This window comes from Kribbella ginsengisoli (assembly GCF_039537185.1).
In the GTDB taxonomy this organism is placed as follows: domain Bacteria; phylum Actinomycetota; class Actinomycetes; order Propionibacteriales; family Kribbellaceae; genus Kribbella; species Kribbella koreensis.
On sequence record NZ_BAABAA010000021.1, the window covers coordinates 1 to 57,671 of the forward strand.

46 protein-coding genes, 2 tRNA genes and 3 pseudogenes (1 of these 51 running past the window's edge) are annotated in these 57,671 nt (G+C 65.7%); 28 read left to right on the forward strand and 23 right to left on the reverse strand.

The genetic code is table 11. From position 1 onward, the window contains the following. Positions 1 to 257 (reverse strand): hypothetical protein (locus ABD768_RS40690; protein WP_344850001.1); only part of this gene is annotated, 257 nt, incomplete at its 3' end. Between the two features lie 781 nt (positions 258 to 1,038). Between ABD768_RS40690 and ABD768_RS40695 the strand changes: the two genes are divergently transcribed. From ABD768_RS40695 to ABD768_RS40710, 4 genes are all read left to right on the forward strand, one after another. Next, a complete protein-coding gene (locus ABD768_RS40695) occupies positions 1,039 to 1,419 on the forward strand; it encodes a hypothetical protein (RefSeq protein ID WP_344850003.1) in 381 nt (126 codons plus the stop codon). 306 nt (positions 1,420 to 1,725) lie between these two features. After that, a complete protein-coding gene (locus ABD768_RS40700) occupies positions 1,726 to 10,326 on the forward strand; it encodes a DNRLRE domain-containing protein (RefSeq protein WP_344850005.1) in 8,601 nt (2,866 codons plus the stop codon). A gap of 29 nt (positions 10,327 to 10,355) precedes the next feature. Then, positions 10,356 to 11,033, forward strand: coding sequence for a DUF4241 domain-containing protein (locus tag ABD768_RS40705; protein WP_343971017.1), 678 nt, complete (start codon positions 10,356 to 10,358; stop codon positions 11,031 to 11,033). A gap of 283 nt (positions 11,034 to 11,316) precedes the next feature. Continuing rightward, the gene (locus ABD768_RS40710) at positions 11,317 to 11,628 is read left to right on the forward strand and encodes a beta-ketoacyl synthase N-terminal-like domain-containing protein (protein WP_343971020.1); all 312 of its coding nucleotides are present in this window, start codon (positions 11,317 to 11,319) and stop codon (positions 11,626 to 11,628) included. A gap of 611 nt (positions 11,629 to 12,239) precedes the next feature. Here ABD768_RS40710 and ABD768_RS43215 read toward each other — a convergent pair. The 3 genes and pseudogenes from ABD768_RS43215 to ABD768_RS43225 form a co-directional block, all read right to left on the reverse strand. Further along, complete coding sequence (locus ABD768_RS43215) at positions 12,240 to 12,434, reverse strand: tyrosine-type recombinase/integrase (RefSeq protein WP_425552103.1); 195 nt, start codon at positions 12,432 to 12,434, stop codon at positions 12,240 to 12,242. Positions 12,435 to 12,506: 72 nt separating this feature from the next. Then, positions 12,507 to 12,638: pseudogene (locus ABD768_RS43220) on the reverse strand (helix-turn-helix domain-containing protein); the annotation flags it as partial. Between the two features lie 556 nt (positions 12,639 to 13,194). Next, positions 13,195 to 13,437 (reverse strand): annotated as a pseudogene (locus ABD768_RS43225) (phage integrase central domain-containing protein); the annotation flags it as partial. A 1,361-nt stretch (positions 13,438 to 14,798) separates the two neighbouring features. Here ABD768_RS43225 and ABD768_RS40725 point away from each other — a divergent pair. The 3 genes and pseudogenes from ABD768_RS40725 to ABD768_RS40730 all read left to right on the forward strand — a co-directional run bounded on the left by ABD768_RS40725 (position 14,799) and on the right by ABD768_RS40730 (position 19,287). Beyond that, positions 14,799 to 16,169 (forward strand): hypothetical protein, encoded by a 1,371-nt coding sequence (locus tag ABD768_RS40725; RefSeq protein ID WP_344850010.1) that lies wholly within the window; start codon positions 14,799 to 14,801, stop codon positions 16,167 to 16,169. A 709-nt stretch (positions 16,170 to 16,878) separates the two neighbouring features. After that, a pseudogene (locus ABD768_RS43230) lies at positions 16,879 to 17,166 on the forward strand (restriction endonuclease); the annotation flags it as partial. Then, a complete protein-coding gene (locus ABD768_RS40730; RefSeq protein WP_344850012.1) occupies positions 17,167 to 19,287 on the forward strand; it encodes an nSTAND3 domain-containing NTPase in 2,121 nt (706 codons plus the stop codon). A 139-nt stretch (positions 19,288 to 19,426) separates the two neighbouring features. Here the strand turns inward: ABD768_RS40730 and ABD768_RS40735 are convergent, their stop codons facing one another. Both ABD768_RS40735 and ABD768_RS40740 read right to left on the reverse strand, forming a co-directional pair. Beyond that, the gene (locus ABD768_RS40735) at positions 19,427 to 19,924 is read right to left on the reverse strand and encodes a GNAT family N-acetyltransferase (RefSeq protein WP_344850014.1); all 498 of its coding nucleotides are present in this window, start codon (positions 19,922 to 19,924) and stop codon (positions 19,427 to 19,429) included. Next, on the reverse strand, positions 19,924 to 20,655 hold the full coding sequence (locus ABD768_RS40740) for a GntR family transcriptional regulator (protein ID WP_344850016.1): 732 nt from the start codon (positions 20,653 to 20,655) through the stop codon (positions 19,924 to 19,926). The genes ABD768_RS40735 and ABD768_RS40740 overlap by 1 nt, the downstream gene beginning before the upstream one ends. 190 nt (positions 20,656 to 20,845) lie before the next feature. On the opposite strand from ABD768_RS40740, the gene ABD768_RS40745 reads away from it, so the two are divergent. The 11 genes from ABD768_RS40745 to ABD768_RS40795 all read left to right on the forward strand — a co-directional run bounded on the left by ABD768_RS40745 (position 20,846) and on the right by ABD768_RS40795 (position 30,131). Continuing rightward, positions 20,846 to 21,097 carry a DUF6284 family protein gene (locus ABD768_RS40745; protein WP_344850018.1) on the forward strand — a complete coding sequence of 84 codons (252 nt, stop codon included), beginning with the start codon at positions 20,846 to 20,848 and terminating at the stop codon, positions 21,095 to 21,097. Beyond that, entirely contained in the window at positions 21,094 to 21,351 is a 258-nt protein-coding gene (locus ABD768_RS40750) for a hypothetical protein (protein ID WP_344850020.1), read from the forward strand. Before ABD768_RS40745 ends, ABD768_RS40750 begins: the two co-directional genes overlap by 4 nt. Then, a complete protein-coding gene (locus ABD768_RS40755; protein ID WP_344850022.1) occupies positions 21,348 to 22,214 on the forward strand; it encodes an ABC transporter permease in 867 nt (288 codons plus the stop codon). Before ABD768_RS40750 ends, ABD768_RS40755 begins: the two co-directional genes overlap by 4 nt. Positions 22,215 to 22,216: 2 nt before the next feature. Next, the gene (locus ABD768_RS40760; protein WP_344850024.1) at positions 22,217 to 22,468 is read left to right on the forward strand and encodes a hypothetical protein; all 252 of its coding nucleotides are present in this window, start codon (positions 22,217 to 22,219) and stop codon (positions 22,466 to 22,468) included. A 1-nt stretch (position 22,469) separates the two neighbouring features. Further along, on the forward strand, positions 22,470 to 24,674 hold the full coding sequence (locus ABD768_RS40765; RefSeq protein WP_344850025.1) for a cell division protein FtsK: 2,205 nt from the start codon (positions 22,470 to 22,472) through the stop codon (positions 24,672 to 24,674). A 197-nt stretch (positions 24,675 to 24,871) separates the two neighbouring features. After that, on the forward strand, positions 24,872 to 25,231 hold the full coding sequence (locus ABD768_RS40770) for a hypothetical protein (RefSeq protein WP_344850026.1): 360 nt from the start codon (positions 24,872 to 24,874) through the stop codon (positions 25,229 to 25,231). Beyond that, positions 25,228 to 26,187: a DNA cytosine methyltransferase gene (locus ABD768_RS40775; RefSeq protein WP_344850028.1), complete on the forward strand. Its 960-nt coding sequence runs from the start codon at positions 25,228 to 25,230 to the stop codon at positions 26,185 to 26,187. The genes ABD768_RS40770 and ABD768_RS40775 overlap by 4 nt, the downstream gene beginning before the upstream one ends. A gap of 24 nt (positions 26,188 to 26,211) precedes the next feature. Continuing rightward, the gene (locus ABD768_RS40780; RefSeq protein ID WP_344850031.1) at positions 26,212 to 27,090 is read left to right on the forward strand and encodes a bifunctional DNA primase/polymerase; all 879 of its coding nucleotides are present in this window, start codon (positions 26,212 to 26,214) and stop codon (positions 27,088 to 27,090) included. Then, complete coding sequence (locus ABD768_RS40785) at positions 27,087 to 28,394, forward strand: DUF3631 domain-containing protein (protein WP_344850033.1); 1,308 nt, start codon at positions 27,087 to 27,089, stop codon at positions 28,392 to 28,394. The genes ABD768_RS40780 and ABD768_RS40785 overlap by 4 nt, the downstream gene beginning before the upstream one ends. Positions 28,395 to 28,410: 16 nt before the next feature. Continuing rightward, positions 28,411 to 28,635, forward strand: coding sequence for a helix-turn-helix domain-containing protein (locus ABD768_RS40790; RefSeq protein ID WP_344850035.1), 225 nt, complete (start codon positions 28,411 to 28,413; stop codon positions 28,633 to 28,635). A 14-nt stretch (positions 28,636 to 28,649) separates the two neighbouring features. Next, the gene (locus ABD768_RS40795; protein WP_344850037.1) at positions 28,650 to 30,131 is read left to right on the forward strand and encodes a helix-turn-helix domain-containing protein; all 1,482 of its coding nucleotides are present in this window, start codon (positions 28,650 to 28,652) and stop codon (positions 30,129 to 30,131) included. Positions 30,132 to 30,191: 60 nt separating this feature from the next. On the opposite strand, the gene ABD768_RS40800 is transcribed toward ABD768_RS40795, so the two are convergent. The 4 genes from ABD768_RS40800 to tenA form a co-directional block, all read right to left on the reverse strand. After that, positions 30,192 to 32,147, reverse strand: coding sequence for a hypothetical protein (locus tag ABD768_RS40800; RefSeq protein ID WP_344850039.1), 1,956 nt, complete (start codon positions 32,145 to 32,147; stop codon positions 30,192 to 30,194). Positions 32,148 to 32,417: 270 nt separating this feature from the next. After that, positions 32,418 to 32,490: transfer RNA gene (locus ABD768_RS40805), tRNA-Lys, on the reverse strand. Positions 32,491 to 32,558: 68 nt separating this feature from the next. Beyond that, positions 32,559 to 34,112: a phytoene desaturase family protein gene (locus ABD768_RS40810; RefSeq protein WP_344850041.1), complete on the reverse strand. Its 1,554-nt coding sequence runs from the start codon at positions 34,110 to 34,112 to the stop codon at positions 32,559 to 32,561. Continuing rightward, entirely contained in the window at positions 34,112 to 34,777 is a 666-nt protein-coding gene (tenA, locus tag ABD768_RS40815; RefSeq protein ID WP_343971027.1) for a thiaminase II, read from the reverse strand. The genes ABD768_RS40810 and tenA overlap by 1 nt, the downstream gene beginning before the upstream one ends. A gap of 93 nt (positions 34,778 to 34,870) precedes the next feature. On the opposite strand from tenA, the gene ABD768_RS40820 reads away from it, so the two are divergent. Next, on the forward strand, positions 34,871 to 36,628 hold the full coding sequence (locus tag ABD768_RS40820; RefSeq protein WP_344850044.1) for an aminotransferase class V-fold PLP-dependent enzyme: 1,758 nt from the start codon (positions 34,871 to 34,873) through the stop codon (positions 36,626 to 36,628). On the opposite strand, the gene ABD768_RS40825 is transcribed toward ABD768_RS40820, so the two are convergent. The 3 genes from ABD768_RS40825 to orn all read right to left on the reverse strand — a co-directional run bounded on the left by ABD768_RS40825 (position 36,618) and on the right by orn (position 37,955). Beyond that, entirely contained in the window at positions 36,618 to 37,109 is a 492-nt protein-coding gene (locus tag ABD768_RS40825) for a hypothetical protein (protein ID WP_343971033.1), read from the reverse strand. The genes ABD768_RS40820 and ABD768_RS40825 overlap by 11 nt on opposite strands. Positions 37,110 to 37,223: 114 nt before the next feature. Beyond that, positions 37,224 to 37,296 (reverse strand) — tRNA-His (locus ABD768_RS40830). Between the two features lie 50 nt (positions 37,297 to 37,346). Next, on the reverse strand, positions 37,347 to 37,955 hold the full coding sequence (gene orn / locus ABD768_RS40835) for an oligoribonuclease (RefSeq protein ID WP_343971036.1): 609 nt from the start codon (positions 37,953 to 37,955) through the stop codon (positions 37,347 to 37,349). A gap of 157 nt (positions 37,956 to 38,112) precedes the next feature. On the opposite strand from orn, the gene ABD768_RS40840 reads away from it, so the two are divergent. From ABD768_RS40840 to ABD768_RS40850, 3 genes are all read left to right on the forward strand, one after another. Next, entirely contained in the window at positions 38,113 to 41,310 is a 3,198-nt protein-coding gene (locus tag ABD768_RS40840; protein ID WP_343971039.1) for a tetratricopeptide repeat protein, read from the forward strand. 33 nt (positions 41,311 to 41,343) lie between these two features. Beyond that, the gene (locus ABD768_RS40845) at positions 41,344 to 41,712 is read left to right on the forward strand and encodes a M23 family metallopeptidase (RefSeq protein ID WP_343971042.1); all 369 of its coding nucleotides are present in this window, start codon (positions 41,344 to 41,346) and stop codon (positions 41,710 to 41,712) included. A 109-nt stretch (positions 41,713 to 41,821) separates the two neighbouring features. Further along, complete coding sequence (locus ABD768_RS40850) at positions 41,822 to 42,307, forward strand: GNAT family N-acetyltransferase (protein ID WP_344850050.1); 486 nt, start codon at positions 41,822 to 41,824, stop codon at positions 42,305 to 42,307. A gap of 49 nt (positions 42,308 to 42,356) precedes the next feature. Here ABD768_RS40850 and ABD768_RS40855 read toward each other — a convergent pair whose 3' ends face one another. After that, entirely contained in the window at positions 42,357 to 42,560 is a 204-nt protein-coding gene (locus ABD768_RS40855; protein WP_026163488.1) for a cold-shock protein, read from the reverse strand. A gap of 225 nt (positions 42,561 to 42,785) precedes the next feature. Continuing rightward, positions 42,786 to 44,189 carry an MFS transporter gene (locus tag ABD768_RS40860; protein ID WP_344850053.1) on the reverse strand — a complete coding sequence of 468 codons (1,404 nt, stop codon included), beginning with the start codon at positions 44,187 to 44,189 and terminating at the stop codon, positions 42,786 to 42,788. Positions 44,190 to 44,248: 59 nt separating this feature from the next. Between ABD768_RS40860 and ABD768_RS40865 the strand changes: the two genes are divergently transcribed. Next, positions 44,249 to 44,683, forward strand: a complete 435-nt coding sequence (locus tag ABD768_RS40865; protein ID WP_343971052.1) for a MarR family winged helix-turn-helix transcriptional regulator — start codon at positions 44,249 to 44,251, stop codon at positions 44,681 to 44,683. Between the two features lie 28 nt (positions 44,684 to 44,711). Here ABD768_RS40865 and ABD768_RS40870 read toward each other — a convergent pair whose 3' ends face one another. Further along, on the reverse strand, positions 44,712 to 45,491 hold the full coding sequence (locus tag ABD768_RS40870; RefSeq protein WP_344850055.1) for a hypothetical protein: 780 nt from the start codon (positions 45,489 to 45,491) through the stop codon (positions 44,712 to 44,714). A 39-nt stretch (positions 45,492 to 45,530) separates the two neighbouring features. Here ABD768_RS40870 and ABD768_RS40875 point away from each other — a divergent pair, with 39 nt between their 5' ends. After that, on the forward strand, positions 45,531 to 46,460 hold the full coding sequence (locus tag ABD768_RS40875) for a sigma-70 family RNA polymerase sigma factor (protein ID WP_344850057.1): 930 nt from the start codon (positions 45,531 to 45,533) through the stop codon (positions 46,458 to 46,460). Here the strand turns inward: ABD768_RS40875 and ABD768_RS40880 are convergent. Further along, on the reverse strand, positions 46,438 to 46,992 hold the full coding sequence (locus tag ABD768_RS40880) for a dihydrofolate reductase family protein (protein WP_344850059.1): 555 nt from the start codon (positions 46,990 to 46,992) through the stop codon (positions 46,438 to 46,440). The two genes, ABD768_RS40875 and ABD768_RS40880, sit on opposite strands and share 23 nt — an antisense overlap. Before the next feature lie 174 nt (positions 46,993 to 47,166). On the opposite strand from ABD768_RS40880, the gene ABD768_RS40885 reads away from it, so the two are divergent. The 3 genes from ABD768_RS40885 to ABD768_RS40895 are packed head-to-tail and all read left to right on the forward strand — an operon-like array spanning position 47,167 to position 50,781. Next, positions 47,167 to 47,967, forward strand: coding sequence for a hydroxypyruvate isomerase family protein (locus ABD768_RS40885; RefSeq protein WP_344850061.1), 801 nt, complete (start codon positions 47,167 to 47,169; stop codon positions 47,965 to 47,967). Positions 47,968 to 47,993: 26 nt separating this feature from the next. Then, complete coding sequence (gene gcl / locus ABD768_RS40890) at positions 47,994 to 49,760, forward strand: glyoxylate carboligase (RefSeq protein ID WP_344850063.1); 1,767 nt, start codon at positions 47,994 to 47,996, stop codon at positions 49,758 to 49,760. Positions 49,761 to 49,770: 10 nt separating this feature from the next. Next, a complete protein-coding gene (locus tag ABD768_RS40895; RefSeq protein WP_344850065.1) occupies positions 49,771 to 50,781 on the forward strand; it encodes a 2-dehydropantoate 2-reductase in 1,011 nt (336 codons plus the stop codon). A 92-nt stretch (positions 50,782 to 50,873) separates the two neighbouring features. On the opposite strand, the gene ABD768_RS40900 is transcribed toward ABD768_RS40895, so the two are convergent. Together ABD768_RS40900 and ABD768_RS40905 are read right to left on the reverse strand one after the other, a co-directional pair. Then, the gene (locus tag ABD768_RS40900) at positions 50,874 to 51,173 is read right to left on the reverse strand and encodes a hypothetical protein (RefSeq protein WP_344850067.1); all 300 of its coding nucleotides are present in this window, start codon (positions 51,171 to 51,173) and stop codon (positions 50,874 to 50,876) included. Continuing rightward, on the reverse strand, positions 51,134 to 51,616 hold the full coding sequence (locus ABD768_RS40905) for a hypothetical protein (RefSeq protein WP_344850069.1): 483 nt from the start codon (positions 51,614 to 51,616) through the stop codon (positions 51,134 to 51,136). The genes ABD768_RS40900 and ABD768_RS40905 overlap by 40 nt, the downstream gene beginning before the upstream one ends. Before the next feature lie 125 nt (positions 51,617 to 51,741). Here ABD768_RS40905 and ABD768_RS40910 point away from each other — a divergent pair, with 125 nt between their 5' ends. After that, positions 51,742 to 52,497 (forward strand): EamA family transporter, encoded by a 756-nt coding sequence (locus ABD768_RS40910; RefSeq protein ID WP_344850071.1) that lies wholly within the window; start codon positions 51,742 to 51,744, stop codon positions 52,495 to 52,497. 74 nt (positions 52,498 to 52,571) lie between these two features. Here the strand turns inward: ABD768_RS40910 and ABD768_RS40915 are convergent, their stop codons facing one another. The 4 genes in view from ABD768_RS40915 to ABD768_RS40930 are tightly spaced (at most 42 nt apart) and all read right to left on the reverse strand, a layout consistent with a single transcriptional unit that may run on beyond the window. Then, complete coding sequence (locus ABD768_RS40915; RefSeq protein ID WP_344850073.1) at positions 52,572 to 54,296, reverse strand: glycoside hydrolase family 35 protein; 1,725 nt, start codon at positions 54,294 to 54,296, stop codon at positions 52,572 to 52,574. 42 nt (positions 54,297 to 54,338) lie between these two features. Continuing rightward, positions 54,339 to 55,700, reverse strand: a complete 1,362-nt coding sequence (locus ABD768_RS40920; protein ID WP_344850075.1) for an ABC transporter substrate-binding protein — start codon at positions 55,698 to 55,700, stop codon at positions 54,339 to 54,341. Positions 55,701 to 55,711: 11 nt separating this feature from the next. Continuing rightward, positions 55,712 to 57,121 (reverse strand): ricin-type beta-trefoil lectin domain protein, encoded by a 1,410-nt coding sequence (locus ABD768_RS40925; RefSeq protein ID WP_344850077.1) that lies wholly within the window; start codon positions 57,119 to 57,121, stop codon positions 55,712 to 55,714. Positions 57,122 to 57,132: 11 nt separating this feature from the next. Next, on the reverse strand, positions 57,133 to 57,671 hold the 3' portion of the coding sequence (locus ABD768_RS40930) for a carbohydrate ABC transporter permease (RefSeq protein ID WP_344850079.1). The gene runs 319 nt beyond the window's last position; 539 of the gene's 858 nt are visible here — the last part of the coding sequence; its start codon lies beyond the right edge, outside the window; its stop codon occupies positions 57,133 to 57,135.

The window sequence follows — 57,671 nt, forward strand, 5'->3', positions numbered from 1 at the left end:
TCGCGGTGCGCGGTGGCGGTCGAGCCGCCGAGGTCGTCGTCCCAGTTGGCCGACCACTCGATCTTCAGGTTCTTGCCACTGATCAGCGACTTGGGCCGGGCGACCGGGGTGTGCTCCTGGGCCAGGGCGCGGAGGTGCTGCTGGCGCCGGTCAACGGGATGTAGCGCCGGCTCGCGTCCTGCCGACGTGCCTTCGTCGACGGTAGGTTCAGGTGCACGGTTGGTGATGCTGGCGCGAACCGCGGCCCCGACGGCCACACTGATCGACCACACCGCCCCGTCGACGGACTTGCTCGGAGCTCAAATGGTGTGGCGCGGCACTGACCACTGCGACAACTCGCGTCGCGGCCCGGCACTGCGTCCAGGGTCAGCGCCCGGCCTCGTTCGATGTCGTGCTCAGTGCCGACAAACTCGTGCGATACCGCGCCCATCGTCGGGGAACGGACTCACATCAGGTCGATCAGAATGCTGACCGATGCCACTCTGGACTTTGCTGGGCTCCGGTCGCCGTGGGTGCTGTCGAGCGAGTCATTGCTGAGAACTCGGAGCTGCTAGAGCTATGGGCAGGGGCCGACGATCTGGCATGGGCGGCTGCAGTTCAGGATCTGCTCAGCCGCCTGCGATGGCAGTTCGCGAAGGCGCACCGCCGCGTCGGCAAGGCGGCGGTTGCGGCGTGCAGTTTGACCGCAAAGGCGGCGCCGTAGCGAGCAAGGTCAGGGTCGTGCATAACCAAGCGCCCAGCCAGCGGCATCCGGCTCGGTGCGATGCATCCGCTGTGCGGCCTTGATCCGATCGCGGAACTCGGCTTCGAAGTAGATCTGGCAGTGCCCCGGGGCGCCGTCTAGCCTGATCGTCGGTCCACCTGCCATCAGGTCACACTCCTTGACATCACGGTGTCTCCTGGCCTGCGGGCGTAGGTCGGACTGCGGGATCCAGGCGAGGTGGCCATCACGGTCGCGGACTGCCCAAGCCATTGCCCACCGTCGCGAATCCAGGCATCCAATTCGCCCGGTTCCCAAGCGACAAGGTGCTCCACGGGTTGCGCCGGGTCGACGGAGCGGATCTCATCGGCCGGCCGTGGCCCGTGGGCGTTGAACTGCAGGTCGAGATCGGTCTTCATCTGCTCGGCTGCGGCCTTGTCGAGGTACTGGCGCAGAGCACTTATTCCTGGCTGTTGTATTCCTCTTCTGGCGCGGCAGGTCTGCAGAGATGGCTGGTGATCGCGGGGGCGGGTGGTTGGGTGTTGGCGCGGGATAGCCAACCCGCCGGCCAGCCAGCCGTGGCCGGAAACGGGGCGGTTGGTCGCGATGGCGACCGTGCGGTTAACGCAGATCCTGCCGGCGCTGTCCCTATCTGGACAGGCCCCGCGACATTGCCGCTGACAAGCATCCTCAAGGGCTTGCCTGTCAGCGGTTCGTGACCAGCAGTGGTCTCGCGCCGCCGCCTGCTGGGGCTCGGCGATGCTGTTGAAGCCCGTTCGGGGTCAATGGCCGGTCCTTCGACCCGACGCTCTGCACCGAATCGAACCCATCGCGCGTGATCGGGAAAGCCTGCGGGACGTTACAGATTTGCAGGTTGTGACATAACCGCGGAGTAGCACTTGTGCGGCCCCGGCCGTCTCAGGGAACCTTCTCCGGCCCAGCCAGAGCTGGGCGAACCGCCTGGCATCCGGGGTTCGGTGACTCACCGTGAGCCACCCCGGGCAGACGAAGGAGATCCGCCGCCCATGTCCCGAGTCCGCCGTGTGCTCGTCCCTGTGTCAGTAACCGTCGCCTTGCTCGTGTCCGGTCTGCAGACGCAGGCCTTCGCCGACTCGGCCAAGTCGTCGGCGCCTCCGGCCGCCGCCGACCTCAAGGGCTGGCGCAGCCAGTCAGGCCAGCCGGATCCGGAGCTGAACAACGTGCTGCCGGCCGGAGTCGCCGGTAACGAGAAGATTCCGGCGCCGATCAAGCGGGACGGTCGGCGAGTGAAGGAGCTCGCTGCCCGACGTACGCCCACCAGCAAGGTGTTTCAGCTGGCGGACGGCCGGACCGAGGCGGAGCTGTCCAGTGAGCCGGTCAACTTCCAGGCCGCGGACGGCACGCTGGAGCCGATCGACACCACGGTGAAGGCCAGTCGGGTCGCAGGGTTCAGCCTGGCCAACGAGACCAACAGCTTTCGCAGTTTCTTCGGTACGAAGGCAGATGGGCTCGTCCGGTTCGATCTGGGTGGCCGTGGGCTGACGCTGGGCGCGCAGACCACGAAGGCGCTGAAGCCGACCGCCGCTGGGGACACGGTCACCTACCCGGACGTGTTCGGAGACGCGGATCTGGTCTACCAGGTCGGGCCGGACCAGCTGAAGGAGAGCATCGTCCTGGAGTCGGCTTCGGCCGATCCGACGTACCACTTCAGCCTGAAGCTTGCCGGGGTGAAGGCTGTGCCGCAGGCGGACGGCTCGATCTCGTTCCTGCCGCAGAGTGGGGTCGGCCGGCCGGTGTTCACGATGCCGCGGCCGTTCATGACCGATGCCCGCGACGACGCGACCTCGCCGTACGGGAAGGCCTTCAGCGACAGCGTCACGCAGACCGTCACCCAGCGCGGCGCCGACATCGACATCACCGTCCGCGCGGACGCCGCTTGGCTGGCTGCGCCGGAGCGGCAGTTCCCGGTCGTGATCGACCCGACGATCGCCATCGAGCCCGCGCCGGACCAGGCGCAGGACGCGATGGTCGACTCCGGCGCGCCGACCACCAACTACGGCGGCATCACCGGCCTGTACGCCGGAACGACCGCCTCGGCCAAGCGCCGCAGCCTGCTGAAGTTCGACATCTCCAGCATCCCGGCGGGCACCGCGGTCGACTCCGCCCAGCTGAAGCTCTACTTCGACCAGTCCTTCGAGACCAACGCGAACGCTGTCCAGCTGGAGGCCCGGCAGGTCGCGTCGGCCTGGACCGAGTCGACGGTGAACTGGAACTCGACCGCGAACACCACCTTGGGCAGCCTCGCCTACAACATGTCGTATGTCGACGACAGCTACACGTCGAAGACCTCGATGGTGGGCGCCTGGGTGCAGCAGGCGTTTCCTGCGGCCGACGGCGGCGGGTACAAGTACCAGAACGACGCTGCCACGGGGTCGTCCTTCAGCTGGTATCCCGACATCACCGAGACCGGGAACTACGAGGTCTCAGCGGGCTATATCGCAGGCAGCAACCGCGCGACCAATACGCCGTACTCGGTGGTCCATGGCGGCGGCACGACCGCGTACCTGCTCGACCAGACAGTGGGCACCGACAACGTCGTGAAGCCGCTGGCCACCTTGCCGTTCACCGCGGGTGGCAGCTATCGGGCCTCGGTGGGCGACGTCGCGAACAAGGTGACGACCGCGGACACGATGCGGTTCATCAAGCGGGCGTACGACACCAAGGACGCCGGCGAGACCAGCGTCTGGCACACCTTCAGCGTGCGCTCGATGCTGCAGAGCTGGCTGGGCGGCGCCCCGAACAACGGCATGATCGTCAAGGCGACCGACGAGACGCTCGGCCGGGGCGGACCCGTCTACCAGGCCAGCGAGTACGCCTACAACGGCTCGGACGTGCACCGGCACGCCAACCGGCCGAAGCTGATCGTCACCTACGGACGGCCGGGTGTCACTGTCAGTACGCCGACCACGATCGCCGCCACCGGCGCGACGCTGAACTGGAGCGCGTACGCCGATCCGAGCACCAGCACCGCCGACGACATCGTCGAGTACCAGGTGCACCGCAGCATCTTCCAGAACTTCACGCCGACCCCGGACACCCTGGTCTCGCCGGTGGCGACCGGAACGACGACGTTCACCGACACCAGTGCGGAGCCCACACCGGCCGACGACACCTCGGACGAGGGCGACGGCTACTACTACATGGTCGCGGTCAAGACGAAGGACGGCGGCCTGACCCCGTCGGCGACCCAGCTCGCCCGGCTGCCGAAGGCCGGTCAGGTGGTGAAGTACTTCCAGAACTCGGCCGACTCCACGCTGTCGAGCGTCCAGTTCGCCACGAACCTCGACAAGGTCGAGGGCAATGCCTGGCTCGAGGTCGGCAACAACTCCACCTACGGCAAGACCCGAGCGGTGGTGAACTTCGGCAACGTCGCTTCGTCCATCCCGGCCGGGTCGACGATCCTCGACGCCAAGCTGGGGTTGTGGAAGGCGCACTACGAGGGCACCGGGGCCCAGCTGAACGGGCATGCGCTGACGCGGACCTTCACCGAGGCCTCGACGACGTGGCAGAAGGCGGACTCCGCCACCAGTTGGACCACGGCGGGCGGTGACTTCGGTGCATCGCTGGACTTCGTGCCGGCCGCAAACATGGGTCCGGATCCGACCTGGCACTGGTGGCAGGCCAAGACCGCCGTACAAGGTTGGGTGAACACGCCCGGCACCGAGCGCGGCTTCGTGGTGAAGCAGGCAACTGAGACCACGACCGGGCATGCGTTGTTCCTCAGCGCGGAGGCTGCTGAGCCGTTGCTGCGGCCGCTGCTGAAGGTCACCTACCTGACGAAGACCCCGGAGTCGGCGTACCACGCGCCGCAGACTCCGCAGCGGCAGACGCCGGGCGCGCAGTACCCGGTCGATGTGACGATCACCAACACGCAGGCCTTCGCGCTGAAGACCTCGGACTACGCGCTGTCGTATCACTGGACGCTGCCGGACGGCACCGAGGTCACCTCGTCGGCGAACCGCCTCGACACGGCGCTGCCGGCCGACCTCGCACCGGGTGCGGCGGTCAAGGTGAGCGCCCAGGTGAAGAGCCCGGTCGCCGGTGATCCGAGCAACCGCCGTGAGGACTTCGTCCTCCAATGGGACCTGCGGAACAAGACGACGGGCGCCTGGCTCTCCAAGACCACCGGGGGAGTCGGCACGCTCGACCAGAACGCGGCGGTCGAGGACCCGACCTCGGACCAGCTCGGGCTGGAGAAGTTCTACCAGTACGCCGGTAAGAACACCGGCGCCGGCTCGTCGGCGATGGTCAACCTCGCGACCGGAAACGTTGCCTTCGGCTACAACGCACTGACGAACCCGAGCCGGGGCGCGTCCACCTTCGTCCGGATGACCTACAACAGCCTGGACACCTCGGCCTCGTCGATGGGCTACGGCTGGTCGTTGTCGACCTCGACGCTGAACCGCCTCGGCTCCGCGCTGGACTTCCACCCGCGCGGCCAGAAGTGGCCGACCGACATCACACTGACCGACGGCGACGGAACCAGCCATACGTTCGCGCTGAACAAGCACGGCACCACGGACGAGACGAAGTGGGACTACGACCACCCGAAGGGCGTACATCTCTACCTGCAGAAGCTCGCCGATCCGCCGGACAAGAAGACCTCGGTGAACCGTGCCTGGGTGCTGACCCGGCCGGACCGGACCCAGTTCTTCTTCGACGACCAGGGGTTCCAGTCGGTCCTGCGGGACAAGAACGGCAACGAGATGCTCTTCACCTACGAGGAGCGCAAGAGCGCCAACAAGCCGGTCAAGTTCCTGGACTACATCACCGACGCGGCCGGCCGGCGGACGCTCACCCTGGACTACTTCGAGAAGGGCCAGGCGTACAGCTACATCAACGACGCCGGCGTCAAGACGGCCGGGACGAACCTGACCAACCCGAAGATCATCGACCAGGTCGAGTCCGTCACCGACATCTCGGGCCGGAAGGTGACGTTCACCTACTCGGACAAGGGCCTGATGGCCGAGCTGGTGGACGGCGCGGGCGCCGCGGCGGCGAAGACGTTCAAGTTCGTCTACGACGCGACCAACACGAACAAGAACACCAAGCTGGTCCGGATCACCGACCCGCGGGGCAAGTCGACGAACCTGTCGTACTTCGCGGCGACCACCGATCCCAAGGACAAGTGGAAGCTCGAGAAGCTGACCGACCGGCTGGGCAAGACGACCACGTTCGGCTACGTCCCGGGGACGGGATCGGTGGAGACCACTGTCACCGACGCGACGCCGCGGACCACGAAGTACGTGACGGACGGCTTCGGCCGGCCGGTCCAGACGACCAACGCCAAGAACGAGACGACCAAACTGAGCTGGGACGACGACCACAACGTCACCCAGCTGGAAGAGCCCAACGGGGCACGCAGTACCTGGACGTACGACCCGAAGACCGGCTTCCCGTTGACGGTCAAGGACGCCGAGGCCAACGCGAACGGCACGCCGGGCACGGTGCTCAGCTACAACGTCGGCGGCAACGGCTTCTACGGTGAGCTGATCCGGAAGGTCAGCCCGGAGGGACGCACCTGGACGTTCGGGTACGACCCGCTCGGCAACCTCACCTCGGTGACCGACCCGAAGGGCAACGCCACTGCGACGGCCGGCGACTACACCACGAAGTACACCTATGACCTGCTCGGTCAGCTCAAGACGTCGATCGATGCGAACAACAACACCACGACGTACTCGCTGTATCACGACACGGGCTACCCGACCCGGATCACCGACGCGCTGTCGAAGTCGAGCGATGTCAGCTATGACGTGCGCGGGAACGTACTGACCACCACGGATGCCAAGCTCAAGACGAGCACGTACACGTACGACCTGTTCGGGCGGCCGCTGACCAGCAAGGTCCCCAAGGATCAGGCGGCCAACCTCTACATCACCACCCCGGCGCCGGTGTACGACGCGAACGACAACGTCACTCAGGCGACGGCGCCGAACGGGGCGGTCAGCACCAACGCGTACGACGACGCCGACCAGCTGGTCTCGTCGAAGGCGCCCAAGGACTTGGCGACCGATCCCGACCGGGAGACGAAGTACGAGTACGACGTGGTCGGCAACCTGCTCCGGCAGACCGAGCCCAAGGGTGCGCTCACCCCGGACCCGGCCGACTTCGTCACGTCGTACGAGTACGACCCGGTGTACCAGCTGCTGTCGGTCACGAACGCGCAGAACGACAAGATCAGCTACGAGTACGACAACGTGGGCAACGTCGTGACGGTCGTCGACCCGCGCAAGTCCAAGTCGACCGACCCGGCGGACTACACCTCGAAGTCGACGTACGACAAGGCGCACCGCCCGAAGACGGCAACCGATGCGGCGGGCAAGACGACCTCGCAAGAGTACGACCGGGACGGCAACGTCATCAGCACGACCGATGCCGACGGCAACAAGACGCTGGTCACGCTGGACGAGCGCGGCAAGACCGTGCAGGTGAAGGTCCCGCACAGCAAGGACGCCGGCGGGGTGGTGACCTACCGGACCACGCAGGTCGAGTACGACCAGGTCGGCAACCAGACCAAGGTGATCAGCCCGCGCGGCGTCGAGACCACCGACGACCCGGACGACTTCGCCCAGGTGACCGTGTACGACGCGCTGAACCGGCCGAAGGAGAAGGTGTCGCCCTACGACAAGGACGACGCGCGCTACAACACGCCGGACAAGACGGTGATGACGTACGACGAGGTCGGCAACGTCACCAAGGTGAGCGCGCCGGCGTCCGAGGGGCAGACGGTCCGCAACGACACGTCGTACGACTACTTCGACAACGGCTGGGTGAAGTCGTCGACGGATCCGTGGGACATCGTCGCGGCATACGGCTACAACGAGCTCGGTCAGCAGACGGCGCGGACGCTGACCAGCGCGGGTGGTTCGTCGTCCCGCACGATGGCGTGGAACTTCTTCCCCGACGGCAAGCTCAAGTCCCGGAGCGACGACGGCGTACCGGTTGGGCTGGATGTCTCGCTGGTGGACAACTCCGACACGGGTGACGTTGATGTCGCCGGTACGTGGGCGTTGTCGTCGAGCGGTACCGGGTTCCAAGGCACGAACTATCGGACGCACGCCGCGGCGACCGGAAGTACGGACAAGCACACGTGGAAGCTCAATGTGCCGGCCGATGGGAAGTACACCGTCTACGTGCGGTATCCGTCGGTGGCGGGCGCATCCACTGCAGCGCCGTACTCGGTCAGCACCGGCGGCGCGCCGGTGAGCAAGCCGGTCAATCAGACGACGGGGGCCGGCACCTGGGTGAGTCTCGGCCAGTTCACCTTCGCGGAGGCGACGACCGGATCTGTGTCGCTGACGCCGGCTGCGACCGGCACGGTGGTGGCGGACGCGGTGAAGGTAGTTCGCGACAACACCGGCGAGACCGACGCGGAGAAGAAGGACTTCACCTACAGCTACGACACGAACGGCAACCTGCTCCAGATCACCGACACCCAGCCGGGCGCGAAGGTCAGCGACTACCTGGTCAGCTACAACGGCCTGAACCAGGTGGCGAAGGTCGAAGAGAAGAAGGCGGCCGCGCTTCTCAAGACCACGACGTACACCTACAACGAGAACGGCGCCCCGGTCACCCGCGGCTACGACGACGCGGCGGACAAGGACGACCAGTTCTCGTCGTACAGCTACGACGTCCGCGACCTGGTCGAGCAGGTGAAGAACGGCAAGTCCGCTTCGGACCCGGCGCCGAAGATCTCTGGCTACACCTACACGTCCCGCGGCGAGGCCGACGTGGAGACAAAGGCCAACGGCAACACGGTCGACTCCGACTACTACCTCGACGGCCTGGTCGCCTCCCAACTCGAGAAGAAGTCGAACGGCACCCTGGTCTCGCAGCACGCGATGGAGTACTCGCCTAACGGCGACCGGATCAAGGACACCGCGAAGGTCCAGAACGCCGACGACCACGCGGCGTACCTGGACAACGTCTTCGCCTACACCTTCGACCCACTCGACCGGATCGCCAAGGTGGAGAAGAAGGACGCCGCCGGCGCAACAGTCCAGTCCACGGAGTCCTACACCCACGACCCAGCCGGCAATGTCGTCGCCCAGACGGTCAAGAACGTCTCGACCAACTACACCTACGACCGCAACCGCCTGCTGACCACGACGACGGCCGGCGCCACCGCGTCGTACACCTACGACCCCTTCGGTCGGCTCTCCCAGGTCTCGTCCGCCGGCGCCGTGATCGAACGCAACACCTACGACGGCTACGACCACATCGTCAAACACCGCCAACTCCAGGAAGACGGCAGCACCAAAACCACCAACACCACCTTCGACGCGCTGGACCGCACCAGCTCCAAGGTCGAAGGCACCAAAACCACCAACTACTCCTACCTGGGTCTGTCCGGCGAAGTCCTCTCCGAAGAGGTAGCCGGCCAGCTCACCGCGTCGTACCAGTACTCCCCGTGGGGCTCCCGCCTCTCCCAGGTCAAGTTCAAAGCCGACGGCTCCACCGAGGACTCGTACTACGGCTACAACCCGCACAGCGACGTAGAAACCCTCACCACCGACGCCGGCGACACCCGCTCCACCTACGGCTACACCGCCTACGGCAAGAACGACGACGACCGCTTCACCGGCGTAGACAAGCCCGAAGCCCAAAACCCCGGCAAAGACCCTTACAACGTCTACCGCTTCAATGCCAAACGCTGGGACCAGTCGTCGGAGTCCTACGACATGGGCTTCCGCAACTACTCCCCAGGCCTCAACCGCTTCCTCACCCGCGACGCCTACAACGGCGCCCTCGCCGACCTCAACTTGGGCACCGACCCTTGGACCAGCAACCGCTACGCCTTCGCCGGCGGCAACCCCATCTCCGGCGTAGAGGTAGACGGCCACTACGCCATCGACGAGTACGGCAAGCGTGTCTCACAGGAGACGCCGACCCTCGTGCAGCCCAATCCGCCAGACGCGCCCGGAACAAGCATCGATCTGGTACCGGGAGTGTTCGCGTCCCGGCTCGCAGCTCAAGAAGCGGAGGCTGCCGCGGCGCGAGCAGCCGCCGCGGCGCGGCTCGGTACAGGGGCCCGACTTCTCGGCATCTTCCGCGCGATTCTCAGTCTTGGCGGCGACTCGGTACAGAACGAGATGCTAGAGGTGGACCGAGACTCCCAGGAGCGGTCTTGCCGAGACTTGATGACGTCGAACGGAACCTCGATCTACTATTACCCCACTCAAGGATCCTATGGGCCAAATGGTGAGGGGCGAGCTACGGGAGCCGTTGCCTGCTTGAACGGGGCCCTGCCGAAATCCTTCCGTGACGAGACGGCCAGGTACACGCCGCCCGGCTATGATTCGGACACGATGCATCGAGGCCACCTGATTGCTAACCAGTTCGGTGGAGACAACCGAAAGCCAGAGAACATCATCCCGCAATATTCCGGGCGCAACATGAGTGACATGAGAAAGGTGGAGAATAATATCGCCCGTCGCCTCGTGGCCGGACAGACAATTTACTACGGTGTGTTTCCGGTCTACGACCCATATAGTCGCGACCCCGCAGTACCGAAGGGTGTCCAGATATATTGGCGGAGCAGTAACGGTGAGTCCGGCGACCCGTATGTTCCCAACTATCCGTGATCTAACCATGTCGGTAGGGAAGGTATACCGTGACAGGTCATGATTTTCCGTTTCGCGCGGGCGACCGGTACTCTTGGTCAAGCGGATCGCAAAGTGAAACAGAGATCGTTTCTGCGGGTGAGGTGCATTTTCCAACCGGTATGGTCGTCGCTGCCGATCCTGCCTGGTCGATCAATCCGCTGGAGGAATCGGATGCGGTCGCGGCGAATGTACCGCCCGGCAGCTACCCGGTTTCTCTCCTGGTCTCGGTTTGGCGTCAGCCGCCCGCTTCCGGTGTTATTCCGCGGAGCAAGGTATGCGCCTCCAAGGTTCGTATCTCGAATGATCCGGTGACTCAATGGATGCCCGCTTTTCCGTCGGAATCCGATCAAAGCGTGGCGCTCGGCTTCGCAGTGGACAGCGGAACGGCGAGCTTCTTCGACTTTTCCGCGAAGGATTGGCTTACCGCGCGGCAGGATAATGACGACTGGTGGGACGAGATTTCCGACGTACTCCTGCGCGATCTTTATGTTTTGATCGAAGATCAAGCCACCGGGGCTAACGCCATCATCTACGAATGCGGCATGGGCGACGGATCCTATGAAGTCTGGCTCGGGCTGAATGCCGATGGGCAGATCGCGGAGATCTTCGTCGATCTGGAGTTGCTGTCGCACAGTACCGGCACTGTGTCCCGAGATTCTGAGGTTGGACCGCGGGCGCCTGGCTGAGCAGTTATCGAACGATCGACGAAGCAGTGTGCACGGCCTCGGAGATGCTGATTGAGAACTCATTGCGACCGTTGACCTACCGTAGGGCGCGTTCGTGGACGGACGTGAGACGGGTCAGTTGCTGACCGGCCGTTTCGCTATCGTTTCGTGTCCTTGAGGGGCCGGACTTCGTTTCCCAGGACGAGGCTAACCAGTCCGGTGGTACCGCGGAACTTGGCGTACGAGGCTCCTGTGCCGGTGTCTCGAAGCGGCGCGAGCACAGGACCAAGAGAGCAGATGCGCCATGGCCGACAGACGTGTGGTCGTCACGGGAATGGGAGCGATCACGCCGTTGGGACTGACACCGGCTGCGGTGTTCGACAACCTCATGCAGGGACGAACCGGAGTGGCCGCCACCACCCGCTTCGACATGGCGCGATGCCCGGTGAAGCATTCCGGCGAGATCCGTGACTTCGACCCCACCAGACATGGCATCACCGCCCGGGACCTGCGCACTCTCGACCGCTGCCAGCAGTACGTACTCGCCGCTGCCCAGGACGCCCTGGCTGACGCGGGGCTGGACCTTCCGCAACGCGAGATCACGGCCCGCAGATAGGACGACGCGGGTTACGACCGGATCGGCGCGGCGGTAGGAATGGCCTTCTCCAGCACCGAGGTGCTCGCCCGGCAACTCGAAATTCTCGCTGACAGGGGCGCTCGAGGAGTGACTCCGCGATTGTCCAATCAGACGCTCCCCAACGCGGCAGCGTCCCTGCTGTCGGTGCGATTCGGGCTGCGAGGCCCGCTGGTCACGGTCAGCGGCGAACTCATGGCGCGCATCGCTCGGGTGCGTGAAGAACGCAACGAACCACGGGTCGTCGAGGCCATCGAGAGTCTGGCCGCAGCTGCTGCTCAGTCGCGCGCGAGCAGGCTGGAGCCACGAAGATCAGACCTGCGCGGCGCCAACTCCCGGATCCGTCCGCAACACCCGCATCGGAGATGCCGACAGTCCCCGGTACACACGCAACCCTGACACTAGAACTCAACGTCCCGCTGTCGTCAGCAGGGCCTCAGCTGCCAACCAACGGCCGTCGGCTCCACGGCCCGGCTGCGGCTTGCTCTAGGCCGCCCGATTCGCCGGTGACAGATCGGCCTTACCAGTTGATCTGTCCTCGTCGGCACGCGCTAGATCCTCGACTGTTCGAACGCTGAAATGAAAACAGTCCTCTAGAGAAGGTCGGGGTCTTCGAAGGCATGTTGGATGGCGTTGGTGGCTTCGGGGTCGGGGGCTGTGCGGTCGTAGTAATGGTCCTGGGTCATGGAGATTCGGGAGTGGCCCAGTTGGTTGGCGGTGCCGCGGGCTGATTGGCCGGCCTTGTCTAGCGCGGTAGCCACGGTTTTGCGGAAGGCGTGGGAGGTGATCCAGGTGAGGGTGTCGGTGGGGACCGGTGCGGCGGCTTCGTCGACCTGGGATAGGAAGGCTTCGGTTGTCTCTGGGGTGGGAGCGTAGGTCCAGAGAAGGGTGGTGGCCACGGTGCGGTCGACCTTGATGCGGCCGGTTTCTATGAGTTCGATTCTGGTCTTGGGCCAGTTCAGGGCCTTGGCTGCTTCTTCTCGAGTGAGGCCGGCTTCTCGGCGGGAGGGCTCGGAGGGCTTGGCCGAGGTTTCGACGGGTGGTGTTGCCGACGGGGGCTAGGGCGGTGCGTAGGGAGCGGCGGACGTTGTTGGGGTCGCGGTGGCCGCCGGTGGTGTCGGGGAAGACGGGGTCGTCTAGGCGGATGCCAGCGGCGGCTCGGGTGCGGAGGGTGGCGATGAGCCAGTTGGGGAGGCCGACTTGGCGGTTGCTGGTTCTGGATTTGCCGGGTTTGCGGATGAGGCCTTCGCCCTTGATGCGGACGATGGTGTGGGTGATGTCGACGGTGCCGGCCTTGAGGTCGACTTGGGACCAGAGGACGGCGAGGGATTCGCCGATGCGGACGCCGGTGCCGAGCATGAAGGTGACCAGGTCGGGGAGGTCGGCTCGGACGGCTGTCTCGTCGGTTGCCAGGTGTTTGCGGAGGAGGGTGATCTCTTCGGTTTGGATGGCTCGGGCTGGTTTCTTGGCGGGGTGTTCGATGCTTTCGACTTCGCGGACCGGGTTGACGGTGATGGCGCCGTAGCGGACGGCGAGCTGCATCAGGCCGGAGATGATGGCTCGGCAGGTTTTGGCTGTTGGTGGGCCGGCGTTCTTCTTGATCTTGGCGATGACGGTGTCGACGCGGGGTGTGGTTGCTTCGCCGATGCGGAGTTCGCCGAGGGCGGGGCGGACGTGGTTCTTGAGGGCGCGGAGGTAGGTGTCCAGCGAGGTGGGGGAGCGGGTGCCGTCGGCGATCTGTTGCTCGAACTTGGTGATCCAAAGGTCGATGAGGTGGTTGATCTTGTGCATCGCCGTGAGCTCGCCGCCCTGGCCGGTCTTGGCGCGATCCTGGAGCTTCTTGAGCAGGGCGCGCTCGGCGGCTGTCGCGGTTTTGGCGTAGGCCGTCACGTCGCGGACCTGGCCGTCATGGTCGCGGAAGTTGGTCTTCGCGCGGACGCTGACCGGCTTACCCTTCGTGTCCGGTCTTCATGACCTTGGTGGAGATCCGTCCCCAGGTGCCGATGGGCAGTGGTGGTCTCGCCATCTCAAGCCTCCAACCTGTTCGATGGTTGGCTGCTCAACGGCTGGTTGGGAGGAAGATCCGGTGCCGGGGGAATGACGCGCAACGATGTGAGGTGACACACAGTCACGATCAGGTTAAGGCGTGGGGAAAAGCATGGTCGGCCGGAGGAGGGGTCGACGGAGGGTGCGGGTTCGGTCGCTGGTAACTCGATGACGAGCGACGTCCGGCAAAAGGGGTCGTAAGAGGGTCGTGAACAACACAAAGGCCCGAGAACAGATTGCGATGTCTGCTCGGGCCTTGGTGTTGGTGCGCCGCCAGGGACTCGAACCCCGAACCCGCTGATTCCCGTCGAACCAGCAGCGCCGTTCTCGTTGTTACCCGACCCTACCCCTCAACCGTGAAATCGCAGCATCAGCCGGGTCGGGGCCGCTCGACCGTGCTCGTTGCTGCCCGACCAATTGTGTGGGCAAAGGCATGGGCTCCTGGCAAGATTGCGCGTTCGGGTGTCTGTGCCCTCTACGGACGCTGGTGCAGGCGGTGGACGGCCGATGGCCCAACGTGGGCCGATGAGGAAGGGCATCGTGAGATGGAATCAACTAGCGAGCAGCCGGACGAGGAAGTGCTGTCGGAGTGCTCCGATGTGCTGCGATGGCGTCCCTTCAGTAATCCCTATCCGGTGCAGCGGAGGCTCGACATCACCCTGGCTGCAGAGGAGATGCTCGCGTGGCTTAGCGATCACCGCCGTTTCGAGCCGCGTCATCACCGCACGGGATGGGCTTCAGTTCTCAAGGAGCTTGCCCAGGCCGTAGACGATCTAGGCCCGCGCCTCAGAAAAGCTCTTGAGCCCCATCTCCAGCTTGTGCGGACGGAATGTGATCGAGGACCTGTCTTAGTAGCGGACGATCGGACAGTCCTACGCTCGCATCTTGCAGCATTACTCAGCCAAATCGGAGAGCGTGGAAGTCTCTACGCCGCATGGCTTGACGTCTTAGGCCGATTCCAAGACAGCAACGCTACTGTCGAAAGCTGTCTAGCTATTCGATCTTTGTTTTGGAACATCGCGAAATCAGGTGGCCGGAGCCAACAAGGCCTCTCGCAGAGCATATGTGGGGTGCTTGTAGATGACGGGCTCCAGGTTCATCTAGCTATGTTCGAGCTTGGGGACATCCAAGAACCGCGGGTGCGGGAGTATCCATCGCGTGCAAATCTGAGTGCCGGCGAGCGCCTGCATTTGGTAGAGCGACTCATTATGCAGGAACCCACTGCTCATCACCATGTCATTTGGCATGCCTTCACGAAGGCAACGATTGATGGTATGCAAACTCAGTTGGGCGATTTAACCCTCTACCATGGGCCGTGGTTGGTTGACGTCGCCAAAATGGAGACTCCTCCCACCTGGGTTGAGTTGCCAGAGGAACTGAAAGATCGAGAGTCGATTTGGGGCATCACTAGATTCCCAGAAAATAACGACTTCGTGTTAACGCGCACCGATCTCGGCCGTCAAAGTTTGAGCAATGCTCCGAGAGTCGCCGGCGAGATTGTGGATGCGATCGTAGATCTGGCCAAGTATCGGTCGGGGCGGCGCCACAACTGGACGAGGCTCGATGGCCATCTGCACGCCGTCGATGGTCGATTTGCTGGCGGATCAATGAGTTTTCATGAGGCGCGCTCAGAGGTAGATGTGATCCCAAGTATGGATGCAGTAATCGATGAGATGGAAGAAATCTCTAGTCGGGCTGGCGGCGCGTCTCGGTTTCGCGATAGTGATGTCCGCAAATGGTCAGAAACTCTAAATTGGTGGCGCGAGGCGAGCGCGGGACATGACGCAGGCGCTGTTTTAGTAGGCGTGCGTGTTCTTGATTCGATCGCTCCCCATGTTCAGTTGGCCGACTGGGATAGTTATGCCAGGCGGTATCTTCTATGGTCAAATGTGCGGGGCGAATTGCTGCACGCCATTAAACGCTCAATTGAAGATGGTATTTATTCCAACAGGCTAACTCGTGACGGACAGGCTACGGCCGAGGCCAAGCAAGCGATCGAACGAAAGATCGTCAAGCATGGTCGCAAGATGACCTATTTCAATTACGAGGAAGCCGTCTCTCAAATGGAAGCAATTGAGAGACTGAATGAGCCGCATACGGTCGCTGCTCGTGGACTCCGAGCTCTCCGCCGGCGATTATCGGATCCTAGTCAGTCCCAGGCCTGGATATCGTTGCTGCGTGACGACTGGACAACTCGTGCCGCTCGCTTGGCGCGGGTGCGAGACGCGCTGGCTCATGGAGGCCCCGCGACCGAGGAATCCTTGTCCTATGCAGCCAAATTTGTCCGGAATCTTGTTGGAAGTTCTATGTATATTGTGTTCGATGCGGTATTGGCAGGCGATGATATCTTGGCGCGTCATGATTCATTTCGTGAGGATCAGACCAAGTGGAGGGAGAGAATGCGTGCGGGGCTGGGGCTCACCCCTGCATTGTTTCCAGATTTGGAGGGATTCGATTCTGAAGACGGCGACCATTGATTCCTGCATCAATGACGCCATGCTGCACAAACCGGACTCAGAGTCGAGCTGCGGCTGACTGAGCGGTCTCCGATCGAGACCGAGAGCGCGGTAACAGCTCGGGGCAGGAGCTACGGAAGGTGCGCCGGGCCGCCTCTCTCAGGAGGACACTGCGGGGCAGCTGGGCTGGGCCGCTAGAACAATCCTGGCAGGCACGGGAAGCTGTGGATCAGCATCCTGGGTGAGGCGTGAATGCATCCGAGACATGACTCAGCCGCCGGCCGTTACATCCATGGGAGGCGGCTGGCGCTGGGGTGAGTGGTCGCGAAAAAACACGAAGGCCCAGGATCAGATTGCGATGTCTGCCTGGACCTTCGTGTCGGCGCGCCACCGGGGACTCGAACCCCGAAACCCGCTGATTCCCATCGAACCAGTCGGCGCCGTTCTCGCTTGTTGCCTGACCCTACCCCGCAAGCGCGAAATCGCAGCATCGAGCGACCAGGGGGCGCTCGACCGTGCTCGTTGCTACCCGACCAATTCCGTGGGGAAAGATGTGGGGCCAGCCTGGTCTAGGAGGCCCCTTGGAAGCATCACTGGATTGCTCCTCAGTCGAGCGGGGATCCAGACCCGTTCAGCCGTACCAGGTTGCGGACTGGGGTGATGAGGTAGTCAGAAGGCCGAACCGGAGACATAGTTGTCTTCTGATTACCCGAGCGCCTGTGGGGGACATGTGACTGGCAATGAGTTTGACTCGCTATCGCCCCACGATTTCGAGCTGCTTATTCAAGATCTCGTGGCTGTGGACACTGGGCAGCGGGTGGAATCTTTCGCTAGGGGTCGCGATTGGGGCATAGATCTACGAGTTCTAGCCAATCCAAAGGCGAGAGGGTCTCTCATTGTTCAATGTAAGCATTATGCGAGATCAGGATTCAGTAAGCTCCTCTCCAAGGCAGCGGAAGAACTCCCCAAGCTAGGGCGTCTGAATCCTCAGCGTTATATCTTGGCGACTACTGTGAGTATGACCCCGGCACGGAAGCAGAAGCTGGCGCAAGCGCTTGCGCCGTGGGTTCGCACGGAATCCGATATCTGGGGGCTAGAAGATCTACAATCGCTAATTCGAAGCAACCCTGAAATAGAGAAGAGGCATTACAAACTCTGGCTCAATAGCACTGCCGTGCTTGAAAGAGTTCTTCACAACGATATTCTCGCTCGCACGGAAGGGTATCTCGATGAGCTTACTAGGAAGTCTCAGATCTACGTTCAGAATGAAAGCTTTGAACGTGCTAGGAAGTTGCTCGATGCTCACCACGCCTGCATCGTGTCGGGAGCGCAGGGTGTTGGAAAAACGACGCTCGCAGACATTCTTCTGGTCGACCTGGTAGCAAGCGGGTATCAGCCGGTCCTTGTGAGTGAGGATATCTCGGAAGCTGACAGGCTCTATCATCGGGAGAATGCGCAAGTGTTTATCTACGATGATTTCCTAGGCAGGTCGAGCAGCTTTGAGAAGCTCGGGAAAAAGGAAGATGATCGGTTGCTGAGATTTCTCGGCCGCGTCAAGCGTGCGCCCAACAAGCGGTTGATAATGACGACGCGGGAATATCTGCTTCAGCAGGCGCAAGTGAGTTATGAACATTTGAATGACAATCAAGTCGATGTTGCGAAACTGATTCTCGACGTCGGTCTATACACGCCGATGCATAGGGCCCATATTCTATATAACCACCTGTGGTTCTCGGACTTATCGGAGCAGACACTGCAAGAGGTCGTTGATTCACGGGTTTACCGAACGATAATCGAGCACGACAATTACCTGCCCCGACTAGTGGAAGATGCTGTAAGCCTAGCCGTGAGGGCCGATGTTCCCCCAGGCGAATTTCCAGGCTTCCTTACGTCCGCGTTCGATAATCCTGAAGAACTCTGGCGGAACATACTAGAGGGGCAGTTCGGCCAGAGTGAGCAGGTATTGCTCATGGTACTGCTCTCGTTAGATGCCCCGGCTCCCGTCATAGAACTTGAGTCGTGTTACCTGGGTGCGCAGGTGGTGGGTGTCGGACTGGAACCATTCGATACAACCTTCAGGTCCGTGGAAGGTACTGCCCTTGCTCTGACGGCCGGTCGCGGCGGCAATGCGGTCGACTTCGTCAACCCGGGGGTCCAGGATGCTGTGATGAAGCGGCTGGGACGGCGGCCGGAAGTTGTAGGCCGAGTAATTGCAAGTGCTCGTCGTTTTGAGCAGATCGTTACCCTGTGGGCGCATGCAAGTCAACGGCGGACGGCTGCACCAGTCAGGCCCCGTTTTCGGGTAGTGGCGGGCCAGGCATTTATTCGGCATCAGCCGACACCCTTAGAGAGATTACAGGATAGTCTCAAGAGCGGTTTGGCGGCTTCGGTCTTCCTTCGGTCCGCTGAATTGGAGAATCGAGAATTCCATCAGGTCATGGTTGCCCAAGGGGCCGTCACGATCGAAAAATTGATGGAACTGTTCTTGGCCGGTCAAGTCAGTGGCCTCTCGCTAGAAGAAAAGGCCGTGGTTCTGCTGGAGATCTCTGTCGATCTCGAAGTCTCTATAACGCATAACCAGCTAGATGAGATGGCGCGGGCGTTGATATCCCGATGGCCGCGGCCTGGCGCGGAAGCAAAAGAAGCGGCGTTGACTCTTGTCTACTGCCTAGATCGACTGGATCTTCCGGTTGAATTTGTAAGGCCCGTTATCGACAAGGCTGTTGATTGGTTTGGGGCGTCGCTAAATGAGCCGCAAGACTTTGCGTCGCTGAAGGCTTTGAAGGAGATCCTTGAAGAGGATGAAGAGAAGTTTGGTGACTCCGTGCTGGAGTTGCCGGAGCTTAGTGACTTAGCTGATGAATTTGAGGAACTCGTTGAAAGTGAGCTGGATCGCTTATCAGAAAGTGATGATTCCCCCGAAACGATCTCGGAAGAGCTCGCGATGCTCACGGAACTAGCGGACGAGCTTGGGATTCACGACTTAGATTCTCGTGCGGGCCACGTTCATGACCGGATCGCGGACCTCGAAAGAGATGATGAAGATACTAGTGATCCAGACTGGTCGGACGGTAATAGGGGTAGCAGTCGAGGCGGTTCAGACGATGTCGATGGACTCTTTAGAAGCCTGAGCAATTAGATCGCCGGAAAGATGCCGCTCGCCGCCGCTGGGCGCGGCAGGCTGGCTCGGTGGTCCAGGGGTCATTCCGGCGTACGGGCTCGACTGTCCGAGGATCTTTGGGTGGCGCCCGACCGGCGTCGGTGTGCCGGCCGCCAGGTCAGGCCGTTCTCAGGTCCTTTTGAAATGCTGCGCCGCTCATTCGGCCTGGGATGTTGCAGGTGCGGACGTGTTGGAAGCCGTGCGCTTTGTAGTAGTCGTGAAGTCGCGTGTTCGTGCTCCAACAGTTCAGGCGAAGCCAATGCTCGCCTTGTGTTCGTGCCTGTGCGGCGACGGCTTCTAGTAGCGCCGAGCCGTATGCCTTACCGTGCTCGACGACGAAGAAGCGGCTGATGTAGGTCTGTGGTTCGGCTAGCTCTTCAGGTGTCCAGAACTCGGTTTCTGGATCGATGAGCGCCATCATCGCCACCACCCGGCCGTTGATCTCCCAGCCAACGAACGGATATGTGTCGAAGTCGTGGTCGATGTTTGCGTGGACCTGAGCCATGTCGAGGCCGCCTCGGTACTGGTCGGTGCCTCTGGTCGCTAGCCATTCTCCGGCCGCGTCGCGGGCCTGGTGGACGAGCTGGCGGTGGGATTCGTCGAGGGTGATCAGCATCAGTCGTCCGTGTTGAGGTCGTAGGAGACTTCTACGCGGTCGGCCGCCATCCGGGTGACCATGTAGCGGACCGGTCGGCCCTCGGCGTCGTAGCCCACGCGGGTGTGGACGAGCAGGGGAGTGCCGGGGGCCATCATCAGGCGCTGGGATTCCTCGGCGCTGGGCATGCGGGCGGTGAGGGTGTCGTGCCAGCGGGCTTGCTTGTGGCCGGTTGCGGCGAGTAGGCCGCCCTGGACTCCGAGGTCGCTGGGGTTCCAGAACAGGTCGTTCCCGTCGGTGACGAACGGCGGGAAGTAGGAATCGCTGAGCTGGTGGGGTTCGTCGTTGACCCAGCGGAGGCGGTTCCGTGCCTGAATCGCTGTGCCTACAGGGATCTTGAGCGCTTCGGCTACATCGGCCGGCGCCTGGATCGAGAGGATCTGTAGGTCGTTCTTCGGGGTTCCGCCCTGGGCTTTGATGGTGTTTGCCCAGGCGTCGCCGTCGTTGTTGTGGGCCTTCTCCCACTCGGCCATCTTCCATTCCCAGCGGCGGATTTTGCGGACTGTCCGGGTTCGGCCCTGGCTGCTGGTGATCAGCCCTTCGGCTTCTAGAGCGGCTAGCGCTGCGCGGACCGTGTTCCGGCTCGCGCCGTAGCGCTCGACCAGTTCCGCTTCGCTGGGCAGGGCTGCGCCCGGTTCTCCCAGTGAGTCGCGGATCAGGCGCGCTACTCGCTCTTGCAACGTCTCCGGCATCCCAAGTTCCTCTCGTCTGCTGCTTGACAAGCTTATGCGGCTTGTTCCAACATGTCACTCAAGCAACTTGTTCCAACAAGCCAAACAGGCAGACCAAGACCCATAGGCAGGCATAGAGCGACGCCCCGGCGGTGGCACCCGCCGAGGCGTCTGGGTCGCGCCCGTCCCATTACGAACAGGAGCACAACCCGTGAGCATCATCATCGCCTTTCCGGCAGTCAGCAGCGAGGACCCGAGCCCGGCGGAATTGGCCGCCATCGAGCGTGAGTGGCCGCTGATCGAGGCTGAGTTGGATCTGTTGGACGCCGAGATTTCGTACATCAACGCGGGTCCGGCCGCATCGGCGCTGGACCGGCGTCGGGTGCGCCGGGCGGAACACAAAGTGTTGGAGATCGGCCGCGAGTTGGCCGACCGCGAGCCGAAGTCGGAGGACGCGGCATGACTGGCATCGATCCCACCTCTGCGCCCCTACCGGAGCTGTCCGTCTCGGATGTTGCCGAGCTGATCTGCGCTCTCGCTGCCCTTCAACCGGTCATCGAGCAGGTGTCGTGGGGGTGGAGTGACGAGATGCGGCAAGCCGTAGACAAGGCGCTCACCCTGACCACGATCACGCCCATCATCGCGGGCGAGCAGTACGTCCACGTTGGTCCGTTCCGGTTGCCGTGCTGCGGTCACGGTCTGGGGGAGCAGTCATGAGTACTCCGCTTCGTACGACCTACCCGGTCCCCGTTGAGGACCTAATCCCGGCAGCCCGCAAGCTCGCCGCCAAGACTGGTGGCGTCCCGTCGCAGAACCGGCTGATGAAGCACTTCCGGATCGGCAAGGACAAGGCCAAGGCAATCCGCCTGGCGCTGATCGAGGAAGACGGCGCGGCCACTGGGACGCATCTACACCCGGTACCGAGCCCGGCTGAAAGCGCACCTGAGACCGAGGCCGCGCCGACCAACGATGAGATGCCCCGCGCGGCGGCGGGGGAGGCATCTCCGCAGGTCACAGCGCCTGCAGAACCGGTGATCGTTGCCGAACCCACCGAATCTGAGGGGGGTTCCGCGGGGCTCCCTGACGTACCCGCTTCCGTGCGCACCTGGCCGGTGGTGCTGCTGGCGCTGCCCGCGTTCGTCGCGGTCTGGTCGGGCTGGGTCGGACTCGGCACCCTGACCGGGTTCGGGATCGTTCACCCGCTGCCTGGCATCGCGGATGGGTTCACGATCAACTCCGCCATCACACTCCCGATCGGTGTCGAGACGTACGCCGCGTTCGCGCTGCGGGTTTGGCTGTCGGGTCAGGTCCCGGCATCGGCTCGCCGGTTCGCGAAGTGGTCGGCACTTTCCGCGCTTGTTCTGGGTGCGCTCGGTCAGATCGCCTACCACCTGCTTGAGGCGGCCGGGGTCACGCGGGCTCCGTGGCAGATCACCACCGTTGTCGCCTGCCTGCCCGTGGCGGTCCTGGGCATGGGGGCGGCGCTCGCTCACCTGGTCCACGCCGGACCCCAACCGGTACAGGCTCCGAGCCGGTTCCGTCAGCTCCGTGCCCGCCTGTTCAAGAACGGGGAGAAGTGACCATGACCGAGAACGACGGCATGTCTCCGACTGTGTTCGATATGGCCGAAATCGGCTGCCTGGTGGTCGCTTTGGCGTCGATGCCGACCGCTGTTATGCAGGCGTCGAAGGGCTGGACGCCGCAGATCCGTGGCGCGGTCACCAAGGCGCTGCACCTGACCATCATCAGCCCGTCCGGACCGGACGGCCGGACCACAGTCCTGCTTGGTCCGTACAGCGTCATCCCTTCCCACACGCAGAACGGGAGCAACTGACATGTCCGAGCTGCCGAACGAGAACGTGCCCGAGCCGATCGACCTGGACGCGCACCGCGCCCGCCGCGACGACGCCTCGCAGACGCCGGGCGACGCGGCCGGCAAAACCGTGCCGCTGTCGGCGGGTGAGGTCGAGCGGATGGATACGGCCTATGAGGTCGCATTGGATGACGACTCCGAGCCAGGCTCCGGCAAGGTGCTGGTTCCGGTCGACACTCCCGGTCTTGCCGTACCAGTCACGCCGGGGGAGCGGCTCCCGATCATCCCGGTGCACCTGCTTCCGCAGAACCTGCGCGCCACGGTCCGGCGTGCGCTGGTCCGGTCGGGTCACGTGGCTGCGTTCCATGCGGTCCGGTCGCCTTGGTACGGCGCGAAGCTGACCTGGTTCGCTGGCCGTGGGTTCGCTCGGCTGGTGCGGAATCAGCTCGCGTGGTGGTGGGTGCCGAACTCGTTTGCCCTTGAGCAGAAGGCCGCTGACGGCAACGAGCTGAAAGAGTGGGAGAAGATCCACCGCGAACTCAAGCGCACCAGGCTGTGGCGCGGCGGCGTTCTGGCGGCCCAGAATATCGGGCTGGCCATCAGTGCCCCGATTGCCCTGAACGCCGCTCCTGGCGCTGTTGTGGCTCTTGCGGGTGCTGGTCTGGTCGCGGCGGCGGCGCACTACGGCCGCCCGGCAGGCCAGACGCTGGTCGGTACAGCGGTCGTCGCACCGCGCTTCCGCAAGCTCAACTCGGACATCGTGCTGCGCGCCTACTACGCAGCCGGACTCGGCAAGCCCGACCGCACCGACCAAGAGATCCGGTTCGGATCGCAAATGTCACGCGATGCCCGCAACACAGGCTCTCAGGTCCTGGTGGATCTCCCGTACGGCAAGGGCTGGTCCGATGTTGCCGGGGCGAGGGAGAAGATCGCTTCGGGTCTGGACGTGCACGTGAACCAGGTGTTCCTGACGCCGGACAAGACCAGCTCGCGCCGGCACACGCTGTTCGTGTCCGACCGTGACCCGCTCGCGGTTCCGGTGGGCCGGACGGACATGCTGGACTGCAAGCCGCGGTCGGTGTGGCGGCCGGTGAAGTTCGGCCGCGACGAACGAGACAACCCCGTGAACCTGTCTCTGCTGTGGGCGTCGCTGCTGATCGGCGCGCAGCCGCGTAAGGGCAAGACGTTCGCGGCCCGGCTGATCGCGTTGCATGCCGCGCTGGACCCGTACGTGAAGTTGATCGTTGTCGATGGCAAGAACTCGCCGGACTGGCTGGCATTCAAGAAGGTTGCCCACCGCATCGTGTTCGGGACGCACCCGAACCCCAACGATGACGACCCGATCGAGCACCTGCGCGCGATCCTGGACGAAATCCTCGCCCACATCGACCGCGTCAACTCGATCCTGACCACGCTTCCGGTGGACCAGTGCCCCGAAGGCAAGCTGACCGAGGAACTGGCCCGCGACCCGCGCCACCCGGACCTGCGGGTCCTGATGCTCGTGATGGAAGAGTTCCAGGTCTACTTCGAGACCGAGGACCAGGCGGTCAACAAGGAGTTCGCCGCGAAGCTGTCGCGGATTCAGGCAGTCGGTCCGAGCGCGGGTGTGATCATCGAGTCCTGTTCGCAAAAGCCCGGCAGTGTCGGTGCGGGTGACGTGGCCCGGTTGTTCACCCGGTACCGCGACAACCACACCAACCGGTTCGCGCTGCGCTGCGGTAACCGGATCGTGTCCGAGGCCGTCTTGGGCGGTGACGCCTACCAGGAAGGCTTCGACGCGTCGAAACTGCCGGTCGGCGACGAGTACCGAGGCGTCGGCTACCTCTACGGCGCATCCGACGCCACGCCTACGGTGCGGACGTTCCTGGCCGATCACACCGACGCGGACAAGATCCTGACCGCTGCCCGCGCCCACCGCGAACGACTCGGCACCCTCACCGGCGAGGCGGCCGGGGAAGAGATCGAGCGCGCCAGCCGCGACGTGCTGGCCGACGTGCTGACCGTGATGGGTGTCGACAGTGCCGCGCACTGGGACACGATCGCCGGGCGGCTGGCCCACGACATGCCCGAGCAGTACGAGGGCACAACCGCCGAAGCGATCAGCGCTCAGGCACGCGGCCTGAACGTCCCGAGCGTCAACGTCAAGCGCGACGGCGCGACCCGCAAGGGAGCCAAGGCCGACGACATCCGCGCCGCGATCAACCGCCGCGCCGCCACTGGCGGCTAGCCCCCCGCGGCGAACAGAGAGTAACCAACTCAACAGGGTGCGGGACGAGTTGAAGTAGCGGCCGGCCCGCTACCGGTAGCGGCAACGCTACCCGTCCCGCTACCCCGCAACCCAGACCTGACCAGGCCGTTCATCCACGCGTAGCGGGTAGCGGCCACCGCTCCTCACGCCCAAAAACAGCCCTCCGGAGGCATTCCATGCCCACCACCCCCGCTACCGCTATCCCTGACGCCGCTACCCACGGTAGCTACCTGGGCAGCGCCACTATCGACCTCACCGCTACCGCCCACAGCATCGCCCAGGCCGCCACGGTGGCACTCATCGTGACCATCTGCGTCGCGTTCTACCTGCTCACCTGTGCTGTCTGGCCGTTCGGGAAGTGCCGCCGGTGCAAGGGCGTCGGCAAGTTCAAATCCCCGTTCGGCAACGCCTTCCGGCACTGCGGCCGGTGCGACGGCTCCGGGCTGCGGGTCCGGTTCGGCCGCAAGGTCATCAGCTACTACCGCCGCACCCACAGCGCCGCGAGCAACTCGACCAGCAAGGGCAGCGGCAAGTGACCGGCCACGGCCTGCACTTGGTGTCGCTGTGCGCCGGGATCGGCGGCATCGACCTCGGGTTCCACCGCGCCGGCATCCCCACTCTCGCCGCCGTCGAGATCGACCCCGCAGCGCGTGGCGTCCTGGCCGACCAGTTCCCCGACACGACTCTCTTTGAAGACCTGACGAAGGTGACCGCTGATGACCTCCGAGCAGTTGGAGTTGTTCCCGAACGAACCATCGTCGCGGCCGGATGGCCTTGCCAGGGCAACTCATCTCGGGGCCGTCGTGGCGGGCTGGGTGACCCACGCTCGGGCTTGTGGGTGCACGTCGCGCGACTGCTGGCGGAACTACATCCCCGTTGGTTCGTCGGCGAGAACGTCCCTGGCCTTCTCTCGGTCAACGACGGAGCAGACTTCGGCGCGGTCCTCGGGGACCTGGCCCAGCTCGGGATGGACAGTGCCTGGCGGGTGCTGGACGCTCGCGGTTTCGGAGTACCCCACCGACGCCGCCGCCTCGTCCTTGTCGGACATCTTGGAGACCGGACCGCACCTGTGCGCGTACTCCTTGAACCCGACCGTCTGCCGGGGAATGCTCACCCGCACCGCCAGGCGACGCCGCAACCTGCCGCCGCAACTGCGGGCCGCGTTGGAGCAGACCGCAGCGAGCGAGCCGACCGAGGCAGCCGCATGACCTGGGCACCGCCGGCCGCGTACTCGCTGGTCAGCCACGGCGGCAACGACAAACAAGACCCGTCGATGGTCACCTACGTCGTCCAACCCGACACCGGACCCCGCCGCCTCACCCCGCTGGAAGGCGAACGCCTACAGGGATTCCCAGACGGCTGGACCACCACCTCCAACGGTGCCCCGCAGTCCGACCGGGACCGGTACGCACAACTCGGCAACTCGGTCGCTGTGCCGGTGTTCGAGTGGGTCGCCCGCCGGATCGCCGCCAGCTACTCGTCCGCTGCCTGAAATTACTCGAGGGGAGAACTACCGATGAATCAGATCCTCACCGCCGCACTCGCTGCCGCCGGACGCGGTTGGCCGGTGTTCATGCTCGGTCGGTCCAAGCGGCCGGTCGCCAACTGTGACGCTTGCCGCGTTGCTACCGACCACGACCCGGCGAGCTGCGGGCACCTGACCTGCCACGGCTTCTACGCCGCCAGTGCCCATCCGGCCCGCGTCACCGCGAACGTCGATGCCGTCCCGCGTGGCCAGCTCGCCGTCCGGACCGGGGCGGTGTCCGGCCTGCTGGTGGTCGATGTCGACCCCGCACACGGCGGGACGAAGAGCATGACCGATCTCCTGAACGAAGGTTTGCTGCCGCGCACGCTGCGGGTTGTCACCGGCTCGGGAGGGCAGCACCTGTACTACGCCCATCCCGGACAGCACGTGCCGTCGCGGCCGATGCCGGGACGGCCGGGAATAGACATCAAAGCCGATGGCGGCTACGTCGTCCTCCCGCCATCGCTCCACCACCGCACGGGCTTGCCCTACCGGTGGGCGACCGTCAACGGATCGGCCGTAAGCGAGATGCCCCCCGCGCTGATCGCTGAGTGCCTTCCACCTGCGCCGGCCAAACCGTCCACCCCGCAAACCAGCTCGACCACGACACAACCGGGCGGGGGCATCTCCTGCCCGGACAAGCTCCTCGCGGCGCATCTGGACGCCGTACGCCGTGCTGCAAAGGGGAAACGCCGAGCGACTCTCTACGGCGCTGCCAGAGGCGTTGCGCGGATGGTCGCGGCCGGTGCCATCGACCAAGCCGACGCCGTCACCGCGCTGACCTTCGTCGGCCACCAAGCCGCCCAGAGCGACCGAGAAATCAGAGCCGCCATCGCCGGCGGTTTCCGGGACGAAGGGATCGCCGCATGACCGACGACAAGCACGACCAGGCGGAGCCCGTCGACGGTGCCGAGCTGCTGGACGACATGGCCGCAACCATCACCCGCTACGTGATCCTGCCCAGCACATCAGCGCTGACCGCCGTGGTGTTGTGGGTGGCCGCGACGCATGCGATTCCGGCTTGGAACTGTGCGCCCCGGCTAGTGATTCGGGCGCCGGAGAGGCGCTGTGGGAAGTCGCGGTTGTTGGACATGGTCGAGGGCATGTCGCATCGGCCGTTGATGACCGTCAACGCCTCACCGTCTGCTGTGTACCGGTCGATTGGGGTCGCGCCGTCTGATCCGCCGACGCTGCTGATCGATGAGGCCGACACGATCTTTGGCCCGAAGGCAGGCGACAACGAAGACCTGCGCGGCCTGCTCAACGCCGGTCACCAACGCGGCCGTCCGGCGCTGCGGTACGACGCCAGTAGCAAGTCGGTGGAGAAGATCGCCACGTTCGCCATGGCCGCGCTCGCGGGTATCGGCGCGATGCCGGACACGATCGAGGACCGGGCGGCGGTGATCCGGATGCGTCGTCGCGCGCCGGGGGAGAAGGTCGCGCCGTACCGCGTCGGCCGTGACGGTCCCGAGCTGGATGAACTGCGGCAACGGCTCAACCAGTGGCTCACCGGCCACGTCAAGGAGCTGCGCAACGCGACGCCGGACATGCCGCTGGAAGACCGCGCCGCCGACACGTGGGAACCGATGATCGCCGTTGCCGACCTGGCGGGTGGGCAGTGGCCACGCGCCGCCCGCAAGGCTGCCGTTGCTCTCACCAGTGACCGGGACGCGGGCGACGAAAGCTCGATCCCGACCCGGCTGCTGGCCGACTGCCGCAGGGCGTTCCAAGACGCTGACGCGTTGCCGACTCAGCTCCTGTTGGAGCGGCTGCGTAGTGACGCTGAGGGACCGTGGGCGTCGATGGGCGCGGCCGGGCTGACGGCGATGAAGATGGGCAACCTGCTGCGCGATTTCGAGATCCGCAGCGACACCATCCGGTTCCCCACCGGGCAGGCCAAGGGCTACTACCGCAGCGATTTCGCCGACGCGTGGAACCGCTACTGCCCCGAGCCAAAACCAGCCGCTGGGGAAGCCGTACCAGCCGTACCAGCCGTAACTTCGCAGGTCAGCCCCGAGGAGGCTTCTGCCACTGGTACGGCTCAAGCCGTACCAACCGACCAAGCCTCCTTGACCCTGACCTGCGAAAACGAGGCTGGTACGGCTGGTACGCCTTGGGGCCCCCGGCCTGTCCCCGCTCTCTCTGATGCCGACAACAACGTCCACGTTGCCTAGCCGGGAGGCACCTCAGATGTCCGCAGAGATCACAGAACTCACGCTGACCATGGTCGACGCCGTTCACGCTGCTTGCTGGACGGTCGACGAGGTCGCCGCCTACCTCCGGGTGTCGGTGAAAACGATCTACAAATGGCGGCTCACCAATGACGGCCCACCGGCCGCGCGAGTCGGCAAGCACCTGCGGTACGACCCGGCCGACGTAGTGGCCTGGCGCAAATCCATGATGATCGCTGCCTGAAGGAGATTGACGAAATGGGACGCAAACCCCTCCCGATGGGTAGCTGGGGCAAGATCCGGACGTACGAAGCTGCTTGGAACGAGAAGGGCAAAGCAACCTCTCACCGGTCGGTCGCGAGCTACCGGGATTTCGATGGGCGAGTTCGTCAGGTAGAGGCTTATGGCCGGACGAAGACTCAGGCAGAGGCCGACTTGCAGGAGAAGCTCAAGAACCGGCGCAAGGCCAGTCAGGGTACGGAGCTGACGGCAATGGACAGATTCTCTGTCGCAGCAGAGATCTGGTTCAGCAAGCTGGAGGAGAAGGTGCGGGACGGCAAGAGGTCGCCGGGCACCGTTGACACCTACCGGCGTCAGCTCGACAACCACGTACTGCCAGCGATTGGTGAGGTCCGGTTGGGGGAGCTGCGGACCCCGTTGCTGGACAAGGTGGTCGGTGCGATCAAGAAGGACGTTGGTCCGGCGACGGCCAAGACCTGCCGGAGCGTGGTGTCCGGCACGCTCGGACTGGCGGCACGGTACGGCGCGATCGACACCAATCCGATTCGAGATGTGGACACGATCGAGAGCGAGTCCAAGCGGAAGGCGCGGGCGCTCACGGACGAAGAGCGAGACGCATGGTTCGAACAGCTCCGGGCCGATCCGAGCGCGGTTGCGGCGGATCTGCCGGACCTGACGACCTTCATGCTCGCCACCGGAGTGCGAATCGGGGAGGCGCTGGGAGTGCATGGCGAACAGATCAACCTGGCCGCGAGCGAGGTCGAGATCACGCACCAGATCATCCGTATCAAGGGCCAAGGCTTGGTCCGGATCAAGACGAAGTCGCGGGCGGGTGAGCGGGTTCTCAAAGTGCCGGCGTGGGGCATGGCGATGCTCCGCACGCGGCTGATGAACGGAGGCCGGTTGGACGAGCCGGTCTTTGCGGACTCGCGGGGTAGTTACCGCGACCCTGCCAACACCCGGAGGGATCTGCGGGAGGCTCGGTCTCCGATCGGCGGTGAGACGCGCCAGGAGCTAGGGCGTCTATTGCGGAAGGCACGGCGGGCGGCCGGGCTGTCGCAGACCGACACCGCTGCCCGACTTGGCTGGGCTCAGTCGCGAGTCAGCCTGATCGAGACGGCGCGGGTACGGCTGGAGCTGGTCGATGCCGCTGCCCTGCTGGATCTGTACCGGGTGTCAGGGACCGAGCGGGCTGAGCTGCTGGAGGTGGCGGGACAGGCCGCCGAGGGCAGTCAGGCTGATGCTCTGGCGTGGATCACGTCGCACTCGTTCCGGAAGACGACGGCAACAATCCTTGACGACGCGGGGCAGAGCGCACGGCAGATCGCTGACCAGCTCGGCCACGCGCGGCCGTCACTGACCCAGGATGTCTACATGGCGCGGCGGGCGAAGAACCCGGCAGCGGCGGCAGCTCTGGAGGCAGCTCTAAACCGGTCATCCGAGGTGGCCGACCGGCTCGGACACACTGAGCCGACTGGTACGACAGGCACCCACGGGTGAGATGGGTCGCGCACTGCTGAGCGAGGCCGGGCGGTCACGGACCGCCCGGCCTCTAGAGCATCAGTTGTTCGCGCGGCTGCCGAACAGACCGCCACCCTGGGTCAGAATGCGCTGCTCGACGTTTACGAGGCCAAGCAGCGCAGCAGACAGGGGCGTGTGCGCGAGCAGGTCCTCGACGTCCTCCCTGCCCAGGAGGACGGGCGCTCCGTCGTCACCCTTGGCGACCACGAGCCCGTTCAGACGCTGGGCATGGACGACGTGCGCCACGGCCTCTTCGCCGTACACCCGCTTCACGAGTTCGGTGACCTTCGCCGGGTCTGCCTTCGGCCAGACCTGATCGGCCCAGTAGCTGAATTCCTGGAGAAAGACCGGATGCTTGGAGTTAAGCCACACGACACCGTTCGACTTGAAGCCGTCGACCGTCAGGCTGTCGTTGCGGTCGAACATCGCGAGGTGCTTCGCCTCATCCGCGTCGAAGTTCTTCCAGTCGAATGCCGGATAGCCAGCCTTCACAGTCTGCGACGTTCCGGTCATTCCCCCGCTCGCGGCCGGCGCGAGAATGTGACGAGTCCCGGTGGTCCCACCGGAGCCTCCACCTCGCGCAGGTCCCTTTCCACGCTCTCCGCCCTTCCGAGCAGGCGATCCGGCCATCTGCCCAGTCGGATGACCGAGGAGACGTCCAGCAGCGCTGGACAGCACACGGGACGCCTTAAAGCGCGGGTTGAGGCGGTCCAGGATCCGCGCGAGGTGCTTCGACATGTTGGGGTCGGACGCCGTGGAGGTCTTGGCGCGCGCGTCGTCCCGTGCCTGAGCCAGTTTCTCGGGGAACGAGGCGTAGAACGCGTCCCCCCAGTCCTCCCAGGGGAGTTCGAGCCCACCCTTGGAGATCAGAATGTGGCGGGAGGCCTGTGTGAGCACACCCCAGTCGGTCGGTTTGCTGTCGCTGTACACCGGCGGATGCAGGATCAGCCACGTGCGGCCCATGATCTCGTCGGTGATCCCGAACTGGCGGTAGCGACCTTTCGTGGTGTCCGAGTGGTACGCCTCGCCCTGGTAGTCCACGGTGATGACGGGGCGCTGGGTGATGTAGTCCTGTCCTCCGGCGACCGGGGAGTCCGGTTCTGGCACGTAGAACCACTCGGCCGTCGTGCCGTGCGGATCGAGCTGCACGGTGCCCGTGACGGCGGTCTTGGGGATGTAGTGCCGCAGTCCGTACACGCGTCGGGGGCGCCAGACCATCGCATCGCCCGACGGCAGCGTGACTGTCTTGTCCTTCGTGTCCCGACGGTCGGTTGGGCCCTTCCGGTAGAGGTCCACCACGGTCGTCTCAATCGGCTTGCCGGCGCGTTCCGGCACGGTGAGGAGGCGTCCGTTCAGGTACCGCACCAGGCCGTCGACGCCTTCGGTGCGAGAGGGGTCCTGGTCGCCCATCCATGTGTCGCTGTCGAAGGTCATCCCGAGGAGGACCATGATCGTCCCGGTCTTGAGCCACGATGGGCGAATCGCACCCCAGTCGCAGCCGTGGTCGGGATCGTCGAACGGCACGACGACGTCGGTCTGTCCGACGTACTCGTCGTCCTCGTCGTAGACCGACCATTCTTTCAGGGCGTAGTTGCCTTGGCTGTCGCGGTAGATCCACAGCATCGCGCCGTCCGGCTGGTCGTCCGAGTAGCTGATGACGACGACGCCGTACGGGTTCCACGGCAGGACAGACGACTTGAAGCCCTGGCCGAAGTTGCCGTCGACTCCGATCGGTTTGCCGCCACCGCCGAACGTCGTAAGGAAGGTCCGGAGATCGTCCGGTGCCATGCCGGAACCGTCGTCCATGATGGTTCGACGGAGTACACCGAGGTCGGCCGCGGCCTGCTCCTCGATACCGAAGAAGATCGTGGAAGCACCGCTCTCTTCCGAGTTGCGCCACGCCTCCCGAGCCCACTGATACGGGCCGCCGGCCTCGTACGCCTGCCGGATGAGGTGGGGGGTTGCTTCCGTGGGGACATGCACGTATCTGGGCATGCTTCGCTCCTTGGTGTCCTAGAGCCGAAGCCCTAGAAGATGCGGCAAGAGCGGACGCCCTTGCCGCCAAACAGAGTACACGGCCGCTGTGATCTCGCTCGGAGCTACAGCTCCAGTCGGACGCGGGCATGGGGACACTGCATCCCGCCGGGCGAGCGCCGGCAGGAGGTGGGAGCCGGACCGGCGACCTTCAGTAGGTCAAAAGCATGGGATATGGCATGGGCTCCATATAGACGAAAGCCCCGGTCACCATCGTGACCAGGGCTTTTGTGCGCCGCCAGGGACTCGAACCCCGAACCCGCTGATTAAGAGTCAGCTGCTCTGCCAATTGAGCTAGCGGCGCATGTTCTGTTGTGCTTGCGAACGAAGAGGATCGTAGCAGGGGTTTTGGGTGGAAGTGAAATCGGTATGTCAGGGGCGGAGGTCGAGGACTGCCATGGCTGCGTTGTGGCCGGCGATGCCGCTGACGGCGCCGCCTCGGCGGGCGCCGGAGCCGCAGATCAGGAGGTTGGCGACGTCGGTTTCGACGCCCCAGCGGCCGGCCTCGGTGTCGTCCTCGGCCCAGGGCCATTGGAGGTCGCCGTGGAAGATGTGGCCGCCGGGCATGCCGACGGATTCCTCGATGTCGACGGGGGTTTTGGCTTCGATACAGGGGTTGCCGTCGGCGTCGCGGGCGATGCAGAGGTCGAGCGGCTCGGCCAGGTAGGACTCCAGGCCGGCCAGCACCCGGCGTACCGATTCGTCGCGGGCGGCGTCGTTGTCGGCGGCAAACAAGCGGGTGGGGAAGTGGACGCCGAAGACGGTCAGGGTTTGGTGGCCTGAGGCAACCAATTCGGGGCTGAGGATGGATGGGTCGGTGAGCGAGTGGCAGTAGACCTCGGAGGGCGGTACGGACGGCAGCGAGCCACCGGCGGCCGACTGGTACGCGGTCTCGAGTTGGCTGTAGTCCTCGTCGATGTGGAAGGTGCCGGCGAAGGCTCGCCTCGGGTCGTCGCCGGAACGCAACTGGGGGAGCCGGGAGAGCAGCAGGTTGATCTTGAGCTGGGAGCCTTCGGGCTTCTCGGTGACGGGTTGACCACGCAGCGCGGCAAGAGTGGTGGGCGCGACGTTGGCGAGTACGTAGGAGCAGTCCACCGTGCGCTCTCCGTCACCACCCATCCAGGTCACCGACCCGCGGGTGCCATCGGCTTCCACTGAGGTCACCGAGGCGTTGACGACCACAGAGGCGCCAGCACGTCGAGCAGCGCCGGCCAGTGCGTCCGTCACGGCGCCCATGCCACCCACGGGCACACGCCACTCGCCAGTGCCGTTGCCGATCAGGTGGTAGAGGAAGCAGCGGTTCTGGATCAGGGACTCGTCGTGCAGCCCGGCGAAGGTGCCGATGACCGCATCGGTCGCCACCACGCCCCGCACGGTGTCGTCGGCAAACAGTCGCTCCACGACCTCGCCGAAGGGCCGCTCGACCAGCGCCTCCCACAGCGCAGGGTCCACCTGCTTGCGGAGCTCCGCAACGGATGGCAGCGGCCCCAGCAGGGTCGGCGCGACTACACCGGCCAGCGACGAGACAGAGTTGTAGAAGGAGGTCCAGGCCTCGTACTCCGAATCGCTACCAGTCAGAGCCGCAAAGGAGGCCCGGGTAGCCGTCCCCTCCGGCCGCTCGACCATGAGGCCGAGGTCGCGCCCATCGCGGCGTACCGGTGTGTATGAGGCCACTGACCGCGAGCGGAGCTCCAGGCCCAGGCCGAGGTCGGCCACGATCTTGTCGGGGAGCAGGCTGACCAGGTACGAGTACCGCGACAGGCGAGCGTCCACACCCGGGAACACCTGCTGGCTGACTGCTGCACCGCCTGTATGCCCCTGCTGCTCGAGTACGAGCGTGCTGAGGCCGCCACCGGCCAGGTACGAAGCCGCGACGAGGCCGTTGTGGCCACCGCCGACGATCACGACGTCGTAGAAGTTCTGCATCAGACCGGCCAATCCAGTTCGCGGTACGCGGCGTCCCAGAACATCCACTCGTACCTGGTGGTCGTGGCGAAGTGCCGGTGGCAACGGTCGCGTTCGCCCGGGCCCACCTCGGCGCCGAGCCGGTCTGTCACCGCCAGGACAGACTCTACGACCGCATCGAACTCCTCGGATCCGTACGCGGCGATCCACTCCGCATAGACCGGATCCGGCGAGGAGTGCTTGAGCAGCTCCCGCCCGACCTCGCGGTAGATCCAGTAGCAGGGCAGTACGGTCGCCACTGCCTCGGCGTATGTCCCAGTGGCGCAGACAGCGGTCAAGTAGGACATGTACGCCGTGGTGGTCGGCCCGGAGCCTACGGAGTCGACGTCGGCCGAGGTGAGACCCAGGGAGCCCAGTAGCGAGCTGTGGAGTTCCTGCTCGACAGCGATCGCGTCTGCGGCGTGCCGGGCGAACATGCTGACCGCATCCTCGTCCACTGCCCGGGCAGCGACCAGGGCTAGCGCACGGGAGTACGAGCGCAGGTAGTGGCTGTCCTGGATGATGAAGTAGCGGAAGGCGCTGTGCGGCAGCGTGCCGTCGGTCAGCCCGGTGATGAACGGGTGCCGGACGATCCCGGCGTACACCTCGGCGGCCCCGGACTCCCACAGCTCCTTGGAAAACGTCATCCCCAGCTCCTCGCGTCGACTGCGCCAGAGCCTAGCCGCAGGAGTGTCAGGTCTTACAGGACGAATGTGGCTTACCGGCCGTACCCTGACGGCATGACGATGCAGGGGGATCTCTCGACCAGCACCGCCGACGACACCGCCGCGGACACTCAGGTGGCGATGCCGCCGGACACCGCGTTGCTGAGCCGGATCCGGGCCTCGGTGATCGGTGACGACCAGGTGATGCCGGGTCCGTACGGGCCGCGCCGGGTCACGTACGCCGACTACACCGCGTCCGGCCGGGCGCTCACCTTCCTCGAGGACTTCATCCGCGAGGAGGTGCTGCCGCGGTACGCGAACACGCACACCGAGTCGAGCGGCACCGGCCTGCAGACCACCCGGCTGCGTGAGGACGCCCGCCAGATCATCCACGACAGCGTCGGCGGCGACGACGAGACCGCGGTGATCTTCTGCGGCTCCGGCGCGACCGGCGCGATCGACAAGCTGATCGGCATCCTCGGCCTGCGCATCCCGGCCCAGCTGGACGACGAGTACCACCTGACCGACACGATCCCGCCGGAGCAGCGGCCGGTCGTCTTCATCGGCCCGTACGAGCACCACTCGAACGAGCTGCCCTGGCGCGAGTCGATCGCCGACGTGGTGGTGATCGGCCAGGACCCCGACGGGCACATCGACATCCCGATGCTGGAGAACCAGCTGGTGAAGTACGCCGAGCGGCCGCTGAAGATCGGCTCGTTCTCGGCCGCCAGCAACGTCACCGGCATCGTCAGCAACACCCATCGCGTCTCCGCCCTGCTGCACCGGCACGGCGCCCTGTCGTTCTGGGACTGCGCCGCCGCCGCGCCGTACGTCGAGATCGACATGTACGGCGGTCGCGACGCGGATCCGCTGGCCTACAAGGACGCCATCTTCCTCAGCCCGCACAAGTTCATCGGCGGACCCGGTACGCCGGGAGTGCTGGTGGCCCGGCGTGAGCTGATGCGCAATCGCGTGCCTGACGTACCGGGTGGCGGCACGGTCGCCTTCGTGAACCCGACCGAGCACCGCTACCTCGACGACCCGATCCACCGCGAAGAGGGCGGCACGCCGGCGATCATCGAGTCGATCCGGGCCGGCCTGGTCTTCCAGCTGAAGCAAGCGGTCGGCATCGACGTGATCCGCGCGCACGAGGACGCGTACCTGCGTCGCGCCGTCGAGGCGTGGCGTGCGGAACCGGCGATCGAGATCCTGGGCAACCTGGACGCGGAGCGGCTGTCGATCGTGTCGTTCGTGGTCAAGGCGCCGTCGGGCCGATACCTGCATCACAACTTCGTGGTCGCGCTGCTGAACGACCTGTTCGGGATCCAGTCCCGAGGCGGCTGTTCCTGCGCGGGCCCTTACGGCCACACGCTGCTCGGTATCGACCTGGCCCGGTCCGCCGAGTTCGCAGAGGAGATCGTGCACGGCTGCGAGGGGATCAAGCCCGGCTGGGTGCGAGTGAACTTCAACTACTTCATCTCCGAGGCGGTCTTCGAGTACGTCGTCGCCGCGGTGAAGCTGGTCGCCTCGGACGGCTGGCGGTTGCTCGGCGACTACCGCTTCAACCCGGCCAACGGCCTGTGGAAGCACTACCGCGGACCGGTGGAGCCGCCGATGCGGCTGTCGCAGGTCGGGTACGACGCGGACGGTCAGCTCCGCTATCCCCGCCACGACGACAAGGCTCCCGAGTCGGCGCTGGCCGGCTACCTGGCCGAGGCTCGTACGCTGCTGTCGGCCTGCCAGCACAAGGACTCGCAGACCGAGGCCCACGTCAACGACGAGTTCGACCACCTCAGGTGGTTCGACCTCCCGGCCGGCTGCATCACGAAGTAGCGGTTCGCAGGGCCTGCTCGTACTGCCCGTCAGCGCCCACCGTCCACGGCACCCCGTTCAGCAGCAGGGTCCGCCCGGCGATGGGCGCTTTCGCAGTGGCCAGTACGGAGTCGGTCTTCTTGTGGCAGCCGCTGCGGTAGACGCGTTGGGTGACCCGTACTGCGACCGCTCCCGCGCCCTCGGCGTACGTGACCACCTGCGGGTCCTGCGCGCAGCCGGTCGGGGTGGCGACGATCAGCACGACCTGCTGCGGATTGCCCTTGACTACTTGTACTTCCATCACGCCGACCGCGACCGGGCGCCGGTCGATCGTCGTGGTCGGGCTGGAGACCGCTTGAGGTTCGGGCGCCGGCTTCTCCTGCGGTGCCGAGGACCCGAACACCTTCGACAACACGAACACGGTGAAGGCGAGCATCCCGACCAAGAAGGTCACCACGACGGCGATCCCGTACCCGAACCATGCACTGCCCGACGACTTCACGCCTCGGATCCTAAGGGGGTGTGGGTGGCGAAGCCCCCGCCCGCGCCGACAGCGTACAAAATACCGAGGGCGACCGGTCTGCGCTTTCTGCAGACACGATCGCCCTCGTCCGAGGGTGAGTAACGGGACTTGAACCCGCGGCCCCCTGGACCACAACCAGGTGCTCTACCAGCTGAGCTATACCCACCATGTTCAGCCGCCTTAATCAGCGCGACTGGAGAATCATAGCGATGAAGGTCAGGAACTTGAAATCGGGGTGCTGACCGCTGAAGCGGCCGCCTTCGCGGTTTCCGTGTCCGGACCGGGCATCGGGACGAAAACGGTCTGCCGGTAGTAGCGGAGCTCGGCGATCGACTCGGTGATGTCGGCCAGCGCGCGATGGTTGCCGTTCTTGGCCGGCGTCGCGTAGTACACGCGGGGGTACCAGCGGCGGACGAGTTCCTTGATCGAGCTGACGTCGACGTTGCGGTAGTGCAGATGCGACTCGACCTTGGGCATGTCGCGGACCAGGAAGGTGCGGTCGGTGCCGACCGAGTTGCCGGCCAGCGCCGCCTTGCGCGGCTCCTTGACGTAGCCGGAGATGAAGTCGAGGACCTGCTGCTCGGCGTCGGCGAGCTCGATGCCCTGCGGCAGTTCGTCGAGCAGGCCGGAGCCGGTGTGCATGTCGCGGACGAAGTCGCCCATCTGCTCCAGGGCAGCCGGTGGTGGTGCGATCACCAGGTCGATCCCGTCTCCGAGCACGTTGAGTTCGTAGTCGGTGACGAGCACGGCGACCTCGATCAGGGCATCCTTTTCGAGATCGAGTCCGGTCATCTCACAGTCGATCCACACCAGCCGGTCGTTCATGGGCACCCACCTTAGCCGTCCCGGGACGGCAGTCCCGCCGATACCGGGCAAACCTCCCGGAGAGATCCGGGCTAACACTGTTGCGGCGCCACTACTGACGGTGTTGTCCTGTTCTACGTACTCGGGGGAGTGCAGACGGGGACACGGAGGTGGGGCTATGGAGGGGACGGTCGCAAGGCCGAGGCTGACCAAGCTGCTCAGCGAGGGCGCTCGCCGCCGCTTGCTGACCGTGGTGGCCGACGCCGGGTTCGGCAAGTCCACTCTGCTCAGCGCCTGGGCTGCTGAGCGCCCCTGCGCTTGGTATACCGTCCGCGCCGAGGACCGCTCACTAGCTGCGATGGTCACCGGGCTGGTCGACGCACTGCGCCGCCAGGTGCCCGCACTGTCGACTGTGCTCGCCGCTGAGCTCCAGGGACCGCGCGGCCCCGACGCAGATGCCGAGCAGGGCACCAGAGCTCTCGCGTACGCCGCTTTGCTCGCCGATGCGCTCGAGCAGAACCTCACCGGCGACCTGGTGCTCGTGCTGGACGACCTGCACGAGCTCAATCCGGGTGACCCGGCAACGAAGTTGATCGAGGGCCTGGTGCGTGTCGCGCCGCCCTCGCTGCATCTCGTGGTGGCGTCCCGGACGGCCATGCCCTTCGGGATCGACCGGTTGCGTGGCAGAGGCCAGGTGCTGGAGATCGACGCGACAGCATTGGCTTTCACCGTGCAAGAGACCGTTGCCGTGCTCAACGTAGTACTGGGTGAAGGGGCTGAGGAGCTGGCTGAGCCGCTGCAGGCCGCAGTACAGGGGTGGCCGGCTGCTGTGCGGCTGGCTGTCGAGGCGCTGCGGACAGTACCGGCTTCGGAGCGGCCGGGGCGACTGCAACGAGCACTGCGGTCGGATGGGCCGCTCTATGACTACCTAGCCGAGGAGGTCTTCGCAGCAGAGCCAGCATCTGTACGCCGGTTGGTCGCTGCGGTCGCCGTCTTGCCCAGGTTCAGTGCCGAGCTCTGCCAAGCGATAGGGGTCACCGAGAACCCGGAATCCCTGCGCCAGTTGCGGATTCGAGGTCTGCTCGTCTCTGCGGGCGAGGTTGACGGCTATGAGCTCAACCCGCTGGTCCGGGGCTTCGCCATCGACAGATTGTCAGCGGATGAGGTCGGCATGGCGGAGCTGACACTGCAAGCAGGGCAGTGGTTCGAGTCTGTCGGAGACCAGCGAGACGCCCTGGCCTGCTACCAGGCAGTGGACCCGGCCCACGTCGCCCGGATGCTGACCCACCGTGGGCATGCCATGGTCAGTGGTGGCCTGGCGGAGACAGTGGTCGTAGCCGTCAGTTCGCTGCCGGACCAGCTACGGGATGCCGCGATGGATCAGCTGGAAGGCGAAGCACGGCAGGTACTCGGCGACTGGCAGGGCGCGGAGAGGTGTTTCGACCGGATCATCGAGCCCGAGGGCGAGATCCCCGTCGGCATCGCGTGGCGGCTCGGGCTGATCCATCACCTGCGCGGCAGAACCGATGTCGCGGTAGCCATGTACCGCAGGGGCAGGATCGACGGCCAGCACCCGGCGGACGAGGCCCTGTTGCAGGCCTGGTGGGCTGGAGCGCACTGGCTGCGGGGCGAGTTCGACGAATGCCGTGAGCTCATCGCAGCGGCGGAAATCTGCGCCAAGGTGTCCGCTGACGACCGGGCGATGGCCATCGTCCATACCGTGCTGGCGATGCTGGCCGCTGTCGACAGTGACCCGCGCGGCAACGCATCTCACTACCTGCGTGCGCTGGAGCACGCGGAGCGAGCCGGCGATCTCCTGCAGGCGATCCGGATCCGGGTCAACCGCGGATCGCACCATGTTGCCGAAGGCGACTACACGTTGGGGCTCGACGAGTTGGAGATCGCCCTGGAGCTGGCGGATCGCGCTGGCTTCGCGGTCTTTCGGGCGTTGGCCCTCAACAACCGGGGCGAGGCGCTGCTGCGGCTCGGCAGGCTCGACGAGGCCATCGGCGAGCTGGAGGCGTCCCGGGCGCTCTACCAGAAGCTGGAGTCGAAGCGGGTGGCTCAGCCGCTGGCCGTGCTGGGCGAGGTCTATCGCGAGAGGGGGGACAGGGCGATGGCGAGAGCGTGCTACGAGGAAGCGATCGCGATGGCGGACGACACCAAGGACATGCAGTCGCTCGTACCGTCCCTGGCCGGGCTTGCCCGGGTGCTGGCGGTGGAGGAGCCCGAGCGGGCGGCGGAGCTGGCCGAGATCGCCAGGCAGGCCGTGGCCTACGGCCCGGTCCCCGGCCTGTCCGGAGCGCTCGTGGCGCTGGGCTGGGTGACGCTGCATGCGGGCAACAAGGCGGAAGCGGCGGCGGCTGCCGAAGAGTCTGCGGCGCTCTGTCGTCGGCGTCGCGACCGGGCCGGGCTGGCCGATGCGCTTGAGCTGTACGCGGCTGCCGACGGCGGTGAGGTGCTGCACGAGGTTCTGAACATCCGGAACGAGCTGGGCGATCCGTTGGGACAGGCACGCGCGGAGTTGATGCTGGCCCAGCGTACGCAGGGTGCTGAGGGCCGAGAACTGGCGTTGCGAGCCCACCAGCAGTTCCTGGCCGCGGGAGCTACTCGCTATGCCGCAGCGGCTCTGGCGGCCAGTCAGCAGACGGGGCCGGCGCCGGTACGCATCGAATGCCTGGGCGGCTTCCGCGTACTACGTGACGGCAAAGCCATCCAACTAGGCGAATGGCCGTCGAAAAAGGCACGCGACCTACTGAAGATCCTGGTGGCCCGCCGCTGCCGCCCAGTCGCCCGGGTACAGCTACTCGACCTGCTCTGGCCGGACCAAGGAGAGTCAGTCGCCTCGCCGAGACTCTCGGTCGCTCTCTCGACCGTGCGCTCAGTATTGGACCCCGAGAAGCGCTACTCGCCCGACCGCTTCGTCGGCGCCGACCGCGCGACCATCTGGCTGGACGGCGACCAGACCTCCGTCGACGTTGAGGGCTTCCTCCACGACGCCCGGAGCGGCCTGGACAGCAACAGCATGCCGCTGCTGCGAGCGGCCGAGGCCGCGTACAGCGGGGACTTCCTAGAGGAGGACGTGTACGCCGACTGGGCCGCGGGGATGCGTGAGGAGGCCAGGGCGCTCTATGTCCGGGTGGCGCGGGTGCTGGCCGAGCGGGGGAAGGATGATCCCGATGCGGCCGCCGGTTACCTGCTGCGGATCCTCCAGCGCGACCAGTACGACGAGCGTGCCCACCTGGGTCTGGTGGGCGCGTTCCAGGCGAGCGGGGCTCATGGAGAGGCCAGGCGGGCGTACCGGACCTACATCCAGCGGATGGCCGAGCTAGAAGTCGAACCGGCCCCTTACCCGGCGGTCCCAGCCCGGGTTTAAGACTGTCTGAAGGTTTGCTCGCACTCTCTTCCCATGGCAGCTCCGGTACACAATGCGGACGTGACCTGCGAGTTCGGGGTCGCGGGCGGCGAGCAACACGGCCTCCACTCGGGCCGTGACTACCGCGCGGCGGCCGGTACGCCGATCAGGGCCACCATGGCCGGGGTCGTCGTCCGGGTGCTGGCCCATCAGGTCGTGGTCGAGTCCAATGCCATCTGGCATCTCTACGACCATCTGGCCGAGCCGGAGGTCCGCCAGGGCGACACGGTGGAGACAGGGGATCGCCTTGGCGTGGCCGCCGGCCCACACCTGCACTACGAGGAGCGGGTCATGCCATACGGGTCCGGTGATCACCGGTACCCGCGGTTCGACCTGCATCCGAACACCAGGCTTCGGGCGTAACGGGAGGGAAGAAGGGGTGGAGATGGCGACGAGCGGGCCGGCCGTGGAGGGAGCGGCCGAGCCGCTCGAAGTCAGTGCACTCCGTCCTGAGCGCACTACCGTTAGCCGGATGATCGCGACCAGGTTCGTCACTGACCGGCTGGCCATGCTGCCGCTGCGGGTGGAGTACTCCGTGCCGATGGCCGCGGTGCTGGCCGATCCGGAGCTGTACAGGTTCACCGGGGGTGAGCCGCCGACGGCGGAGGCGCTCAGTGAGCGGTACCGGCGGCAGGTGGCGGGGCCAGGGCGGCCGGGGGAGTCGTGGCTCAACTGGGTGATCAGCGTTACGCAGTACGACGAACTGGTCGGTTATGTGCAGGCCACTGTGATCGGGGACGAGGCGGAGATCGCCTGGGTGCTGGGGACGGCCTGGCAGGGGCAGGGCTACGCCAAGGAGGCCGCCGTGGGGATGGTCGGCTGGCTGGAGGCTCATGGGGCCGCGCGGATCATCGCGCACGTCCACCCCGACCACACCGCGTCTGCGGCCGTCGCGGCCGCTGCCGGGCTTCGGCGTACCGATCAGGTGGACGACGGCGAACTTCTCTGGGTCAAATAAAAAGAACGAGCCCGGCCGAAAAATCGGCCGGGCTCGCTCAAGCGGTGGTTCAGACCGGGCGGACGTTCTCCGCCTGCGGGCCCTTCGGGCCCTGGGTCAGGTCGAACTCGACCTTCTGGTTCTCATCGAGCGAACGGTAGCCGTCCGCCGCGATCGCCGAGTAGTGCACGAAGACGTCGGCGCCGCCGCCGTCCTGAGAAATGAAGCCGAAGCCCTTTTCACCGTTGAACCACTTCACTGTTCCGCTGGCCATGATCTGCTCCTTGTGTGGGGCGGGTAACAGGTCCCGACGGTCGTCGGTCCCCTGGTTGCCGAACGAGCCCTCCCACACCGGACCGAGGCCCAGAAATGAGAAAACGCCCTGCGGATCACAAATCCGCGGGCGTTTCAAAAACGAACGGGGAACTGCAAAACTGCAACCGTCAGAAACGGTAGCACACCGTGGCGGTCCGCACCCGACACGGCCACGGCGAATTTCTCACCAGGATCCGCGATGATCCGGGACCAGCAGGGTGAACGGGACGATCAGCAGCAGGAGCGCGGCGAACACCACGAAACTGTGCGCCTGGGCCAGACCGCCATTACCTGCATGGGCCAGGAGCGTGGTGGTGACGGAGACCGCGACGATGCCGCCGGACTGGCGGAACATGCCGCGCAACCCGGCGATCGCTGAGATCTGATCGGGAGCAAGTTGCAAACTCGCGTTGTTCGAGGCGGGGATGGAAAGCCCCATCCCGACGCCGGTGATGCCGGCGGCGAGAGCCAGCCAGCCGTACGGGGTAAGGCCGTGCGGGGCCAGCGCCATCACCGTCATCCCGCCCGCGACCAGCAGGAACCCACCGATCATCGGCGCTCGATAGCCGGTACGCCGGAGCGCGAACACCGCCAGTCCGGCGACGCAGATCATCCCGACGGCCCGGGCGGTGAGCAGCGTCCCGGCCTGCAGGGGCTGGATGCCGTAGCGCGATTCGGCGTACAGGGGGACCAGGGCGCCGAAGCCCAGGACGGCCGCGCCGAAGAGGAAGTTGATCGCGTTCATCGCGCCGAAACCGCGACCGCGGAGCAGGGTGACCGGGATGAACGGGGCCGCGTTGCGGTTCGCGTGCCGGACGAAGAGGAAACCGAGCGTGACCGCAATCACCTCGGAGGCGATGAAGAGCGGGTCCGTCGGCTCGGCCCCGCTGCTGCCGAGCGAGGTGATCCCGTACATCCCGAACAGGATCGTCAGTGCCAGCAGCACGGCCCCGGTGGTGTCCACGCGACCGGCCGGTTTGGGCGTGCTGCGCGGGATGAAGCGGGCGCCGAGCGCGATCAGCAGGATGCCGATCGGCACGTTGACGATGAAGATCTCCCGCCAGGACCAGTAGGTGACGATGACGCCGCCGATGATCGGGCCGACGATGCCGCCGATCGGGAAGATCGAGGTGAACATGCCGATCGCCCGGTCCCGCTCCCGGCCGAACTGCTCGGCCACGATGCCGGTCGCGGTCGGCATGAACGCGCCGCCGCCGATCGCCTGGAAGGCGCGGAACACCACCAGCAGATAGATGTCGTCGGCCAGGCTGCAGCACAGCGAGGCGACCGTGAACAGCACCGCGGCGCCGAGGAAGACCCGCTTGCGCCCGAACTGGTCACCGAGCCGGCCGGCCAGCGGCATCACGATGATCTGGCCGAGCGCGTAGATGGTGATCGTCCAGCCGCTCCAGTTCAGCTCCGCGTGCAGGTCGCCGCGGATGGCGTTCAGCGCGGTGGCCACTATGGTCTGATCGATCGAGGCCATCAACAGGCCGATCGCGACGATGCCGAAGACCAGCCGCCGGTGGGCCAGCGGCTCGTCCGCGGCCTGGTCGGCGGTCAGCTCTGCTGAACTCGACGGTTCCATCGATGAACAGACTACATTGCTTGCCAGCAGGCAATAAAGCCCGAAATGAGATTCCGGACATGACCGACACCGAGACGTTGAGCAAGCTCCGCGGCGTGATCTCCCGGCTCGCCCGCGAGCTCAACGCCACGGCCACCGCCGAGGGCCTGACCCCGACCCAGGCCTCGGTCCTCGGCCTGATCGCCTTCCGCGGCCCGCTGGGCCTGACCGAACTGGCGCAACTCGAAGGCCTCAACCCGACGATGCTGTCCCGAGTCGTCGGCAAACTCACCGAACTCGGCCTGATCCAGCGCGACCCCAACCCCGACGACCTCCGCGCCATCCGCGTCGAGGCCACCGACGCCGGCCGCCACCTCCACGAACGAGTCAAACTCCTCCGCACCGAAGCCATCGCCACCTGCCTCGACCAACTCCCCACGGCGTCGGCCGAGACAATCATCAACGCCCTCCCCGCCCTGGAGGAGCTCGCCCTGGCGCTGCGAGCCACGCACTAGTACGGCCTTGTACGACCGCGAGGCGGCGCTAGTGATGCGCGTCGGCCCCGCGGGCGTCGTACTCGTCGGGTGTCTCCGAGACGGTGAGGGCGCAGCCCGACCGGCCGCACTCGCAGGCGAACGGGTAAGGCTGCTGCTCGGCCACCGCGATGTCCGCCAGCCAGAGCCGGATCTGCCGGCTGGCTGCGTTGTTCTCGATCGACCGCTGCCGGGCGAGCTGACTCCCGGGCGGCAGCTGATGTTGAGGCCCAAGTGCTGTTCTTACCGCTGCGGTGATCGCGGACCAATCCGGGTCGGCCGCGACCTCGATCAACGTCTGCCCGTACTGCGTTGTCTCCTGCCGCACCCGATTGGCAAGGAGGGCGTCGCGGGCGAGCAGCCCTTCGAGGCGCGCCCGGCCCCTCGCGTCCTCAACACGAGCGAGCCGTGCCTCCCGCGCCCGGCGCGTCTGCTCGGCATCGGGCATCAGCCAGGCCGCGGCACGCACCCCGTCGGCCACCATCGACGGATAAAGCTGTGGCCCCTCGACAAGCGCCGGTACGTCGCCGAGCTCGCGCGCCCGTACGTCCTCGACGACCAGCTCGATCCGCAACCGCGCGATCCGTACGAACGCCTCGGCGGCGACCTCCGGGCCCTCGGCCAGATCTTCTTCGAGCGGCCGCTGCGCAGGCATCCGGCCCACGTGGTCGTAGGTCCACAGATCCACCGGATGCAACGGCAGGTCCAGCTCCCTCGCCAGTTGCCGTGCGATCGTCGACTTTCCGGCGCCTGGTGCGCCGCCGATCCAGATCATCCCCGGCCAGCTCATCCGGCCATCTTGGCAGCCGTCGGGTGCTTTGATGGGTGGGTGGACTTCGAAGGGCGGACGGCGCCGTTCCGGCGGGAGTTGCTGGCGTTGTGTTACCGGATGTCGGGCTCCAATCACGATGCCGAGGATCTGTTGCAGGAGACGATGATCCGGGCCTGGCGGGCCTTCGACCGGTACGACGAGACGCGGGCGTCGCTGCGTACCTGGCTGTACAAGATCGCCACCAACACCTGTCTCACCGAGCTGGAGAACCGAGGACGGCGACCGTTGCCATCCGGGCTGGTGGCCAGCGGGGACGATCCCGAGGGACCGCTGCGGAAGGGTGCCGAAGTCCCTTGGCTGCAACCGTTTCCGGATGATCCGGCGACGGTGGCCGAGGAGCGGGGCACGCTTCGGCTCGCACTGATCGCTGCGCTGCAGTTCCTGCCGGCCAAGCAGCGGGCGGTACTGATCCTGCGTGATGTCCTCGCCTGGTCGGCCGCGGAGACGGCGGAAGTTCTTCAGTTGACGCCTGCCGCGGCGAACAGTGCGCTGCAGCGCGCACGGGCGAAGCTCAAGGAGACAGGGCTGGCCGAGGAGGATGTCCTCGAGCCGGACGACCCCAAGTGCGTCGACTTCCTCAATCGCTACATCGCCGCCTTCGAGCGCGCCGACGTCGCGGCCTTCACCGACCTGCTGACCGAGGATGTCCTGCTGGAGATGCCGCCGTTCTACAACTGGTTCCGCGGCCGCGAGTACCACCTGCGCTTCATCGCGCGGGTCTTCGACCAACGCGGTACCGACTGGCGCGTCCACCCGATCGCGGCGAACGGCCAGCCGGGCATCGCGGTCTACCGCGGCGACGGCGACGGCGGGTACGTGCTGCACACCTTGCACGTCTTCACCGTCACCGTGGCTGGCATCTCCCACAACCACACGTTCCAGGACGACGGGGTGTTCGCGGCTTTCAAACTCGCCGGTACTGCGTAAGCACCGCGGCCCCCGCCTGATCCGACGCAACGCAGGTCAGGTGGACCGGCGACGACGTCGGACCGAACAGCCGCTCGCCCGCGCCCACGATCGACGGGAAGGTGAGCAACCGGTACTCGTCGATCAGCTCGTGTTCCTGCAACAGGTGGATGACGCTCGAACTGCCCGTCACGACCACATCGCGTTCCTCGCGCCGGACGGCGTCGACGAGGTCGCCATCGACCAGCGTCGAGTTGGACCAGCCGGAGACGTCCGTGAGGCGATGCGATGCGACGAGCTTCGGGATCTTGTTCATCTTGGTGGAGAAGTCGTCGGCCCGCTGGGGGAAGAGCCCGCTGAAGAGCTCCCAGGTCCGCCGGCCGAGCAGCAGGACGCCGTCGTCCAGGAGAGCGCCGAGCCGGAACTTGTCCCCGCCGACGGCCTCCGGTCCGTGCCGGAAGGCCCAGCCGCCGTACGGCGTACCGCCTGAACCGTCCGGATCGGTGACGTAGCCGTCGAGGCTGACGAACGCGATCGCGATGACTGTGCCCATGACTGAAGTCCTTTCGGAAGGTTGCTGTCACGGGTACGTACCGGCGGGCTCGCGAGAACTCATCGGTGCTGCCTATCAAATCATCGCAAATGTGACCTACGTCATGTCTTGACCCGTTCTTCGAGCCCGGCCTACTGTATGCGGTATACCAAACCGCTCCGGAAGGTGGGATCGATGGAGAGTCGGTTTGCCGTCAACTGCTCGATTCTGTTCACCGAACTGCCGTTGCTGGAGCGGCCGCAGGCTGCTCGGGCGGCCGGGTTCGAGGGGGTGGAGTTCTGGTGGCCTTTCGATACCGCGTTGCCCGGCGATGCTGAGGTTGACGCCTTTGAGCGGGCGATTCTGGATGCCGGTGTCCAGTTGGTCGGGCTCAACTTTGCTGCTGGTGACATGCCGGGCGGTGATCGCGGGCTGGTGTCGTGGCCGCAGCGGTCGCTGGAGTTCCGGGACAACATCGCGGTGACGTTGGGGATCGGCGAGCGACTCGGGTGCCGCGCCTTCAATGCGTTGTATGGCAATCGGGTCGACGGCGTTGATCCAGCTGCGCAGGATGAGTTGGCGGTGGAGAACCTTGCCCTCGCCGGTACGGCTGCAGGCTCGTTCGGTGCGACCGTGCTGGTCGAGCCGGTCAGTGGCGCCGCGCGGTATCCGTTGCTGACGGCAACCGACGCGGTCGAGGTGATCGACCGGGTGGAGCGCGAGTCCGGCGTCACCAGTGTCGGGTTGCTCGCGGACCTGTACCACCTGACCGTGAACGGGGATGACGTGAGCGCGGCGATCGCGAAGTACGGGGATCGGATCGCGCATGTGCAGCTCGCCGACGCGCCGGGCCGAAATGAACCGGGCACGGGCGAGATCCAGCTCGAGCGGTATCTCGGCGAGCTGCAGGAAGCCGGCTACGACGGCTGGATCGGCCTCGAGTACAAGCCCAGCACCACCAGCCAGGACAGCTTCCGCTGGCTGCGACAGCTTTGAGCGCACCTGAGAACAAGGAGCACTGTATGCCCCGAATGACTGCCGCCCGCGCGGCGGTGGAGATCCTCCGTCGCGAAGGCATCACGAACCTGTTCGGCCTCCCCGGTGCGGCCATCAACCCCTTCTACAGCGCGGTTCGCGCCCAGGGCGAGCTCAAGCATGTGCTCGCCCGGCACGTCGAGGGCGCCTCGCACATGGCCGAGGGGTACACCCGCGCCAAGGCGGGAAACATCGGCGTCTGCGTCGGTACGTCGGGTCCGGCCGGCACCGACATGATCACCGGCCTGTACTCCGCTTCGGCCGACTCGATCCCGATCCTGTGCATCACCGGGCAGGCCCCGGTCGCGAAGCTGCACAAGGAGGACTTCCAGGCCGTCGACATCGCCTCGATCGCCGGGCCGGTCGCCAAGTGGGCTGTGACGGTGATGGAGGCGGCGCAGGTCCCGGGCGCTTTCCAGAAGGCGTTCCAGTTGATGCGCACCGGTCGTCCCGGGCCGGTGCTCATCGACCTGCCGATCGATGTCCAGTTGACCGAGATCGACTTCGATCCGGAGCTGTACGTCCCGCTGCCGGTCGCTGTGCCGCGTGCTTCGGTGGCGCAGGCTTCGGAGGTGCTGCGGCTGCTGGGTGAGGCGGAGCGGCCCCTGATCGTGGCCGGTGGCGGGATCATCAACGCGGACGCTGCTTCTTTGCTGGTCGAGTTTGCCGAGCTCACCGGCGTACCGGTGGTGCCTACGTTGATGGGGTGGGGGACGATCCCCGATGACCATCGGTTGATGGCCGGGATGGTGGGGCTGCAGACGTCGCATCGGTACGGCAACGAGACGTTGCTTGCCTCTGATCTGGTGATCGGGATCGGTAATCGGTGGGCCAATCGGCATACGGGGTCGGTGGCGACGTACACGCAAGGGCGGAAGTTCGTCCATATCGACGTCGAGCCGACGCAGATCGGGCGGGTGTTCGCGCCGGATCTGGGCATCGTGTCGGATGCGAAGGCGGCGCTCGAGGTACTGATCCATGTCGCTCGGGAGAACGCTCCGCTGCGCGACCGGTCGGAGTGGGCGGCTGCTTGCCGGGAACGGAAGCGGACGATGCTGCGGCGGACCGACTACGACGACGTCCCGGTGAAGCCGCCGCGGGTCTATCAGGAGATGAACAACGCCTTCGGACCGGAGACCCGGTATGTCTCGACGATCGGGTTGTCGCAGATCCAGGCCGCGCAGATGCTGCATGTGTACCGGCCGCGGCACTGGATCAACGCCGGCCAGGCGGGACCACTTGGCTGGACGGGTCCGGCGGCGCTGGGTGTGGCGGTCGCGGATCCGGAGGCGACTGTCGTCGCGCTGTCGGGTGACTACGACTTCCAGTTCCTGATCGAGGAGCTGGCGGTCGGGGCGCAGTTCAACATCCCGTACATCCACGTGGTGGTCAACAACGCTTACCTCGGGCTGATCCGGCAGGCGCAGCGTGGGCTGGAGATGGACTACTGCGTGCAGCTGTCGTTCGAGAACATCAACACGCCGGAGCTGAACGGGTACGGCGTCGACCACGTGAAGGTCGCCGAAGGCCTTGGCTGCAAGGCGTTGCGGGTCTTCGAGCCGGACGGGATCCTGCCGGCCCTCGAGGAGGCGAAGAAGCTGATGGTCGAGTACCAGGTGCCGATCATGGTCGAGGTGATCCTGGAGCGCGTCACCAATGTGTCGATGGGGACCGAGATCGACAACGTGGTCGAGTTCGCCGAGCTGGACGGCGTACAGAATCCGATCCCGACCGCCTCCGGCCTGCGAGACTAGGGGAATCAGGATGAAGGTTGCGATTCTGGGCGCCGGCGCGATCGGCGCGTATGTCGGCGCCGCGCTGCACCGTGGTGGGACCGAGGTGCATCTTGTTGCCCGTGGCCCCCATCTGCAGGCGATCCGGGCTGATGGGGTGCAGGTGCTGAGCCCACGTGGAGACTGGGTGGCCCGTACGCCGGCCACCGACGACCCCGCCGAGATCGGGCCGGTCGATGTCGTCTTCCTCGGGCTGAAGGCGAACTCGTACGCGTCCTGCGGCCCGCTGATCGAGCCGCTGCTGCACGACAAGACGGCCGTCGTGGCTGCCCAGAACGGCATCCCGTGGTGGTACTTCCACGGCCTGCCGGGCCCGTACGAGGGTCGCCGGATCGAGTCGGTGGACCCAGGTGGTGAGGTGACCCGGGTCCTCTCGCTCGACCGCGCGATCGGCTGCGTCGTCTACTGCTCGACGGAGTTGGAGGGGCCGGGCGTCGTACGGCATCTCGAAGGCACCCGCTTCTCGATCGGCGAACCTGGTGGTGGCCGATCGGACCGCTGCCTGGAGTTCAGCGAGGCGATGATCGCCGGCGGCCTGAAGTGCCCGGTCGAGGAGGACATCCGCAACGACATCTGGATCAAACTCCTCGGCAACGCCGCCTTCAACCCGATCAGCGCGCTCGCCCGCGCCACCATGGTCGAGATCGCCCAGCACCGCGGCACCCGCGCGATGATCCGCCTGATGATGGAAGAAACCCTCGAGATCGCCGCCGCCGTCGGCTCCACCCCCGACATTTCCGTCGACAAACGCATCGACGGCGCCGAGCGGGTCGGCGAACACAAAACCTCCATGCTCCAGGACCTGGAGAAGGACAAGCCTCTCGAACTGGACGTCATCCTCGCCGCCGTCGTCGAACTCGCCGACCTCACCGCTACCAAGGCCCCGACTCTCCGCGCGGTCCACGCCGTGACCGACCTGCTCTCCACCAAGGTCGGCACCACCACCATCGCCCACGCCCCTACCGCTGCAAGGGCTGTCTAAGCCAGACGGGCCCGGAGACGCGCGTGCCCTGCCAGGCCCCCTCCGGACCCGTCTGTTCCACCTGTACTACGGCCCACACATCTCTTCCGCTGTCATGGCCAGCCTGGCAAGCCGGGCGGGATGGTGGCGGCAGGGCGGACCGGCACGGGGTATCGGGCGAGATCGCGGCGGGCCGAGTGAGTGCGTAGGTCGGCCGGCAGAGGGTCGGGCAGCTTGCTTCGGCGAACCGTGTGGGCGCCTGCCTGATGGAACAGCCCGCTGGAGTGTTCTTCGAGCTCGGCCGGGTCGAGGTGCGGCTCGACCAGCTCCCGGTAGGCAGCGCCGTACCAGGTCCACCAGACTGGGTACGGCGTCAGCCCGAGGAACCTGCCCTCGTTGTCGTCGAGACGCACTGTCGACTGGGACCTTTCGTCGAACCAGACAGACCGACCGTTCCAGCCGACTCCGGCGACCACCTCGGCCGTGGCGAGGAAGCAGGTGCGCGCTGCGGCGAGGCGACGAACAGGTCGTGCACGGCGGACATCAACTCCGGTTCCCGCAAGGGTGGGGCCAGCATGCTGACCTCCGTGGTCCGGATTCCGGGGGATCGGGAGAAGCTGCCGCCGACGCAGGGGGTGGCCGTGCTGAAGAAGACGAGGTCGTCCTCTTCGATCAGTTTGGTCATCGCGGTCGGGTTGCCGAGGCGATGGGGTAGCGGTTCACAGGTTCCGTACCGGCGTGGTTTCGCCGCCGGGAGGTGCTGGGCGCAGAGCGACAGCCAGTCGTCGACGGGAGAGGTCGGCGACGCGTCGTACCAGGTCAACTCGACCAGCTGGGTGCGGCTGTCGGTGGGCATGGTCAAACGTAGATCATCGATAGCGAGTAGACAGTGTCTACGGACTTGATGTAGACACTGTCTACGTGATGGTTCTGGGGATTTTGGTTGCGGCGGCGCTGTGTCATGCCGGGTGGAATCTGTTGATGAAGAAGGCCACGCAGGACGGGCCGCAACTCGCCTGGTTGTGTGCGGTGATCGCGGCGCCGGTCTCCGTCGGGCTGCTGGTGTGGGCCGGTTTGCAGGGGGAGTTGGCGAAGACCTGGCCTGCTGGATTGGTGAGCATGGTGCTGCATACCGCGTACTCCGTGGTGCTGCGGTGGGCCTATAAGGCGGGCGACTTCAACGTCGTGTACTCCGTCAGCCGGGGCGCGACCCCCGTCATCGTCACCCTCGCCGCGATCCCGTGGATCGGCAGCCCGCCGCCACAGGTGTGGGTCGGGGTCGCGGCAGTGGTCGTGGGGGTGATGGTGATGGATCGGGTGGCGTCCGGGCGGGGGAGCCTGCCGGGGGTGGCGGTGGCTGGGTGCAGTGCGGCGTACACGTTGTGGGACGGGTATGCGATCGCGTCGCTCGGGGTGAGTGTGTTGCCGTACTTGGCGGTGACGAATGTCGGGCAGTTGGCGGTGTTGAGTCTGGTGCTTGGGCGTCGGCGGCGGTTGGATTTTTCGGGGTGGCGGCGGGCGGTGCCGATTGCGGTGCTGACGCCGGCCAGTTATGGGTTGGTGCTGGTGGCGATGTCGATCTCGCCGGTCAGCACGGTGGCCGTCGGGCGGACGCTCAATGTTGCTGTGGGCAATCTTCTGGGAATCGTCGTACTGCGCGAGCGGCTCACGCTCGTGAGCGTCGTCGGCCTGACCGCGGTACTGGCCGGCGTGGTACTCGTCTCGATTGGAGCTTGATGAAGGCAGGACACCGGATCCACTCGAAGGTGCCGGACCAATGGCTCGCCGCGGTTTCGGCCTTTCTCGCCTAGCTACAGGTCGGTCGGGCCGAGTGATGCGGTTGCGGTGAACTGTGCGGTTCGGGAGGCCATTGTGTCGAGTTCGAGGACGACCAGGTCGTTCGGGCCTTGGTGGACGAGTGGGCCGGGGACGTAGAGCGTGTGCTGGGGGCCGCGGTGCCAGTAGCGGCCCAGGCAGAAGCCGTTGACCCAGGCGAATCCCTTGCCCCAGGCATCGGTTTTCAGGAAGTGGTCGATGGGGCCGTCGGCGTTGAAGGTCGCTCGCCAGGCGGTCGGGCCTGGGCCCACAACGGACGCCCCACCGGACTGCCACGCAGTGGGAACGGTGTCGAGATCGATGACGCAGGTCGTCCACTCGGTGAGCGGCGCAGAGTCGAGCAGGACGCCGCCGATCAGGCCCTTCGGTTCGCCGATCCGGGGGCCGTAGTTGACCCGGCCCTGGTCCTCGACGACCAGCTCCAGCCGGCCGCGGCCGTGCGGTAGGAGGATGGCGCGATCGTGGTTCTCGCGTTCGAGCACACCGACAGGATGTCCGTCGAGGAAGACCTGGGCGCGGTCGCGAACCTCGCCGACCTCGAGCAGCGCCGGGCCCTCGACGTCCAGCTCGGTCCGGTAGATCGCGAGCCTGGCGCCCAGCTCATCGAGAGTCGGCAGGGCCGCCGCGGCCGTCCACACGCCTCGAACAGCAACGGGGTCGCCCAGAGGTACAGAGAATTCCGGCGCCGGCGCGACCGGATCCGGTGCGAGCGGCGGCACCGGGGCATACCGGGAGATCACCTCGCGGAAGGCATGGAACTTCGCGGTGAAGTTGCCCGCCTCGTCCAGCGGCGCGTCGTAGTCGTACGACGTCACCGTCGGCCGATAGACGCCCTTGTCGTTGGCTCCGTTCGTGAGCCCGAAGTTCGTGCCGCCATGAAACATGTACACGTTGACCGAGGCGCCCGCAGCCAGCAGAGCATCCAGCTCCGCGGCCGCGTCAGCCACCGAGGTCGTGTGATGCGGCCCGCCCCAGTGGTCGAACCACCCGTCCCAGAACTCCATGCACATCAACGGCCCCGACGGCTGATGCGCCCGCAACGTCCGGAGCCGTTCCGCAGACCTGGAGCCGAACGACCCAGTACGCAGTACGCCGTCCAGCCCACCGGCCTCGAGCATCTCGTCGACCGGCTGGTCTACGGTCACCAGCGGCACCGTGATCCCGCCCTGGCCGATCAGGTCCGCGATCGCCTTCAGATAGACCTGGTCATCCCCGAAGGCGCCGTACTCGTTCTCGACCTGAACCAGCAGCACCGGCCCACCGTGCTGGACCTGCAGCGGCTCCACGATCCGCAGTACCTGCCGCAGGTACTCCTCGATCGCGGTCATGAACTGCTTCTCGTGCCGGCGCACCCCCACGCCCGGCTCCTGGAAGAGCCAGGCGGGGAGCCCGCCGTTGTCCCACTCCGCGCAGATGTACGGACCCGGCCGCACGATCGCGTACATCCCCGCCTCGGCCACCAGCCGTAGGAACCGGCCCAGGTCGAGGATCCCCGAGGTGTCGAAGACCCCGCGCCGCGGGCTGTGCGCGTTCCACGGCACGTAGGTCTCGACGGTGTTGAGCCCCATCAGGCGGGCCTTCTCGATCCGGTCCGCCCAGGAGTCCGGGTGGACGCGGAAGTAGTGCAGGGCGCCGGACAGGATCCGGAACGGCGCACCGTCGAGGAGGAAATCGGACTCACCGATCGTGAAGTCGGACATGGATCCCTTTCTGCGCGGAACGCGCGGGAATCGTGGAGGGGGTCAGCCGTTGGTCTGGAAGCCCTGCTGGTTGCCGTACCCCACCAGCGCGTCCTGCCAGGCCTTGAGCGCCGGGTTCAGATCGGACTTGCTCTGGTACGCCTTGCCGACCGTGTCGCCGAAGATGCTGTTCGCGTACAGCTGGAACGGCAGGTAGCTCCAGTCCTTCACGACCGTACCGGCCGCGCCGGTGAGCACCTGGTTGATCTTCTGGCCGCCGAAGTACGCGCTCGGCTTGTCGACGAAGGCGGGATCCTTGAGGTCGGCAACGGTCGACGGGAAGCCGCCGCTGGCCAGGAACGGCTTCACGCCGTTGTCGTGGTTGAGCCACTTGACGAAGCCGGCCGCCAGCGCCGGGTTCGCGCTCTGCTTGAGGACCGACTGGGTGCTGCCGCCGTTCTCCGCGGTGGCCGGTTGTCCGTCGTACGTCGGCATCGGCGCGACCGCCCACTTGCCGGCGCCGGCCTTGACCGACGACTCGAGGACGCCGGGCATCCACGCGCCGACCGCCAGCGAGGCGATCGTGCCGTCGCCGAGCGCCTTGAACCACTCGTCCGACCAGCCCGGGATGCTCGCCACCAGGCCGCCCTCGACGAGCTGGTTCCACACGCCGGTCCACTTCTTGGTGCCGTCGTCGGCGAGGTTGATCGTGACGGCCTTGCCGTTGGTGCTGAACGGTTTGCCACCGGCCTGCCAGATCATGCTGGTCGCGAAGCCGGCGTCACCGGTGTCGTTGGTGATGAACTTCTTCGGGTCGGCGGCGTGCAGCTTCTTGGCGGCCGCGACGTACTCGTCCCAGGTCTTCGGCACGGTGATGCCGTACTTGCCGAAGACCTCCTTGTTGTAGAACAGCGCCATCGGGCCCGAGTCCTGCGGCAGCCCGTAGAGCCCGTCGCCGGCGTGCACCGCCGTCCAGGTCGACGCCGTGTACGCCGACTGGAAGCTGTCGAACCCGTACTGCCGCAGGTCGACCAGCGAGCCCGGCAACGCGAACTGCGGCAGCGCCTGGTACTCGATCTGCGCGACGTCCGGCGCCCCCGACCCGGCCTTGATGACGTTCTGCAGCTTCGTGTACTGGTCGTTGCCGGTCCCGGCGTTGACGTAGTTCACCTTGACGTTCGGGTACTCCTTCTCGAACGCCTTCACCTGAGCCTCGGCCGACGGCGTCCAGCTCCAGTACGTGATGCTCCCGCCCTTCTCGAGCGCGGTCTTCACAGCATCCGGCGACCCCGCCGGCTGGCCGCCACTGCCCGAGCTGCCGGAGCTGTCCGATCCACCGCAGGCAGCCAGCAGAACCGATGCGGTCGTGATGGCGACGGTGCTGACGACAAGGTGCCGCAGGCTGCGCCGATGACTGGTCTTCATGATGTTCCCTCTCACTGTTCCCACTGCTGGTTGCTGAGGCCGTTGCAGGCCGAGACGATGACTGCACTTCCGTTGGCGGTGCCGGCGGCATCGAGGCAGAGACCGGGATGGCCGATGCTCGTGACCGACTTGTCCGCCTGGAGCTCCCACGCCTGGTCGGAGGCGCCGGTGCAGGTGGTGATGATCGCCGGGCTGCCGGCAACGGCTCCGCCGGCGGTCAGGCACTTGTTGCCGTAGACCGTCAATTGCTTGCCGGCCGTGTGGTTCCAGGACTGGTTGCCGCCGCCGTTGCAGTCCCACAGGTCGAGCGCGGTGCCGTTGGTGGTGGAGGCGCCCGGTACGTCGAGACAGCGGCCGCTTGCGACTCCGCGCAGTTCCTCACCTGGTGGCGCGGGTGGAAGGTCGTTGACCGGTTCCTTCTTCAGCAGGCCCCAGCCCCACTGCAGCTGGGCCAGCCCGCTCGCGTTGTTGACCTCGAGGTCGCGCTCGCTGATCCGGGTGGTCATCGAGTAGGAGTCACCGTCGCGCAGGCCCGGCCAGTACACGATGCCCATCTTCTGCTCGCGGGCGACCTGGGTGAGCGCGCCGAAGTACGAGGTGGAGACGTTGCCTTCGTGGTTGCCGTAGTTGAGGCCGGTGGTCATCGGGGAGCCGGCCTCGTCGATGATGGTGCGCCAGCCGTACTGGCCGATGCGGGGGCGGAGGTTCGCGAGCCATTCCGCCTCGGTGGTCGCGTCGTCCCAGAAGCCGTAGAAGTGCAGCGACAGCAGGGTTCCCGTCAAGGCGGGGACCGCGCCGACGCCGGTGACGTTGTCGTTGTAGCCGGTACCTGAGATGACGACCCGGCCACGCGGCACATCCCGGTGCCGGGCCAGCCAGGAGGTGGTGACGCCGACCCACTCGTCGAGGGAGTAGCCGAACGGCTCGTTCATCGGTTCGAAGTACACACGGGGGTTCTTGCCGTACTTCTTGACGACGGTGTCCCACATGGCGGCGTAGGCGGCTGGGTCGTCGACCCGGCCGTCCTTGGCGTCGTTGGCTTCCCAGTAGCTGAGGATGACCTTGAAGCCGTTGCCGGTGGAGGCGTCGATCGCGGCCTGGTACGACCGCCACCAACCGGTCCCGACACTCGACGGGTTGATCGGCAGCCGGATCGTGTTGGCCTTCAGCTCCGCCCGGAACTCGCGGACGATGCCGGTGGCCTTGCGGTAGGTGGTCGCGTAGTCGTCCGCAGTACTGAGGCCGGACGGTACGACCTCGTCGGACGCGTAGTTGTCGCGCGGATCCGCCCAGTTCACACCGCGGTACTCGCGCGTGTTCGCCGGAGACGGCGCTGGCGACGCGGCTGCGGGGACAGTCGTCACAACACCGGTCACCAGGGCCAGTGCGGCGGCGGCATGGAGCCAAGCTGCAGGTTTCATCCACAGTCCTTTCATTGTTTGACGCTGCCCGCGGTCAGGCCGGACTGCCAGAAGCGTTGGAGGAGGAGGAAGGCGACGACGAGCGGGACGATGGTCAGCAGCGAACCGGTGATCACCAGGTTGTAGATGGGGCGCGCGCCGACGCCGGTCGCCTGGTTGCTCCACTGGGTGAGCCCGACGGTGAGCGGATACAGGTTCGGTTTGCTGAGCATGATCAGCGGCAGGAAGTAGTTGTTCCAGGTCGATACGACCGCGAACAGCAAGACGGTGACGATGCCGGGGGCAAGGAGTCGCAGGGCGACGGTGAAGAAGATCCGGATCTCCCCGGCGCCGTCGATCCGGGCCGCCTCGAGCAGGTCGTACGGCACCGCGTCGGTCGCGTAGACCCAGATCAGGTAGAGCCCGAACGGGCTGATCAGCGACGGGATGATGATCGCCCAGACCGTGTTCGTCAGCCCCAGCTTGGAGAACATCAAGAAGGTCGGCACGGCCAAGGCGGTCCCAGGGACGGCGACCGCACCCAGCAGGACGGCGAAGACAGCGCGCCGCC

Coding starts and splice junctions, on each gene's coding strand:
- ABD768_RS40755 (WP_344850022.1), top strand. CDS start 21,348: ATGAGTACTCCGCTTCGTACGACCTACCCGGTCCCCGTTGAGGACCTA.
- ABD768_RS40790 (WP_344850035.1), top strand. CDS start 28,411: ATGTCCGCAGAGATCACAGAACTCACGCTGACCATGGTCGACGCCGTT.
- ABD768_RS40860 (WP_344850053.1), bottom strand. CDS start 44,189: ATGGAACCGTCGAGTTCAGCAGAGCTGACCGCCGACCAGGCCGCGGAC.
- ABD768_RS40800 (WP_344850039.1), bottom strand. CDS start 32,147: ATGCCCAGATACGTGCATGTCCCCACGGAAGCAACCCCCCACCTCATC.
- ABD768_RS40850 (WP_344850050.1), top strand. CDS start 41,822: ATGATCGCGACCAGGTTCGTCACTGACCGGCTGGCCATGCTGCCGCTG.
- ABD768_RS40885 (WP_344850061.1), top strand. CDS start 47,167: ATGGAGAGTCGGTTTGCCGTCAACTGCTCGATTCTGTTCACCGAACTG.
- ABD768_RS40710 (WP_343971020.1), top strand. CDS start 11,317: ATGGCCGACAGACGTGTGGTCGTCACGGGAATGGGAGCGATCACGCCG.
- ABD768_RS40780 (WP_344850031.1), top strand. CDS start 26,212: ATGAATCAGATCCTCACCGCCGCACTCGCTGCCGCCGGACGCGGTTGG.
- ABD768_RS40750 (WP_344850020.1), top strand. CDS start 21,094: ATGACTGGCATCGATCCCACCTCTGCGCCCCTACCGGAGCTGTCCGTC.
- ABD768_RS40880 (WP_344850059.1), bottom strand. CDS start 46,992: ATGGGCACAGTCATCGCGATCGCGTTCGTCAGCCTCGACGGCTACGTC.
- ABD768_RS40810 (WP_344850041.1), bottom strand. CDS start 34,112: ATGCAGAACTTCTACGACGTCGTGATCGTCGGCGGTGGCCACAACGGC.
- orn (WP_343971036.1), bottom strand. CDS start 37,955: ATGAACGACCGGCTGGTGTGGATCGACTGTGAGATGACCGGACTCGAT.
- ABD768_RS40735 (WP_344850014.1), bottom strand. CDS start 19,924: ATGCTGATCACCCTCGACGAATCCCACCGCCAGCTCGTCCACCAGGCC.
- ABD768_RS40865 (WP_343971052.1), top strand. CDS start 44,249: ATGACCGACACCGAGACGTTGAGCAAGCTCCGCGGCGTGATCTCCCGG.
- ABD768_RS40845 (WP_343971042.1), top strand. CDS start 41,344: ATGGCAGCTCCGGTACACAATGCGGACGTGACCTGCGAGTTCGGGGTC.
- ABD768_RS40770 (WP_344850026.1), top strand. CDS start 24,872: ATGCCCACCACCCCCGCTACCGCTATCCCTGACGCCGCTACCCACGGT.
- ABD768_RS40795 (WP_344850037.1), top strand. CDS start 28,650: ATGGGACGCAAACCCCTCCCGATGGGTAGCTGGGGCAAGATCCGGACG.
- ABD768_RS40915 (WP_344850073.1), bottom strand. CDS start 54,296: ATGTCCGACTTCACGATCGGTGAGTCCGATTTCCTCCTCGACGGTGCG.
- ABD768_RS40725 (WP_344850010.1), top strand. CDS start 14,799: ATGTTCGAGCTTGGGGACATCCAAGAACCGCGGGTGCGGGAGTATCCA.
- ABD768_RS40765 (WP_344850025.1), top strand. CDS start 22,470: ATGTCCGAGCTGCCGAACGAGAACGTGCCCGAGCCGATCGACCTGGAC.
- ABD768_RS40855 (WP_026163488.1), bottom strand. CDS start 42,560: ATGGCCAGCGGAACAGTGAAGTGGTTCAACGGTGAAAAGGGCTTCGGC.
- ABD768_RS40740 (WP_344850016.1), bottom strand. CDS start 20,655: ATGCCGGAGACGTTGCAAGAGCGAGTAGCGCGCCTGATCCGCGACTCA.
- ABD768_RS40785 (WP_344850033.1), top strand. CDS start 27,087: ATGACCGACGACAAGCACGACCAGGCGGAGCCCGTCGACGGTGCCGAG.
- ABD768_RS40925 (WP_344850077.1), bottom strand. CDS start 57,121: ATGAAACCTGCAGCTTGGCTCCATGCCGCCGCCGCACTGGCCCTGGTG.
- ABD768_RS40700 (WP_344850005.1), top strand. CDS start 1,726: ATGTCCCGAGTCCGCCGTGTGCTCGTCCCTGTGTCAGTAACCGTCGCC.
- ABD768_RS40820 (WP_344850044.1), top strand. CDS start 34,871: ATGACGATGCAGGGGGATCTCTCGACCAGCACCGCCGACGACACCGCC.
- ABD768_RS40760 (WP_344850024.1), top strand. CDS start 22,217: ATGACCGAGAACGACGGCATGTCTCCGACTGTGTTCGATATGGCCGAA.
- gcl (WP_344850063.1), top strand. CDS start 47,994: ATGCCCCGAATGACTGCCGCCCGCGCGGCGGTGGAGATCCTCCGTCGC.
- ABD768_RS40910 (WP_344850071.1), top strand. CDS start 51,742: ATGAAGAAGGCCACGCAGGACGGGCCGCAACTCGCCTGGTTGTGTGCG.
- ABD768_RS40730 (WP_344850012.1), top strand. CDS start 17,167: ATGACCCCGGCACGGAAGCAGAAGCTGGCGCAAGCGCTTGCGCCGTGG.
- ABD768_RS40870 (WP_344850055.1), bottom strand. CDS start 45,491: ATGAGCTGGCCGGGGATGATCTGGATCGGCGGCGCACCAGGCGCCGGA.
- ABD768_RS40840 (WP_343971039.1), top strand. CDS start 38,113: ATGGAGGGGACGGTCGCAAGGCCGAGGCTGACCAAGCTGCTCAGCGAG.
- ABD768_RS40920 (WP_344850075.1), bottom strand. CDS start 55,700: ATGAAGACCAGTCATCGGCGCAGCCTGCGGCACCTTGTCGTCAGCACC.
- ABD768_RS40905 (WP_344850069.1), bottom strand. CDS start 51,616: ATGCCCACCGACAGCCGCACCCAGCTGGTCGAGTTGACCTGGTACGAC.
- tenA (WP_343971027.1), bottom strand. CDS start 34,777: ATGACGTTTTCCAAGGAGCTGTGGGAGTCCGGGGCCGCCGAGGTGTAC.
- ABD768_RS40895 (WP_344850065.1), top strand. CDS start 49,771: ATGAAGGTTGCGATTCTGGGCGCCGGCGCGATCGGCGCGTATGTCGGC.